We start from the raw sequence: 54,728 nt of genomic DNA on the forward strand, positions 1-54,728 counted from the left end.
GATCGAGCTACAAGATGTCAGTAAACACTATGCGGATAAAATAGCGGTACGAAATGTCAGCATGAAGATCCATTGCGGTGAGTTTTTCGTGTTAGTGGGTGAAAGCGGCAGCGGCAAAACAACACTATTGAAAATGCTGAATGGATTGATCGACAAAGACGGTGGTGAAATTATTATTGCAGGTAAAAATAGTCGTGAGTACAACAAACGTCGGTTGCGTTTAGAAATGGGCTATGTTTTGCAGCAAATTGCGCTATTTCCCAATATGACGGTGGCAGAAAATATTGCCTTGATTCCGGCATTAAAGGGCTGGGATAAAAAGCGGATTAGCGCACGCACGCGTGAATTATTACAAAAAGTTCAGTTGCCGCTCGACTATCTTACACGCAAGCCCGCTGAGTTATCCGGCGGCGAACAGCAGCGAATTGGCATTTTGCGAGCCATTATTGCCGAACCGAAAATTATTCTGATGGATGAGCCTTTTAGTGCTTTAGATCCGCTTTCTCGTTTGGAATTACAGCATTTGATTCTGCAAATTCACCGTGAGTTTGCCTCTACCATCGTTTTTGTTACCCACTATGTAGAAGAAGCCTTGAAATTAGGTGATCGAATCGGCGTGATGAAAGACGGTATTTTGCAGCAGCTTGCCACGCCACAAACCATTTTGCAACAACCGGCGAATGATTATGTACTGCGTTTTTTCCAACCGGTTGAAGCCGTAGGCAGGACAGAATGAGCGATTTTCTAACCACATTGGTTAGCCGTCAACAAGAATGGCTGCAAGCGATTTTAGTCCATTTGCAATTATCGTTATTGTCGGTGCTGTTAGCGGTATTAATAGCATTGCCGCTGGCAGTATTATTAGAAAAATATCAACGTGCTGCCAATTGGTCATTGCAACTAAGCGGCATCCTGCAAACGATTCCGTCTTTAGCCCTGTTGGGATTGCTGATCCCATTGGTCGGTATTGGTAAACTGCCGACCATTATCGCACTGGTCGCATATGCGATTTTCCCTATTCTGAACAGCACCTATACCGGATTACGAGAAATTGCCCCCTCACTGGAAGAAGCCGCCGAAGCCTTTGGCATGACCTCCTTTGAAAAATTGAAAAAATATCGTTTAGCTCTGGCATTGCCAATGATTATTGCCGGCATCCGCACTTCCACCGTGATGGTGATTGGTACTGCAACATTGGCGGCGTTGATCGGTGCTGGTGGCTTAGGCAGTTTCATTTTATTGGGCATTGACCGCAATAATAGTGCATTGATCTTAATCGGTGCATTTTCTTCCGCCTTGTTGGCAATGTTGGCGCACTATGCCATCAGTTATTTAGCACGGTTGCGACTGAAAACCATCGGAATTATTTTTGTGACCGCACTTTTGCTGGTGCTTGGCAGTTTGACGGTCGACGGTGCTTTTTTTAAGAGCAAGCAGCATGATAATACGCTGATCATTGCCGGAAAATTGGGGAGTGAGCCGGATATTTTAATCAATCTGTATCAACAATTGATCGAAGCCAATTCAGATATAAAAGTGGTATTGAAGCCTAATTTCGGCAAAACTGTTTTTTTATATAACGCTTTGAAGCGTGGCGATATTGATATCTACCCTGAATTTAGCGGCACGATTGTGACGACCTTGCTGCCGAATTCAGGCTTTGCTGAAACAGAACCGAATGCCGTATATCAATATGCTAAAACACAGATTCAACAGCAAGATAATTTAGTGTATCTGTTACCGATGCAGTTTCAGAATACCTATGCAGTGGTAGTGAAAAATGAATATGCTCAGCAGCATGGGCTGGCAACAATCTCTGATTTGCGCAAGGTTGAGCAAAGTGCGGTTGCCGGTTTTACCCTTGAATTTAATGATCGTGAAGACGGTAATCAGGGCTTGAAATCTCGTTATGGGCTGAATTTAACGGTCAAAACGATGGAACCGGCGTTGCGTTATCAAAGCCTATTGAATAATGAAACACAAATTGCCGATGCCTATTCGACCGATAGTGAAATAAAACAGCACCATTTGACGTTGTTACGTGATGACAGGCAGTTGTTTCCAGCCTATCAGGCAGCACCGTTGCTACGCGCGGAAACATTGGAAAAATATCCACAATTAGAAGCTATTTTGAATCAACTCGCCAATAAAATCAGCGAACAACAGATGATAGAGATGAATTTTGCTGTCAAGGTTGAAAATCAATCAGCAAAGGCTGTTGCGCGCCAATATTTATTAAGCCACGGATTATTACAAGAATAAGATGCTCGATATGAAAAATCAATCTGTTCGAGTTGACTTTTCTCCTCATTGACCCAAAATTCTGATTTACGTCAGCGGGTAAATTAGATACAATAATGAAAGTAATTCTCACTTACAAGAATACAAAGTGTTACCGCACTTTGTATTTTTTATTCTTTATTTCATCGATATTTTGCTTAGGCAGGTTGTAAATGAATCATTTATTTGAATTTTTAGAGCAGTACACTGATTATATCATCTTGGGAACGCTGGCACTGATGAGTTTTATCATGTTATGGATGGTCATCGAACGCGTCATTTTCTTTAGTCAGGTCAAGGTGGAACAATATGACACGATTCATGAGTTGGAGATTGATTTGACCCGCAATTTGACCACAATTTCAACTATTGGGTCAAACGCACCTTATGTTGGTTTGCTGGGAACGGTGATCGGGATATTGTTAACATTTTATACTATGGGGCAATCTGGCGGGGATATTGATGCGGCATCGATTATGGTCAACCTCTCTTTGGCTCTGAAAGCGACTGCTGTCGGGATTTTGGTGGCGATTCCGTCAATGGTGTTTTATAACGGTTTGAATCGAAAAGTAGACGTCAATAAATTGAAATGGTTTGCCTTTAACGAAAAACAGCAGCGGGTTTAATTGCAAGGGGAAGTGCGGTGAAGAAATTTGATGAAATCAATATTATCCCTTTTTTGGATATTATGCTGGTGCTGTTGGCGATTGTATTGGTGACGGCATCGTTTATTTCACAAGGCAAAATTCAGGTGAATGTGCCGAAAGCCAGTAGTAGCGTGACCATGAAAGCCGATGATTTGGCAAAATTGCTGACAGTGACCGAAACTGGCGAGCTGTACTATAACGATAAGCCGATTGATAAAGAAGCGCTGGCTGACGAAGTGGCGAAATGGGACAAAGCTCAGAAAGTCACGCTTAAAGTTGATGCCGCAACGCCTTTTCAGGAGTTTGTTGATATTACTGATGTGTTTTCCAAAAACGACATTAAGAATGTGGCGATTGTCACGTTAAAGCCACAGGGTAATCAGTGATGCAAAAACGCCGTTCTCTAATTGGGTTTGTAGTTTCTTTAGCTTTTCATCTTGCGATTGCATCGTTGCTGTTGCTGGTGGTGATTCGTTCACTGGCGGATGAAAGTGCAAATGGGCAGGTGAGTAATGAGATCAGTACCAACATCTCGATGGAGATGATGATGGCGATGGTGGAAGCCGAACCTGAGCCGGAACCAGAGCCGATCAAAGAAGAGGTGCCGGAACCAAAAGAAGAGATTCCAGATCCAACGGTTAAACCTGAGCCGCCGAAAGAGGAAAAGCCTAAGGAGCCGGAAAAACCAAAAGAAAAGCCTAAACCAAAAGAGAAACCAAAGGAAAAACCGAAGAAAAAAGAGCCTAAGCCGTTAGATGTTGCGCGTGGACCGAAAACTGTCGAGTCACCTAATAATATTGCCTCTAAGGCAAGCGGACCACAAAGTACGACTCAACAGAATGTGGCAGGTGCCGGTGGCAAAGAGATTGATGCTTATCTTGCTAAGTTACGTCGTGAAATTGAACGTAATAAAAACTATCCACAACGGGCAAAAATGATGCGTAAACAAGGTCGGGTGATAGTGGCATTTACCTTAAGTGAGAATGGAAAGCCACAAAACCCGAAAGTGATCAAGTCTTCCGGCAATGCGGATTTGGATAAAGCCGCTTTGAAAGCGGTGGAGAATGCCAGAGCAGTTGGGCCGCGTCCTGCGGGTGTTATTTCTACACCGTCAGTTCCGGTGAGCTTTACCCTCGACTGACCTTTAATAAGATAAAGAAAATAAGATAAGATAAAGAACGGCGCTGAATCATAAGATTTTAGCGCCGTTTTTTTAATGTGCTAAGTAATAGCTGAAAAATGTTACATCCAAGCATTATTGCGAATAATACCGACCGCAATGCCTTCGATTTCCATCTGTTCGGTTTTCAGATCGACCACAATCGGTTTAAACTCTTCATTTTCAGGATGTAGATAGACGGTTGAACCTTTTCTTTCTAGCCGTTTCACCGTGACTTCATCCTCAATTCTGGCAACCACAACCTGCCCGTTGCGTACATCTTGAGTGCGGTGCACCGCCAGCATATCGCCGTCTAAAATACCGATATCTTTCATCGACATACCATAGACTTTAAGCAAAAAATGCGCTTGAGGTTTAAACATTGACGCATCGACCTTATAACTGCCTTCGATATGCTGCTGTGCCAAAATTGGCGCTCCGGCAGCAACCCGTCCAATCAGTGGTAAGCCCTCTTCCTCTTCTTCAACCGCACTTTGCTCTTCGTTGAGTAATAAACGGATGCCGCGCGAGGTGCCGGATAAAATTTCGATCACACCTTTGCGTGCTAAAGCTTTCAAATGCTCTTCCGCTGCATTCGGGGAGCGAAAACCCAACTCTTTGGCAATTTCCACCCGAGTGGGCGGCATACTGGTAGATTCTAAATGAGAGCGGACAAAATCATAGACTTTTTGCTGGCGCGGTGTGAGTGCTTTTAGTGGTTTCATAGTGAGCCCCTGTTTTTTTATACAGTTTCCCTGTTATTATATACAGTATTTGCTAATGTGCAATCACTAAATCGGCAATAAATAGTGTCTGATATGACGATAGCTCTGCTCACTGACCAAGATGGAAATAGGCGATTACTGGAAATTATGTTAAAATTTACAATTTAGCGGAACAGCAAATAGGCTGAAACATCAACAGACCCTAGTGTCGAATAATTAACTCGTTAAATTTGGATAACAATAAGAATGTCAATTTTTCTGAATATTTATCGTAAGATTTTGAATTTTATGCTGTCGTTATCGGTGAAATCTAATCCGATCCCGAGCGATCCGATTGGTGAGTTGGATCTGGACAAACAAAAGTGCTTTTTATATTTATTGCCTTACACTTCACAGACCGATTTACTGATTTTACACAAAAATTGTTTGCAGTTGGGACTGCCGGATCCGTTATTGAACAATAAAATTAATGGCGACCAACTGCCGCGTTTTGTATTTTTGGACAGAGGGCGCCGCTTTTTTAAGTCTCAGCAACTGACTGAGAATACCCGTACGCTGTTTTCCAAATATTTTGAATTGCACCGCAGCCACCCTGAGTTGGATGTACAGTTGGTGCCGGTGTCTGTGTTGTGGGGGCGTTCGCCGGGGCGTGAAAAGAAATTACCGCACTTGCGTTTTTTAGGCCGTTTGCAGAAATTGTGGGCGATGATTTGGTTCGGGCGTGATAATTTTGTACGCTTTTCCAAAGCGGTGTCGTTGCGCGATATGGCACATTTGCAGGGCAGTGACGATGAAGTTGCGCTTAAATTGACCCGGGTCGCCAAAATCCACTTTGCTAAACAACGTACTTCCGCAACCGGTCCACGCTTGCCGGATCGGCAGGCGATGTTCCGCCAAATTTTGCAATCTAGCGCAGTGCAAGAGGCGATTGCGGATGAAGCGAAAAATAAAAAAATTGATCATACTAAGGCGACCAAAAATGCTGAAGATATTTTGCACGAAATTGCCGCTGATGTAAGCCATGAGAGTCTGCGCTTAGCGGATCGTTTCTTAGGCTGGCTGTGGAATAAACTCTATCGTGGCATCGATGTCAAAAATGGCGACAGAGTGCGAAAATTGGCGATTGAAGGGCATGAAATCGTGTATATTCCTTGCCACCGCAGCCATATTGACTATCTATTACTGTCGTATGTGTTGTACCACCAAGGGCTGGTGCCACCGCATATTGCCGCTGGGATTAATCTGAATTTCTGGCCGGTCGGCGGGCGTTTCCGTAGTTGGGGCGCGTTTTTTATCCGCCGTACTTTTAGTGGCAACCGTTTATATTCAACCGTGTTTCGTCAGTATTTATCCGAACTTTTTCATCGCGGTTATGCGGTCGAATTTTTTATTGAAGGTGGGCGTTCGCGCACCGGGCGCTTGCTGGCACCGAAAACCGGGATGTTGTCGATGACGTTGCAGGCGTTGATGGAAGGGCAGACCCGACCAATCAGTTTGGTGCCGGTGTATGTCGGTTATGAGCATGTTTTGGAAGTCGATACCTATGCTAAAGAGCTGCGCGGTGCGGCGAAAGAGAAAGAAAATGCCGGTTTGGTGCTGCGAGTGATCAAAAAGCTGCGCAATATGGGCAAAGGTTATGTCAACTTCGGCGAACCGATCACCCTAAATACCTATTTGAATCAGCACTATCCGCATTGGAAAGAGTTGCATGGTGAGGAAAGCAAAAGTTGGTTGAATGCCGCGGTTGATCAAATTGCTGAGCAAGTGATGCGTAATATCAATAAAGCTGCGGCGATCAATGCCATGAATTTGATTGGCACGGTGTTGCTCTCTTCCCGCCAGCGGGCGTTGTCGCGCGAACAGTTGTTGGCGCAACTCAGTTGTTATCAGCAACTGTTGAATAATGTCAGCTACAGCCGTGATGTGATCGTGCCGCAAGAGTCGCCTGAAGCAATGCTCGAGCATGTATTGGGCTTGGATAAAGTCGGGATTATTTTGGAAAAAGACAATTTCGGCGAAATTATCCGACTGGAGCGCTCTTCGGCGGTGTTAATGACTTATTACCGTAACAACATTCAACATCTGTTTGTGTTGCCGTCACTGATTGCTTCGATTGTTATCCACCATGAAGCGATCCAACAAAGTCTGTTATTGCAAGCAGTAGAGAAAATTTATCCGTTCTTGAAAGCAGAATTGTTTATGGATTTTGATCAACAAGAGATCAAACCATTCGTTGCGAAAATTGTGGCGGAGCTACAGCGCCAAGCGTTGATCAATCAGCACGAAAATATGCTCAGCATCAATAAGCGCAATATTCGCTCATTGCAACTGCTGGCGGCAGGCGTGCGTGAGGTGGTGCAGCGCTATTATATTACACTGGATTTCTTGCAAGCCGATCCGCAAATCGCACGCGGTAGTTTAGAGAAAGAGAGCCAATCGGTGGCACAGCGTTTGTCGGTGCTGCATGGCATTAATGCGCCGGAATTTTTTGATAAGGCAGTGTTCTCTACTTTTATCGCCAGTTTGCGTGAAAACGGTTATTTCAGTGAAAATGGCGGTGCCGACAGTGACAAAATTGCGGAGTTAGCAAGGGTGTTGCGTCCGTTGTTGTCGAGTGAAGTCTATCTGACGATCTCCAGTTCGGTTGAAAGTGCGGTGGAAAAAGAAAAAAGTTGATTGCAATTGAGGATTGAGAAGAATGAAGGCGGAGATTATTCCGCCTTTTTGTTATCCAATTTTTCGGCGAGAAAATCAATAAAAGTGCGGATTTTGGCACTGAGATGTTCACGATTCATGTAGGCAGCATAGAGTTTTAGGCTTTTCGCCTTTTCACCGGTCAGCACTCTGACTAGACGTCCTTGTTGTAATTCTGCCGAAATTGCCCAGTGCGGCAAATTGGCAACTCCCATGCCGGCACAGACCAACTCTTTTAACATCATGGTATTATTGCTGTCGGCGACACTGTTGAGCTCATATTCGGTGCTGGTGTAATTCGGGGTGACGGCAATGTGTCGGCTTAGGTTTTCAAGGCTGATGGGGGCGGAAAGCGACTGAAAATATTGTGGTGAAGTGACCCAATAGAACTCGATATCGCTTAACGGTTTCACAATAATATTCGGATCGATACTGCGATCAACACGTAGTGCCAAGTCAAAACCATGGGCGATCAAATCGGTGCGCTGGTTATCTAGGTTCAGGGACAACCGCACTTCAGGGTATAAAGTGCGGTATTGCTGTAATAATTTTGCAAAATCGGGCGTTGCCAACCAAATCGGTAGTGTTATTTTTAAGGTGCCGCGCGGATTGACTACGCCTTGTTGCGCGGTTTGACGGGCGGAATTGAGAATATCTAACGCATGACAGCATTCACGGTAGTAACTTTGGCCAATTTCCGTCAAACTCAAATGTCGGCTGGAACGGTTGAGCAGTTTGGCTTGCAAACAATCTTCCAAGTGGCGTAAATGTTTGCTTGCCATTGCGGGAGAGATATTCAGAGACTCTGCCGCTTTGTTAAAACTGCCTAAATCGACGACTTGGCGAAAGACATTCATGCTGGTCAAGGTATCCATAAGCTGTGTTCCTGATATAAAATAGCGCAAAATAGGATAGAGTTTCAAAAGCATATAGTGGTTTTCATTGTGGAGCAATCGACAATTGGGCTGGCTGATAAAATTCTAATATTTGCAGTAAAAGAGGGATAGATCATGAGTCGATTAGGGATTATTAAAAGCGGCGAAAGGTGTTGCAGCAATCAATTAATCGATGAATTTGTGCGCCAAAGCCTGCTGAAATGGCGGAATACGGAAGTACTGACATGGGATTTAACCACTCCGACCGCACTTTCAGCCTCGAATGCGGTGATATGCCCGACGACAGATAAGTTACAACAGGCAGATTATCTTGCTTTGGCATTATGCAGCGAGGATTACGGTTGTTTGAAACAGTGGTTGGAGCGCCTGCCATACAATCAAAATCTGGGTAAAATTCCATTGTTTATTTTTATTAGCGGCGAGAATGAAGCCGTAAATCTTGTCGCAAAAGCGTGGCTTGCTGCACAGTTGCCAAGCGTAGGCTTGTCTACGCCGGTTTATATTGAAAGTTACGGGAGTAAACAAAGCCTCGAAGCGGCTTATCGTCAAATTGCAAAACTGATGGCGTGTTAAGCGGATAATCCAAAGTAGAAGCCGATCAAACTGGTGATGCCTAATGAGAGCACTCCCCAAATTAAGATTCGACAAATTGCCGGTAAAACCGGTGCACCGCCGAGTTTTGCCGAGCAGTAGCCCAGCAGTGCTAAGCCAATCAGCGTACTGATCGCCAAATTCAGCATCACGGCGCTGTTGGCAGATAATAAGGTGACCAATACCGGCAGCAGTGCGCCGACACAAAAAGAGATCGCTGATGCAAAAGCCGCCTGTAGCGGATTCGCCTGACTGATTTCGGTAATCCCGATTTCATCGCGGGCATGAGCTTGTAACGCATTTTGCTGTGTCAGTTGCTCGGCAACTTGCCGTGCCAATTCATCACTCAGCCCACGGTCTTTATAAATTTGGCAAAGCTCAGCCAGTTCTTGCTCCGGGTTATGGGTAAGTTCATGTTGCTCTTTATGCAGATCGGCTTTTTCAGTATCGGCTTGGCTGGAGACTGAGACGTACTCACCGGCTGCCATTGAAAGCGCACCTGCCACTAAAGCGGCAAAACCGGTGATCATCACTGTTTGCGGATCAGGCTTGGCAGCAGCCAGACCAAACAGTAGACTGGCGATGGAGATCAAGCCATCATTCGCGCCCAACACACCGGCGCGCAACCAATTATTCCGTTGACTAAAGTGCGGTTCTTGATGCCATGAAAAACTCATATAAATTCCTTAACCCATTGTGGTATAGCCCAGCCTCATTTCCGGCTAATTCTACGCTGTTAGAATTTTTTTCGATAGTAGATCATTTTGCTATTTTTATGGGCAAAATGTTGGGTGATAATGGCATTAATAATGCACTAATCGATGAAAGAAGAACGAATAAAACGGATAACAGCATGCGAATATTATTAGTAGAAGATGATGTGATGATCGGCGAGGTGATGCAAGCCAGCCTAAAAGATGCCGGTTATGCTGTTGATTGGGTGCAAGATGGGCAGATCGCACTTTCGGCATTGGCAGTGCAGAATTACGATCTGCTGCTGCTCGATCTTGGCTTGCCAAAGAAAGATGGTTTGCTGGTGTTGGCAGAGATTCGTCGTCAAGATCAACAGCTGCCGATTGTGATTGCCACTGCAAGAGATGATCTGAACAGTCGCTTGCAAGGCTTAGATGGCGGAGCAGATGATTATGTGGTGAAGCCTTTCCAAATGGAGGAGTTGTTAGCTCGTTTGCGAGCGGTGGTGCGACGCAAACATCACCATGGGCAGTTGCAGCTCAGTAATGGTTTGCTTACCCTCGATCCGTCGAGCTATCAAGTGTGGTTGTGCGGAAATTCGGAGGCGATCAGTTTGACACACAAGGAGTTTTCCTTATTGCAAACCTTAATGCAGCATCAGGGCAGAATTTATTCTCGGGCGGAATTGGAAGATAAAATTTATGCTTGGGGCGAAGAAGTGGAGAGCAATGCAATTGACTATTTAATCCATTCGCTGCGTAAAAAACTGGGCAAAGAGAGCATTCGCAATATTCGTGGTGCCGGTTGGAGTGTGAACAAAGGTGGGGCGACATAATATGAAAATCATCTCAATTCGCAAAAAATTGAGTATCAGCCTAATGATCTTGGCGCTGACCGCCAGCCTGCTGACCGCACTTTTCACTTTTTTCTATAGTTTCAAATCGGCCTATAGCCTGCAAGATGATATTTTGCAGCAGACCGCCTACTTGGTTGATGAACACAGCCAAACGCCAGAGTTGTTACTGAACAATCATGATAACCGTATTTTGATTCAAAATCACAACACAGATCCGCACCAGGACTATTTTATTGCTGATTTAGAGCAATACCAGGATGGATTTCATACTATTAGCAAAGGCAATACCAAATATCGCTTTTATTTAAAAACGCTGAATCAGCAAAAAATAGCGGCGATTTTTGATGAGTCGGAATTTCGTGATGAGATTATCGTGCATTCTATATGGCTCAGCACCGTGCCGGTATTGCTGTTTATATTGCTGATGTTACCGTTGGCAATTTGGATTATCGGGCGTAGTATCGCGCCAATTGATCGGCTGACAAAAACACTGCAAGCGCGTTCAGAAAACAATTTAACTGCACTTGAAACCGACAATGTTCCGCAAGAATTACGAGGGTTTATTCATTCCATCAACCAAATGCTGGATAAAGTGGCAGTCAGTATGCGGCAGCAAAAACGCTTTATTGCCGATGCTTCTCATGAACTGCGCAGCCCGATGACCGCACTTTCATTGCAAGCCGAGCGTCTGATCAAATTGCAGCAACTGCAACACAACGGCTCAGAGCAGAGTGGTGTGTTGGAACAGGCAAACGCCTTGAGTCAAGGTATACAGCGGATTCGACACCTGCTGGAGCAGTTGCTTTCATTGGCGCGGATTCAAGCAGACGCAGCGCAAACCGAAAGCCGGCAAAGTGCGGTTTCGATTTTGGCCGTTTATCGACAGGTATTGGCGGATTTATTGCCGCTGGCTGATGAAAAAGCGATTGATATCGGGCTGGTTAGCGATACTGATGTCAGTATCTGCGCTGATCAAAGTGATATTTATATTTTGCTCAAAACCTTATGTGAAAATGCCGTGACTTATGTGCCGCCAGGCGGACAAGTGGATCTGGCAGTCCGACTGTTTCGGGATAGTGACGGTGAGTGGCTGCTGCTGGAAGTTGATGACAACGGCAACGGCATTCCGCCAAAAGAGCGGTTGCGCGTGCTGGATCCGTTTTATCGTGTGTTGGGCAGCGGACAGCAGGGCACCGGATTGGGATTGGCAATCGCCAACAGTATTGTCAAACGTTATCACGGTAAAATCGTATTAAGCGATTCGAAACGCTTTGCGCATGGCTTAAACAGTGCTGTTTATTTGCCGATAGGGTTATGTTCAGCCACCAATTGAAAAGTATCGTGTAAAGTGCGGTCAGCCATAGAATCAGGGGCTTTTGGCAGAGTGTTGCATTTATGTTACAATTTGTCCTTTTGAAAACCAATTTAGGAGGATATTTTCCGATGCGAGAGCAACTACTTCAGTGGCTATCAGGTCAAAACTACCCAAATTCTGAGCTGGTGGTCAATTTGGTGATGATCAGTTTAATTGTCCTAACGACGCTACTGTTGCATACCCTGATCCACTATGTTTTATTTCGTGTTCTGATCAATAAATTGCGCACATCAAAATTACTGTTTCTGAATATTTTGGCGGAGCACCGATTGTTCAATAATCTGGCATTGACGATTCAGGGGTTATTATTGGTGGTGCAATTACGGATTTGGCTGCCGGAGAATGCTTGGCGTGAAGGATTTATTGCTGTCACCCACATCTGGTGTTTGATTTTTGCGCTTTTTTCGGTTTTCTCTTTGCTGGATACACTGCAAACCTATCTATTCCGACGCAATCTAGCGCAGCATTTCCCGGTGCGCGGCTTAGTACAAACTATCAAGCTGTTGGCATCGATCGCCATCGGAATTCTGTTAATTTCACTGATTCTGGGGCAATCTCCGTTGATTCTGCTTAGCGGTTTAGGGGCGATGACTGCGGTGTTGATGTTAGTGTTTAAAGATCCCATTTTGGGATTGGTAGCCGGTATTCAACTTTCTGCCAACCGCATGTTGAATGTCGGTGATTGGCTGGAAATGCCGAAATATGGTGCTGACGGTAGCGTGGTGGATATTGGGCTGACCACCGTCAAAGTACGGAATTGGGATAACACCGTAACCACGCTGCCGACCTATGCGCTGATTTCCGATTCCTTTAAAAACTGGCGCGCGATGAGTGAATCCGGCGGGCGGCGGATTAAACGTGCGGTCTATTTAGACAGTAACAGTGTTCATTTTCTAAATGCTGAAGAGATTGCTCATTTGCAACAAAGTCGTCTGCTTAATGATTATTTGGACAAACGCCAACAAGATATTCGTGAATTTCATCAGACGAATCACATTGACCATAATAGCTATCTTAACGGTAGACATCTCACCAATTTAGGGACTTTTCGTGTTTATTTGCAGCAATATCTCCATACCAATCGGCATATTCGCAAGGATATGACCTTGATGGTGCGCCAGCTAGATGCGAGTGATAAAGGGATTCCGCTTGAAATTTACTGTTTCACTAACACGGTGTTGTGGGGCGAATATGAAGGGATTCAAGCAGATATTTTTGATCATATTTATGCAGTCGCAAAGGAGTTTAAACTGCGGATTTATCAGGCGCCGAGCGGTTATGATATGCGCAGAATGGGGCGTGACGATTAATGACAGAAAAATAGTTGTGATAAATGCCCCTAATTTTTAGCTAATTCTTCCTCTTTATAATTTTTAGTATAGAATCACCACCTTAAATTTTACGGCTTAAAGTGGTAAAAATTTATTATATATTAATTAGTTGAGGAAGAATTGAATGACTCTGTTTCCGACCCGTTTTTTAAGCAAAGGCATGAGCAGCAGCAAATTGTTAGCGCTGTTGACACTGTTTTTCACTGTTGTGATGAACTATGCGTTTTATAAAACCGTATTGGCACTGTATCCAAATATTGATATGTTTGCGCTGAGCTTGCCGTTTGCGATGTTTTTTATTTTATATGCCGCATTCCAAATTCTAGCCTTGCCTTACCTGCATAAAATTTTGATGCCATTATTGCTGTTGCTCAGTGCCTCAATTGGCTATAACGCACTGTTTTACAATGTGTATTTTGACACTAATATGTTGGAAAACGTGTTGCAAACCTCGTTTACCGAGGCGAGTAAATTGGTCACCTTCTCCTATATCTTGTGGATTGTTGTTTTCGGGGTCGTGCCGTCACTGCTGTATGTGATGGTGAAAGTGAACTACCGCACTTGGTATAAAGAAATTGGGGTGCGGCTGTTGTTGATCGCCTTGTCGGCGGCGGTGATCGGTGGCATCGCGAAATTTTATTACCAGGATTACGCTTCGTTTTTCCGCAACAATAAACAAGTTGTCAACTTAATCGTACCGAGCAATTTCATCGGCGCCGGGATCAATGAAGTCAAACGGATTCAGCAAGCTAACCGTCCATTTGAACAGATCGGTTTAGATGCACAACAGGTTAAATCAGACGGACAAAAAAGACGAGTGCTGGTGTTGGTGGTGGGCGAAACAACTCGTGCGCAAAATTGGGGTTTGAACGGTTATCAAGTCAACGGACAGCCGCGACAAACCACGCCTAAGCTGGCGGCGTTGGGCAGTGAGTTGGTCAATTATCCGCAAGTAACCAGTTGCGGCACCGCAACCGCAGTGTCGGTGCCGTGTATGTTTTCAGTGATGGATCGCAGCAATTTCAACAGCTCAGTGGCGCAAAAGCAGGATAATCTGTTGGATATTGCGCAACGCAGTGGCATCAATATTTTATGGTTGGACAACGATACTGGCTGTAAAGGCGTGTGCGATCGGGTGCTGACTGAAAATCTGACGGGCACAAACTCAGCGGAATTTTGTCGTAACGGCGAATGTTTGGACGATATTTTGCTGCAAAATTTCGAGCAGCGCTTGCAAGCCGATCCAAACAAAGATTTGATTGTGGTGCTGCACACTATGGGCAGCCATGGACCGACCTATTTTGAGCGTTACACCCCGGAATACCGTCAATTTACGCCGACTTGTGACACGCAGGATATTGCCAAATGTTCAAAAGAACAGTTAGTCAATACCTACGATAACGGCATTTTATATATTGACCAATTCTTGGATCAAGTGATTACCACGCTGAAAAAACAGCCGAATTTTGACAGTGCACTGTTGTATGTGTCGGATCACGGTGAATCACTGGGCGAAAACGGTATGTATCTGCACGGCACGCCGTACTCGATTGCACCGGATGAACAAACCCATGTTCCGGCAGTTTTCTGGGCATCGCAAGGTTGGCAAGCACAGCGCAATTTGGATCTGTCATGTTTGCAAAAAAACGCAAATGCTACTGCTTATTCGCAAGACAACTACTTCCATTCGATCTTGGGCTTAATGCAGATTAAAACCACAGTTTATAACCCGACAATGGATATATTCGCTGGCTGTAGCCGCTAGCATCAGTATCAGCAAATACAGGCTGAGAGAAATAGGTTTGACCGCACTTGGTTAAAATAAGCGTTAAAGATGAGCGTTAAAAATAAGCAAAGTGCGGTATTAATCACCGAATATCACCGCATTACTGAAAAAATACTTGACGAAAAGCGGATAACTCCCTATAGTTTGCGCCCTATCAGTTCTCAAATAGCAGTACCCATACTCAACGGTGAGATGTCCGAGAGGCTGAAGGAGCACGCCTGGAAAGTGTGTATGCGCGAAAGTGCATCGAGGGTTCGAATCCCTCTCTCACCGCCATCTACTTTGCATTCCTGTATTATTTCTTTTTGTATTCACCAAATGTAAAAAACCGCACTTTACAGCACGGTTTTCTGTCAGTTTCAAGCATAACTAAAAACTATAGCCAGCCTTTGCGTTTAAAATAGATATACGGCGCAAACGCAGCGAGCAGCATTAAGCCGAGCGCCATCGGATAACCAAACTCAAAGCCGAGTTCCGGCATCTCTTTAAAGTTCATGCCGTAATTAGAGGCGACTAACGTCGGCGGCAGGAAGATCACCGAGACCACTGAGAAGATTTTGATAATTCGGTTCTGTTCAATATTGATAAAGCCCATTGCCGCCTGCATCAAGAAGTTGACTTTTTGGAACAGTGATTCGTTGTGCGGTTGTAGTGATTCAATATCGCGCAGCACTTCGCGAGCCTGTTCCAACTGGCTTGCCGGTAGGCGGGTTTTACGTACCAGAAAGCTTAGTGCGCGTTGGGTATCCATCAAGCACAACCGCACTTTCGAGCTGGCATCTTCCTGCTCTGTCAGGGTAGAAAGGGCGCGGTCAAAGGCTTCGCCTTGTTTGCCGTCCAGGATAACTCGACTTAATTGTTCCAAATCGGCATAAATGGTTTCAATAACGTCCGCTAATTGTTCGATTTTGGTTTCAAACAGATCTAACAGTAGTTCATAGGCATTACAGGCTTCCAATTTTTGAATGCGTGAACGCATACGATACAGGCGGAATGCCGGCAGTTCGCGATCGCGTAGCGTGAAAAGGCGACCGTCGCGCAGGGTGAAAGCGACAGTGGAAATGTCTGCGTAATCATCTTCGTCTTCACAATAGAAAAAAGAGTGCAGGTGCAGTCCGTCTTCGTCCTCAAAGAAACGGGCGGAGGCTTCTAAATCTTCCAGTTCAAGGTAGCTGGCAAGGCTCTGTCCGAGACCTTGTTGTAAAATGTCACGTTCTTCGCTGCTTGGATCAATCAGATCAATCCAAATGGCGCTGTCTAAATTCTGGCTGGTCTCGTCGATGCGAACCAAGCGGGCATTGTCCAAGGCAAAAGCACCAATCATATTTCATACTCCCCGGTGAGTGATGAACACGCAATGAACAAGGATAAGACGCCGGTAAATTTCAGCAATAGGGAAAGCAAGGATTGTTTATACCTATCTGCGAGAGTTTCGCCGACAAGCAGGTTGAGATGAGGGCGAAGAATCAAGCGTGAGAATTAAACCAGTATCGACTGTGACTGTCCAAAGTGTGTGTCCTCATATTATTAAATCGTGCGAATATTACGCTTTCGAGCCATAAAGGTCAAGTCATTCTCTTTGCGGCAGATCGGCGACAGATTATCGTTACTATCGGTCGTGATTGAGCAGATCCAACACTCCAAAATAAATAAATTGCAGAAAATTTGCATAACAAAAATAATAATATGTGATCTGGCACATGCTCTTTTTTATTTTGTAATGGTATGATTTAGCAAGAAGTTAGGCAATATCTCTAGGGTCTGTTGATCTTTGTTTATAATTTGAGCTATAGACTATTTTTCGCCAATACAAGGCAAAAGTTGTGAAGTTTAGTCATTCTAAACGAACGACTTTTGCCTTGTATTGGCGAAAAATAGTCATAGTCCTACGGATTGTGTTTAAAATGAGCACACTCGTCGTTGTAATCCTCATCAATAGTCTCGCTATTGATTTCGGCTTACGCCTAGATTGTGCTCATTTTAAACGACAACTCAAAATATAAACAAAGATCAACAGACCCTATAATAACTTATCATAAAGAGGCAAAAAGGAGGCAGTTATGTACAAGCACGTTTTAGTGGCTGTGGATCTATCTGAAGACAGTCCGATACTGTTAAATAAGGCGGTGGATATCGCTATACGGCACGAAGCAAAGCTGTCGTTGATTCATGTAGATGTCAATTTTTCCGATCTCTATACCGGCTTAATTGATATTAATATGGCGACGATGCAGGATCGTATTTCGGTTGAAACACAAGAAGCGTTGAATAAATTGGCCGAATCGGTGGATTTTCCGATTACGGAAAAACTGAGCGGCACCGGTGATTTGGAACAAGTGCTGAAAGAGGCGATTGGCAAATATCAGGTGGATTTGCTGGTGACTGGGCATCATCAGGATTTTTGGAGCAAGTTGATCTCCTCCACTCGCCAAGTGATGAACTCAGTGACGATTGATATGCTGGTTGTCCCGTTAAAAGAGCAAGATTAATCGATAATTTTTAGCCGTTTGACCGCACTTTAACCGACGAACTATCGGTGAAATCATAAAGTGCGGTCTATTTGCTTTAAAATCCGTTGCAATTGCCGGCAATCCTACCTAAAGCCATTCCCCAAGCCTATTTTTTATGCGAAAATAAACAGTTTACAGAATTTGTTAGGTCGTGGTGCTGAGCTTGGTGCAAAGCACGGCGACGTTATTCCACAGGATTAAATGAATGAAAACAACAGCAGATATCAGACGCGATTTTTTGCGTTTTTTTGAAACCAAAGAGCACCAAATTGTCGCCAGCAGCTCGTTAGTGCCGGAAAATGATCCGACACTATTGTTTACCAATGCCGGTATGAACCAGTTTAAAGAGGTGTTTCTCGGACAAGATCAACGCAGCTATAAACGTGCTACTACTGCACAGCGTTGTGTACGTGCCGGTGGCAAGCATAACGATTTAGAAAATGTCGGTTACACCGCGCGTCATCATACCTTTTTCGAAATGCTGGGCAATTTCAGCTTTGGAGATTATTTTAAACAAGAGGCAATTGAATATGCGTGGGAGTTTCTGACTTCTGCTGCTTGGTTGAACCTGCCAAAAGAAAAATTGTGGGTCACGGTGTACGCAACTGATCAGGAAGCTTATGATATTTGGAATAAAATTGTTGGTGTACCGGCAGAACGGATCGTGCGGATCGGTGATAACAAAGGCGCGCCTTATGCGTCAGATAACTTCTGGCAAATGGGCGACACCGGTCCTTGCGGCCCTTGCACCGAGATTTTCTACGATCACGGCGACCACATCTGGGGCGGTCCACCAGGATCGGCTGAAGAAGATGGCGACCGTTACATCGAAATTTGGAATGTGGTCTTTATGCAATTCAACCGTCAAGCAGATGGTGCTATGTTGCCGTTGCCGAAACCATCGGTGGATACCGGTATGGGTTTGGAGCGGATTACAGCGGTATTGCAGCATGTGAATTCCAACTATGAGATTGATATTTTCCGCCGTTTGGTCACGAAAGCCGCCGAGATCACGGATACTGCTGATTTGAAAAATAAATCTTTAAACGTGATTGCCGATCATATTCGCTCTTGTGCGTATTTGATTGCCGACGGCGTGATTCCGTCCAATGAAGGGCGTGGTTATGTATTACGCCGGATTATCCGTCGTGCGGTGCGCCACGGTCATTTACTGGGGGCGAAAGGGGCATTTTTCTATCGCTTGGTGCCGACCTTGATCGAGGTGATGGCGGAAGCCGGAAACGAATTGAAAGAGAATCAAGCGCTAATCGAAAAATTGTTACGCCAAGAAGAAGAGCAGTTTGCCCGCACGTTAGAGCGTGGTTTGGTGCTGCTAGACGAAGCGTTGGCGAAAGTAGAAGATAATCTGTTGCCTGGCGAAGTGGTGTTCAAACTTTATGATACCTATGGCTTCCCTTATGATTTAACAGCAGATATTTGCCGTGAAAAAGCGATTACCATTGACCAAGCGGGCTTTGACCGTGCAATGGAAGCACAACGTCAGCAGGCACAAGCCGCCAGCCAGTTTGGAATTGACTATAGTAATGTTATTTCCGTTGACGGTGAAACTTGTTTCGAAGGCTACAGTGAGTCAGAAAGCTTAGGCAAGGTGGTGGCAATTTTCCATGACGGCAAAGAAGTGGAGCGCATTCAAGCCGGACAAAGTGCGGTGGTGGTGCTGGATAATACGCCATTTTACGGTGAATCTGGTGGACAAATCGGCGACACAGGACGCTTGGAAAGTCAAAGTGCGGTTTTCACGGTCAAAGATACGCAAAAATATGGCAAAGTGTTCGGACATATCGGGGAGTTGCGGCAAGGTGAACTGGTGGTAGGGCAGAGTTTGAATGCGGTAGTGGATAGCCAACGTCGTGCCGAAATCTCGTTAAACCACTCGGCAACGCACTTGCTGCATGCGGCGTTGCGCCAGGTTCTGGGTACTCATGTCAGTCAAAAAGGCTCGTTGGTGTCCGATAGCATGTTGCGTTTTGATTTTGCGCAACCGGAAGCAATCAGCAAAGCACAATTAACGAACATTGAAAATCTGGTCAACCAACATATTCGTGCCAACTATCCGGTGGTAACCGAAATTATGGATTTAGACGCTGCTAAAGCTAAAGGTGCGATGGCATTGTTCGGTGAAAAATACAGCGAGCAAGTGCGGGTGTTGTCAATGGGCGATTTTTCAACCGAACTGTGTGGCGGAATTCATGCCAACAGAACCGGTGACATAGGGCTATTTAAAATCACCTCTGAAGGGGCAATTGCAGCCGGAATTCGCCGAATTGAAGCGGTTACAGGGCAAAATGCGATGGATTGGCTGCATCAGCAGCAAGCGGTGTTACAGCAAAGTGCAGATTTGCTGAAAACCGATGGCAACAGTTTGCTCGACAAAATTAATCAATTGCAAGAACGCAATAAACGAGCGGAAAAAGAGTTGCAACTGTTGAAGGAGAAGGCCGCACAACAGGCTGGTAATGATTTGGCGAAGCAGACCCAAACCATTAACGGGGTACAAGTGGTGTTGCAAAAACTGGATGGCGTTGAAGCGAAATCCTTGCGGATGATGGTTGACGACCTGAAAAACCAATTGGGTTCAGCCGTGATTGCATTTGCCTCGGTGGCAGACGGTAAAGTGAATTTGATTGTCGGGGTTACAGCGGATTTAACCGCAACAGTGAAAGCCGGTGAGTTGGTGAACTTGATGGCAGAGCAGGTCGGCGGCAAAGGCGGTGGGCGTCCGGATCTGGCGATGGCAGGCGGCACACAGCTTGAGAATGTTGCGATTGCACTCGCCAGCGCCAAGACATGGCTGGAAAATAAATTGTAATTAAATCAATGCAAATGAAAAACAGGGTTTTGACCCTGTTTTTATTTTTGTGTGCCACTGCACATTTTGTGGTTTTTCCATTCACTTTTTTTTATGAAATAAAGTATTATCAATATGTGTTATTTTTCGGTAATAAATATTTTTTACCACAGATAATACCTTTATTGCTATCAAAGAGGGATATATGCTGATTCTGACGAGAAAAATCGGTGAAAGTTTGCTAATCGGAGAAGATATATCGATCTCCGTACTCAGTGTGCGCGGTAATCAAGTGAAAATTGGAGTTGACGCTCCAAAAGAGGTTGCGGTACATCGAGAGGAAATATATCAGCGTCTTAAAGAAGCAGATGATAAAAAAGTAGATCAATAGTAATTGGAGTTTTCAGATGACAAAATTAACATGTTTCAAAGCTTATGATGTTCGTGGTCGTTTAGGCGATGAATTAAATACCGATATCGCCTATCGTATTGGCCGTGCCTTCGGACAGTTTCTACAGCCTAAGCAAGTGGTTGTCGGTGGTGACGTTCGCTTGAGCAGTAAAGAGCTGAAAAGTGCCTTAACCAACGGTTTGCTTGATTCCGGGGTTGATGTGATTGATTTGGGATTGACCGGCACTGAAGAGGTCTATTTTGCGACTTCGTTCCTGAAAGTTGATGGCGGGATTGAAGTCACAGCCAGCCATAATCCAATGAATTACAATGGATTAAAGTTTGTAAAAGCCGGTTCGCGCCCAATCAGCGCTGATAGTGGTTTAGGCGATATTCAGAAATTAGCTGAAGAGAATAATTTTCCGGATGTGGCAAAACGTGGTGAGTATAAGCAGCTTTCTGTGTTGCAAGAATATGTCGATCACCTGTTAACCTATGTTAATTTAGAGAATTTCAATAAGCCGTTAAAACTGGTGATCAATTCCGGAAATGGTGCAGCAGGTCATGTGGTTGACGAATTGGAAGCGCGTTTTAAACAGCATGCGCCGTTGGTCAGCTTTATTAAAGTCCACAATGAGCCGGACGGCAACTTCCCACACGGGATCCCTAACCCGATTTTGCATGAAAACCGTCAAGATACCATTGATGCGGTGCTGGCAAACAAGGCAGATATGGGGATTGCTTTTGACGGTGACTTTGACCGTTGTTTCTTGTTTGATGAAAACGCCACTTTTATCGAAGGTTATTATATTGTCGGTCTATTAGGACAGGCATTCTTGGCGAAAAACCCGGGGGCTAAAATTATCCTCGATCCACGTTTGATGTGGAACACCGTTGAGTTGGTTGAAGAAATGGGCGGTGAAGCGGTGGTGTCTAAATCCGGACACTCGTTTATCAAAGAAAAAATGCGCGCAGTTGATGCAATTTATGGCGGCGAAATGAGTGCACACCACTATTTCCGTGACTTCTTCTATTGTGATAGCGGCATGATCCCATGGCTATTGGCGGCAGAATTGTTGTGCACCACGGGTAAAACCTTGGGGCAATTGGTCGGTGACCGTTTGAATGCTTATCCATCTCCTGGGGAGATCAACAGCAAGCTGGAAGATGCGCAAGTGGCGATTGCCCGTGTGCGTGACTTCTATGAAAAAGATGCCATTGCAGTCGATGAAATGGACGGCATCAGCATTGAATATCCGACCTGGCGTTTCAACCTGCGTAGTTCCAATACTGAACCGGTGGTTCGTCTAAACTTGGAAACGCGTGGTGACAAAGCGCTGATGGAAGAGAAAACCACTGAGATTTTAGCCTTACTCAGACAGTAGTTTTAGCGTAAAATACTATCCGCTTTCAGGTTGTTACTGAAAGCGGATTTTGCTATTTCTTTAATGACCAAACTGATGATAAAAGGATATTACATGAAAGTTATTATTCCCGTTGCCGGATTAGGCACTCGAATGTTGCCTGCGACCAAAGCTATTCCGAAAGAGATGTTGACGATTGTAGATAAACCGTTGATTCAATATGTGGTCAGTGAATGTGTCAATGCAGGCGTCAAAGAGATTATCTTAGTCACTCACTCCTCTAAAAACTCAATTGAGAACCATTTTGATACGTCGTATGAATTGGAATCTATGCTCGAAAAACGAGTGAAGCGCCAGTTGCTGGAAGAAGTGCGGTCAATTATTCCGCAGGGTGTTACGATTATGCATGTGCGGCAGGGGAATGCCAAGGGCTTAGGGCACGCTGTGTTGTGTGCCAAACCGCTCGTTGGCGATGAGCCTTTTGCGGTGGTGTTGCCGGATGTGATTTTGGCAGAGTTCAGTGCCGATCAGAAAAAAGAGAATTTGGCCGCCATGCTGCAACGTTTCAAACAAACCAAAATCAGCCAAATTATGGTGGCGCCGGTAGCGGTGGAAGATGTCAGCAACTACGGTATTGTCGATTGCGGTGAAGCGGTGTTGGAAGCCGGGCAAAGTGCGGTGATCAATAACATTGTAGAAAAACCAGCTCAAGAAGAAGCCCCATCAAATCTTTCCGTCGTCGGGCGTTATGTGTTCTCGAGTGCGATTTGGAATTTATTGGCAAAAACACCGGTCGGTGTTGGGGATGAAATTCAGTTAACTGATGCAATTGATATGCTTATCGAGCAAGAAACCGTGGAAGCATTTCATATGAGCGGCAAAACCTTTGATTGCGGTGATAAGTTGGGGTATTTGCAAGCGATTGTTGAATACGGCGTCAAACACCCGAAATTGGGTGGCGAATTTAAGCAGTTTTTGCAGCAGTTTAGCAAAACACTGTAGTTATAAAATAGCGCAAGCTAATCGGGTGGCGAGTACCACCCGAAAGCTCAAGGGCTTAGCCTTCTAAGGTATAAGGCAGCGGATATAAGCACAGCGGTTGTGGATTATCCTCGCTTAAGCGGAAACGCTGACTTGATTCAGTATCATTTGCCAAAACCACTTGTAGCCACAACACACCGTCCTGTCGCACATAATTTAAAACGGAGCCGGTTTTGCGCCAGTTGCTATCCAGCAGCAGTTCAACAGCTTGTCCGAGGCTCGGATCGGTATCAGATTGACCTACCAACGTGAATAGTGCTCTTTTGTTGGCACCGCGATATTTGGCTCTGGCGATGGTTTCTTGCCCGATATAGCAACCTTTATGGAAAGAGACGGTTTGTTCCAGCAGTTGTAAATTGATGGCTTGAGGAATAAATTGATTCTGGCTTTCTGCCGTTAGTAACGGTATGCCGTCTTGAATATCCAACAGATCCCAAGCGGTTGTAGTGACGGTTGGGGTGATCAAAACCGCACTTTCACTGATCAAGATCCAACGTGGCTGAGGGTGTTCAATATACAATAAACTCTGCCCATCAGCATGAATCAGCGGCGTTTCGGCATTCGGCAGTTGCTCGCTGAGGGCTGTGATGGTTTGCGATGCTTGTCTGCCGGCAAAGCCGATTAAAGTGCGGTCTTGCACCAGCTTAAAACTGACTTTTGAAAAGACTGCATATTTTTTCAGTTGTTCCAATGCCGTTGGCATCAATGCGTTGCGGATAATAAAATAAAATTGCTGCGAGCCAACACGAACCAGGCGGAACACTGACCAAACTTTGCCTTTAGGATCACAATGTGCGGTTAACGTTGAATTTCCGACCGTCAATTTGCTGATATCAGTGGTTAACTGACCTTGTAAAAATTTTTCACTGTCCTCACCGCTCACTTCAATTAATTGGTAGTGGCTCAATTCACAAACCATGTTGGGATGGGTTTCTGTCATCAGTGGGTATTGGCAATGTATTGTCATGGTTTTCTCTTTTTAGCATGGATAAGTCGTCTTGATTCTACACTGATTTCAGGGCAAAAGGCTATCGTTAAAAATGCGATCAAATCTTAAATTATGTAGTTTTTATGACAATTTTTATACAATCAATCTCTTTATCCTTATTTGCATTACTCACGTTCTTCACTAAACAAGGATATTGTATGAACTTAAGCAAAACAGCAGGATTGATTATCGCCATGTTACCTTTTTTAGCTCAAGCAGCGCCTAATGCTAACGGTTTATTAACCGTGCCGAGTCAATATAATGCGACAGAAACCGTAGAATTGATTGAAAAAACGGTTACTGACAAAGGTATGACGGTTTTCGGCGTAGTTGACCATCAAAAAGCGGCGCAAGACAATGGCTTGACCATGCCTGCGGCGACGGTGGTTTTATTTGGTAGCCCTAAAGTCGGCACACCGATTATGATTGAACATCCAACAATCGCAATTGATTTGCCGCTGAAAGCGTTGGTGTGGGAAGACAAAGCCGGTAAGGTATTTGTTTCATTAAATCAAGCGGAATTTCTGGGCAATCGCCATGAAGTGCCGCAAGAACTCTCACAAAAATTAGCGGGAGCTGAAAAGTTGCTTTCCAATACAGTGAGCGCAGCTAAATAAGCAACCCTAACGAAATTACTTTACTCGCCCATAAAAAACCGCACTTTGTTCAAAGTGCGGTTTGTCATTATGATTGATTAAACTTAGGCTTTTGGACCGGCGGCGACTAAAGCTTTGCCTTCATCGTTGTCGGTATATTTGTCGAAGTTTTTCGCAAAACGTCCTGCCAAATCTTCTGCTTTGGCTTGCCACTGTGCTTTATCGGCATAAGTATCACGCGGATCCAAAATCGCCGGATCAACGCCCGGAAGTGCTGTCGGAATGGCTAAGCTAAAGATAGGTAATTGATTCATTTCTGCTTTTTCAATTGAACCGTCTAAGATCGCATCAATGATACCACGAGTATCTTTAATAGAGATCCGTTTACCTGTTCCGTTCCAACCGGTGTTGACCAAATAGGCTTCCGCACCGGAGGCTTGCATGCGTTTTACCAGCACTTCTGCGTATTGTGTCGGATGTAATGACAGGAATGCTGCACCGAAACAGGCGGAGAAGGTTGGCGTTGGCTCAGTGATGCCGCGCTCAGTACCGGCCAGTTTGGCGGTGAAACCAGACAGGAAGTAATATTGAGTTTGTTCCGGGGTCAGTTTAGAAACCGGAGGCAACACGCCGAAGGCATCTGCCGTCAAGAAGATCACTTTTTTCGCATGACCCGCTTTAGAAACTGGTTTAACGATATTTTGGATGTGGTAGATCGGATAAGAAACCCGTGTATTTTCGGTTTTCGATCCGTCGTTGAAATCAATAGTGCCATCTTCCAATACCACTACGTTTTCTAACAGCGCATCACGTTTAATCGCACGGTAAATATCCGGCTCAGCTTCTTCAGACAGATTGATGGTTTTGGCATAGCAACCGCCTTCGTAGTTGAATACGCCTTCATCGTCCCAACCGTGTTCGTCATCACCAATCAGACGGCGTTTCGGATCAGTAGAAAGGGTGGTTTTGCCGGTGCCGGACAAGCCGAAGAAGACCGCAACATCGCCATCTTCGCCAACGTTGGCAGAACAGTGCATTGACGCTACCCCTTTTAACGGCAGGAAGTAGTTCATCATTGAGAACATGCCTTTTTTCATCTCGCCGCCGTACCAAGTTCCACCGATCAGTTGCACGCCTTCGGTCAGGTTGAACGCCACAAAGTTTTCCGAGTTCAAGCCTTGCGCTTTCCAGTTCGGGTTAGTGGTTTTTGATCCGTTTAATACCGTGAAATCCGGTTTGAAGCCTTTCAGCTCTTCATCACTTGGGCGGATAAACATATTTTTCACAAAGTGCGCTTGCCATGCCACTTCAGTCACGATCCGCACTGCTAAACGGGTGTCAGGGTTGGTGCCGCAGAAGGCATCGATCACAAACAAGCGTTTGCTGGAAAGTTGATCGGCAACCAATTTTTTCAGACTGCCCCAGGTCTCTTGGGTCATGGTTTTATTATCGTTTTTGGCTTTGTCGCTGGTCCACCACACGCTGTCTTTGGTTTTTTCGTCCAAGACGATATATTTGTCTTTCGGTGAGCGTCCGGTGAAAATGCCGGTATCGACCGCTACTGCACCGGTGGTGGTCAATGTGCCTTTTTCGTAACCTTGTAAATCTGCTTTGGTTTCTTCTTCAAACAAGAATTCATAACTTGGGTTATATACCACTTCTTTAACATCGTGGATTCCCAATACGGCCAATTCTTTTACTACTGAAGCTACATCTGTCATCTTTATTACCTCTGTTTTTGAGTAAGTTATTAAAATTAAATTCCGCAGTTATTGTAGAAGAAAAACAGAAATAAAAATGTTAGCTGGATCAAACTATTCAACATAGTTATCAGAAAAAAAGTAAGCGCGAGCCTTGTTGCGTCGCGCTTTTTAATAGAATTAGGTATTCCTGTTAAGGAATTGTTTAGGCACGGTTCGAATTTTGTTTAAGTTGTTCGATAGCCTGTTTGTCGAAAAAATAGTGGGTGCCACAACATTCGCATTGCATATCAATACTGCCATTATGTTCGTGCAAAATTTCATCAATTTCAGCATCATCAATCAATAATAGTGCTGCCCCGGAGCGCTCTGCGGAGCAACCGCAGTGGAAGCTGACCGCACTTGGAGTAAACAACTCGACGGTTTCTTCGTGATACAGTCGGTACAACAACTCTTCTGCCGGCAAAGCAAACAATTCCTGCGCTTTAACCGTGTGGGTCAGCATCTGCAAATGGTCTAAATCATCCAACGAGCCGCTACCGTCCGGCATAATTTGCAGCAGCATACCGGCGGCAACCGGTTTGCCTTCAAACTCACCGGTTTTGATGAAAAGTGCGGTTTTCAGTTGTTCGGAGCGTTCGAAATAGTCCTGTAGGCACTCACTGATTGTCGCTTTGCTCAATTCGACAATCCCTTGATAACGCTCGCCCTGTTTTGGGTTGATAGAAATCACTAACACTGCTTTGCCGATCATCTGCTGCAAGCTGCTGTCGTCAGCAATTTCGCCTTCCACCCGTGCCAATGCACGCAATTGCAGCTGATGATTGCCGTTGACCAACGCCAGCTTTAACGGACCATCTCCTTGAATTTGAACGGTAATATCGCCTTCGAATTTCAGCGTGGCAGTCAATAAACCGGTCGCTACCAGCATCTCGCCCAGTAGATTCTGTACCGCTTTCGGATAATGATGGGTATTCAAGGTTTCTTCAAAAGTGCGGTTCAAGCGCACCCATTCGCCACGCACCGCTTTTTGCTGAAACAGGTAGCGGTGCAGGGTGTCATTGTCTGGTTGGTAAGCTTTAAATTCGGTCATATTTTATCCATTGTGATTTATTTATGTTTGGCTTGTATATATGGGTGTTTTGTGGATTTGCAAGGGGAACAAATAATGGGTTGATCTCATTTCCTAGTCTAATTTCTTAATATGTGCCGATTCGTTTTTGCGTATTTTTATAGACTTTCTCACTGTCACGCTGACCAATAGCAATCACAAAAACTGTTACTTTTTCATCTTGTACTTGATAGATCAAGCGATACCCAGAAGTGCGTAATTTAATTTTGTAACAATTTGGAAATTCCCGTAATCGATTGGTTTCAATTTTAGGATTTTTTAGGACTTCAAAAAGTTTCTTTTTAAGTTGAACTTTGATTGTTTCCCCTAATTTTCGCCACTCTTTTAATGCTCTTGGATCAAAAACCAGTTCATAGCTCATCTAAAGTTACCTTGATACCTTGCTCAGGATTATTTAGTCGATAGCGTACGGTTTCAAGTAATGCTAAATCCTCGTCGTTGAGCATAACGGTCTGAATGGGAAATTTTTTATTTTGTGCTACATATTGAAACAAGATTCGAACGGCTTCGGTCGGAGTCATATTCATTTTTTGTAATGCGTGATAGGCATCTTGCTTCAACTGATCATCTAAACGGATATTTAACGTTGCCATATTAGCTCCTTTCGTTTTATTATCAGCATAAATTGTAATGCAAAATAGCATTACACTCAAGTAAGAATTGGCTATTCTTGATACTTAAACCGAATCAAATCGCGCCGTTCTTTTTTATTCGGGCGCCGTTCGGGGTTGGGCATGGAAAGAGCGTTGGCTTTACGGGCGGCGGCGATTTGTTCGCGTTTGGTGATGCTGGCAGTGGTTTCTTGATATAGCAACTGTGCCTGTGCTGCGCCGTTGCGTTTGTCGGAGATGGATAAAATTTCCACCTCTTTTTCATCACTGCCTTGACGCAACTTCAGCATTGCACCGATTTCGACGATTTTGCTGGGTTTGCTTCGCTGTCCGTTATAATGCACCTTGCCGCCGTCGATCATCTCGCGGGCAATCGAGCGGGTTTTATAAAAACGGGCCGCCCACAGCCATTTGTCCAATCTGACCTGTTCCATTTTTTATCCTGATAACGAGCCTAATAAAGTCTGAAAATCGGTGATACTTGGGTGGTTGTTAAATTGCTTTGGCGGTTGTTGCGAATCAGGTGTTGTGATGCCTAATGTGTACGCCATTTGATTGCTTTTAGCCTGATCTAACACCGGCTCCATATCGTCAATTAACAAAGTGCGGTCGGGATTGAGCTGACAGTGTTGATATACCGATTGCCACAGTGCGCTGTGCATTTTCGGTCTTTGGAATTGGTGAGACGAGAGTAGTTGCTCGAAATAACTGCTCAGATTGCAGTTGTCCATTTTTACCTGTAGGCTAAAAGGATGTGAATCTGTCAGTAAAATCAACTGCTTGTCTAATTTTTGCAATGACTCCAACAGCGGGTAAACTCCCGAACGCACTTGGGTGTTGAGAGCGTGCTGCCGCTGCATTTCGCGAATCGGCAAATCCAATGTTTTCGCCCAATGATCAATATCGTACCACTGCATACTGTGTTCAATATCGCGATACAGTTGTTGAATCCGGGCGTGGCAAGTTTGTGCGTCCAAGCCCTCTTTGTCGGCATAGGTTTGCGGCACCAGCTGTTTCCAAAAATAGGCATCTAAATGCAGGTCGATCAAGGTGCCGTCCAGGTCAAATAATATGGTATCGATGTTATCCCAATCGATGATTTTCACGCTTAATCCTTGTTTATGCTTTTTGTTATCATGGGTTATTGGCCGCTAAATGCCACGGACAATGTGACCGCACGTTGTCATGAAAGTGCAGCGGAAATACTCCAAAATGATGGTGTTGCTATCAACATCTTCTGGTCACCAAGCCTGATTATATGCTATTGTTACCGGGATTTATAGTTAATCCGCAGGAGCCAGCATGTGTGAAACTCGGCAAAAACCCAAAATCCTTTCTCTCTCTGTTGCTGCCAAATCGAAAATTTTTGAAATCCAAGCGGTAGACTTAGAATTTGCCAACGGTGAGCGGCGAACATTCGAACGTTTTAAACCCAGCCAGCGAAGTGCGGTCTTGGTGGTGGCAATTCACCAAGACCACTTATTATTGGTACGAGAGTATGCGGTCGGTACCGAACGTTATGAACTGGGTTTTGCCAAAGGGCTGATGGATCCGGGCGAAACGCCGCAACAAAGTGCCAACCGTGAATTGCAGGAAGAGATTGGCTTCAAAGCCGATAAATTGACATTATTGCGCACCGTAATCACCTCCCCCGGTTTTATGCATAACCCGATGCACATTTTTCTGGCTGAACAGTTAACGCCATCGTGCTTGGCCGGCGACGAGCCGGAGCCGCTAGAGCTGGTGGCGTATCCGCTCAGTGAGTTGGAGCAGCTGTTGTCACAACAGGATTTTTGTGAGGCGCGTAATCTGACCGCACTTTACCTGCTGCGCGATCATCTAGCGGCGCAATCAGAAGCATAAACGGCGGTTGTTATGAATAAAATTATCTTGACCAACGAACTGCTGAACGCCGCCTTGTCGATTGCCAAACGGGCAGGCGAGCTGCTGTTGACTTTTTATTATCAGGATATCGACAGTGAATTGAAGCAGGACAATACGCCGGTTACCGCCGCAGATTTGGCAGCCAGCCGTTTTTTGGTGGATGAATTGCAAGCGTTGACGCCCGGCGTGCCGGTGCTGTCGGAAGAGAGTCAAACCATTGAATTCAGCGAGCGTCGCCATTGGCAACAATATTGGTTGGTCGATCCGTTGGACGGTACACAACAGTTTTTGCAAAAGACCGATCAATTTTCAGTGCTAGTCGCCTTGGTGCAAGATCATCAGCCAACGTTGGGCATTGTCTATTCCCCGGTGCCAAGATTGGCATTTTACGCAATGGATAAATTTGGCGCCTATAAGCAGCAAAACGGCGTGATTAGTCGTTTACAAACTTGCCCCCCAAGTGATGAAGTGATTCGAATTGTTGTTGGACAGAATGTGGCGCAAGATCAGGTGTTGGCGTGTTTTCGAGATCAGTTTGAATATCAACTGTTGCGTTACGGATCCAGTGGTCTAAAAGGTGCGCTGGTGGCGGAAGGACGTAGCGATTGTTATATTCGTTTGGGCAAAACCGGTGAGTGGGACACCGCTGCGGTTGAATGTATCTTGCGTGAAACCGGCGGTAAAATCGTGGATTTATACGGCGAGCCCCTGAGCTATAATCGGCGGAATACCTTGATCAACCCTGATTTTATTATGCTAGGCAATGCGGCGTTTCCGTGGCGAAAGGTGGTGCGTTTTCAACAGCATCTTAAACCGAATGTAGAAAAACAGTGTAATAAACCGTAAATGATCAAATGCTGAGCCTGAAATAGACGATAAGCGTATAATAAGCGATTGACGGCAAGAATTCATCTTATTAGACTGCAATGATTGCTGATCAAAAAGGTCGTGGACCTGAAAGGATAAAAAATGAAAAAACCGGACAACAACAGCCTTGTTATTTTTGGCGCTTCGGGAGATTTGACCCACCGTAAATTGATTCCCGCCTTATACCATCTGTTTAAAAATGGTCGTTTAGCAGATGATTTTGCGATTTTAGGCGTGAGCAGAACTGAATACAGTGACGCACAATATCGTGAAAAATTGAGTGACATTTTGGCAAAGAGCGAAAACATTGCAGCGGCTGAGATGGATGAGTTTTTTTCGCATGTTTATTACCAAGCGATTGATACCTCGAACGAAGCCGATTATGCCAAAGTCAAAGTGCGGTTGCAGCAGTTGGAGCAAGCGCACCATACCGGCGGCAACACGCTGTTCTATCTTTCCACGCCGCCAAGCCTGTACCCGGTGATCCCGGCGTGTCTGGCGGCGCATGGGCTGAACCACCAGAATCACGGTTGGAAACGCCTAGTGGTGGAAAAACCGTTCGGCTACGATTTGGCATCGGCAATCAGCCTCGACAGCAAACTGCATGAGGATTTTGACGAATCACAAATTTATCGGATCGACCATTATTTAGGCAAAGAAACCGTACAGAATATTTTAGTGCTGCGCTTTTCTAATGGTTTGTTTGAGCCGCTGTGGAATCGTAATTACATTGATTATGTGGAAATTACCGGGGCAGAATCGCTTGGTGTGGAAGAGCGTGGCGGCTATTACGACGGCTCCGGCGCAATGCGTGATATGTTTCAAAACCATTTGCTGCAAGTGTTGGCGATGATCGCGATGGAATCGCCAGCCGTGATCAATGCTGATGCGATGCGTAATGAAGTGGTGAAAGTGCTGCAAAGCCTGCATCCGCTGAGTGATGAAGACTTGGAAAAATATCTGGTACTGGGGCAATACACCGGTGCTAAAGTGCGTGGCGAATACCAAAATGGTTATCGCGAAGAAAAAGGCGTTGATCCGCAATCGCGCACCGAAACCTATATGGCACTGAAATTGAAGATCGACAACTGGCGTTGGAGCGGCGTGCCGTTTTATATCCGTACCGGCAAACGGCTGCCGACTCGGGTGACTGAAGTGGTGATTCACTTTAAGAAAACCCCACATCCGGTGTTCAGCACCAATGCACCAGAGAATAAATTGATTATCCGCATTCAACCGAATGAAGGAATCGTGATGAGTTTCGGCTTAAAAAATCCGGGTTCCGGATTTGAAGCCAAAGAGGTATCGATGGATTTTCATTATCAGGACTTGGCGGATAAGAATATTCTGGATGCTTACGAACGCTTGCTGCTGGATTCACTGTTGGGAGACGCAACCCTGTTTTCTCGCAGTGATGCGGTGCGAGCCTGTTGGAAATTTGTCCAACCGATATTGGATTACAAAGCCAATAACCCAAAACTATATGGATACGCCAGCGGAACTTGGGGGCCACAAGAAGCAGATTTTATGATGGAATCCAAAAACCGCAGTTGGCGTTTCCCGTGTAAAAATTTAACGAATACGGAATATTGTGAGTTATAACATGAATTATATTACTTTTGCAGACGCACAAAGTGCGGTAGAGAAGATAGCCGAAGCATTTTTAACCTATAGTCAACAAGCCAAGCCGGTGCATATTTCGCTGTCCGGTGGCAGCACCCCGAAGTTGTTGTTTAAAACGTTGGCGGAACAGTATGCCGACAAAATCAATTGGCAAAATCTGCATTTCTGGTGGGGTGACGAGCGTTGCGTTGCGCCGGACGATGAAGAGAGCAACTACGGTGAAGTGCAGCGTTTACTGTTCGATCATATTCAGATTCCGGCGGAGAATATCCACCGCATTCGTGGCGAAGACGATCCGGAAGCCGAAGCCAAACGCTTTGCCGACGAAATGCTGGCGTTGCTGCCAAAAAACAGTGCCGGTGTACCGGAATTTGATTGGATTATTTTAGGTATGGGGCCGGACGGTCACACCGCCTCACTGTTTCCGCTGCAAGTGGATTTTGCCACAACAGAGTTGACCATTGTGGCGAAGCAGCCGCAATCAGGGCAACTACGGGTGTCCAAATCTGCTTACCTTATCGAAAATGCGAAACGCCTGACCTATTTGGTCACCGGCGCCAGTAAAGCTGATTTGTTGCATGAAATTCAACAGGCAGGCGAGAACGAGTTGCCCTATCCGGCGGCTAGGATCAAGGCGAATAACGGCAATACCGAATGGTATTTAGATGCTGATGCGGCATCGCAGTTACAGTAATTTAACCGAGATATAGTGAAATAATTGTAGGGGTGGATTGCATCTGCCCATTTACAAAATGCGGTATAACATATTAATCAACAATTTTAGCAAACTAAAAGGAAACAAATATGAAAGGTGATATCGGCGTAATCGGACTTGCAGTCATGGGGCAAAACCTGATTCTGAATATGAACGATCACGGCTTCAAGGTGGTGGCTTACAACCGCACCACCAGCAAAGTGGACGAATTTTTGCAAGGGGCGGCAAAAGGAACCAATATTATCGGCGCTTATTCATTGCAGGATTTAGCCGATAAACTGGAAAAACCGCGTAAAGTGATGTTGATGGTACGTGCCGGTGAAGTGGTCGATCAATTTATCGACAGCCTGTTACCGCACTTGGAACAGGGCGATATCATCATTGACGGCGGCAACTCCAATTATCCGGACACCAACCGCCGCGTAAAAGATTTGGCGGCTAAAGGCATTCGCTTTATCGGCGCCGGCGTATCCGGCGGCGAAGAAGGCGCACGTTTCGGACCGTCCATCATGCCGGGCGGCAACGAAGAAGCGTGGCAATATGTGAAACCAATCCTGCAAGCGATTTCCGCCAAAACCAAAGACGGTGAACCGTGCTGCGACTGGGTCGGTAAAGAAGGCGCCGGGCATTTCGTGAAAATGGTGCACAACGGTATTGAATATGGCGATATGCAGTTGATTTGCGAAGCTTACCAATTCCTGAAAGAGGGTTTGGGCTTAAGTTATGACCAATTGCACCACGTGTTCAGTAAGTGGAACAAAACCGAGCTGGACAGCTATCTGATCGAAATCACCGCCGATATTCTCGGTTATCGTGATGAAAACGGCGAACCGTTGGTAGAAAAAATTCTGGATACCGCCGGGCAAAAAGGCACCGGCAAATGGACCGGTATCAACGCATTGGACTTAGGTATTCCGTTGACCTTGATCAGTGAAGCGGTATTCGCCCGGTGCGTGTCGGCATTCAAAGAACAGCGTGTCGAAAACCAAGCGTTGTTCAATAAGCAGATCGGCACGGTTACAGGCGATAAAGCACAATGGATCGAAGCGGTACGCAAAGCACTACTTGCCTCAAAAATTATCTCTTATGCGCAAGGCTTTATGCTGATTCGTGAAGCGTCAGAAAATAATAATTGGGATCTGAACTATGGCAATACCGCACTTTTATGGCGCGAAGGCTGTATTATCCGCAGTGCGTTCTTGGGCAATATCCGTGATGCTTACGAGACTAATCCGAATCTGCAATTCTTGGGTGCTGACAGCTATTTCAAAACTATTTTGGAAAATGCGTTGCCGGAATGGCGTAAAGTCGTGGCGAAATCCATTGAGATCGGCTTGCCAATGCCGTGTATGGCGTCGGCCATCACGTTCTTAGACGGCTACACCAGCGCCCGTTTGCCCGCAAACCTGCTACAAGCACAGCGTGACTACTTCGGCGCGCACACTTACGAGCGCACCGACCGACCACGCGGCGAGTTTTTCCACACTAACTGGACCGGCAAAGGCGGCGACATCGCTTCTACGACTTATGAAGTGTAGTCACTGATTAATATTGGAAATAAAATTATAATAGTAGCTGTGTTTCTGTGGCAACACAGCTACTATAATTAAAAACGGAGGCTTGTATGCTGATAAAAGAAAAAGGATATGATGAATATCTGGCTGAAAAAATTGCAGCGGGGCGGGCGGATATTGCAGCTGGCCGTATTGTTACACTCGAAGAGGCAGAATTACTAACACTTGAGATTGTTGAACGGGTTGCGAATGAGGAAGCAGAGTTTGAACAAAATATCAAAGCGTTCGCTTAATTTTTCTGTTCGAGCATTAACTGAATTAGAGGATATTCTCACTAGTGTTGGTGAATATACCAATTCTGCGCGAAGTGTTGCAAAATTACGGTCACTTTTTTTTGAAAAATTTGATTTTATTTCAGAATTTCCGAAAGCCTATAAAGTGCAGTCTGACGGTAGCCGATACGCTTTTTGTCAACGCTATCGGATTGTTTATGAATACAATGAGGTGGAAAATAACGTATTCATTTTGACCGTGTTACACAGCCTGAAAAAATATCCATAGCGTAAACAATGACATTATCTATTATTTCCCAATAGAAAATCATCCATCAACAAAACCGCACTTTATTTCCTATTGGTTGATTCATATACTTCGAAGATACAAATTCACAAGGAGTTAATATGAACAACAAAATGCCGGCGATTTTTATCGGTCACGGTTCGCCCATGTTGGCGATTCAAGACAACCCATTCACCCCAAAATGGCGTCAAGCCGCACAGGCAATGCCGAAACCGAAAGCGATTTTGGTGATCTCTGCCCACTGGATCTCGATGGGGGTGGCAGAAACCGCGGCCTCCAATCCAGAGCTGATCTATGATTTTTACGGTTTTCCGGAGGCGCTGTATCAAGTGCAATATCCGGTGCCGGGCGCTCCGGCGTTGGCGGCACAAGTGAAAGATTTGGTGAACAATCCGAATATCAGTCTTGATATGGAACAAGGCTTGGATCACGGCACTTGGGCGGTGTTGAAACAGATGTATCCGGCGGCGGACATTCCGGTGGTGCAACTCAGTTTGGGCGGACGTTTGACAATGCAGCAGCATCTCGAACTGGCAAAATAGCTAAAATCGCTGCGGGAACAGGGGGTGTTGATTCTAGGCAGCGGCAACTTGATCCACAATTTGCGCCTAATCGACTGGCAGCGCCCAGATCAACTGTTCGGGTATGACTGGGCGCAGCGCGCGCAACAAACCTTATTGGATTTGATCCGTTCGGGCGATTTGCAAGCCCTCGTGAATTACCACACTTTAGGCGAGGACGTGCAAAAAGCGATTCCGACACCGGAGCACTATCTACCGTTGTTGTATATTTTGGCGCTGCAACAGTCGGAGGATAAGCTAACGATTTTCAACACCGATTTTGTTGGTGGCTCGTTGGATATGACCTGCGTTCAAGTCGGGTAATCTCAAGTTGATGTCAAAGTGCGGTTTATACCGCACTTTGTGCTTAGATTTAATGTTTATCTTGAAAATAGAAAAGATTATTGATTTTTAATTAAGTTATCACATAGAATACTAAATATTATTTATCAACAAAAGGAAAGCAATATGTTAAAAATCAATCAATATTTCGACGGCAAAGTAGCCTCAATCGGGTTGCAAACCGAAACCTTACCGGCAACGGTCGGGGTGATGTCGGTCGGTGAATACACCTTCGGCACCAGCCAGTTTGAAACCATGACAGTGATCAGCGGCGCCCTAACCGTTAAGCTGCCACAAAGTGATGAATGGCAAACATTCACAGCCGGGGAAACCTTTACCGTCGATGCCAACCAATCGTTTGATCTGAAAGTCGCAGTCGAAACCGCCTATTTCTGTACTTACGGCTAATTAACAGACCGCACTTTTAACCATCATCGGCACCGCTAAGATGCCGATTTTTTATCTTTTAATGCCTTATTGTTTTCGAAAACAGGTTGAGCGCCACGATCATGCTCGGCGCGAAATGAGTGAATTCCGTGAGGCTTTCAGCATCGAGGTCGCAATAATTTCAGAGACAATTGCGATAAACAAAGATCAAAATCCCCTATTATGTAAAAAGGGGGACTTTGCAGCAGTGTAACATCGGATGATTTCTTTTGGGTTGATAATACGTTTCTTTTTCTTGGGTTGTTCCGCCAATCAGGAAAACTATAATGACCGCACTTTTGCTAGTAACCCTTTTTACTTTTTATTTTGATATTAAGAGAGAAACTGATGAACAATAAATTAAATTCCTATGCACCTTATGCTTTAGCCCTATTACGCATTATCGCCGCCTATATGTTTATTTGGCACGGTACGGCGAAGTTTTTCGAATATCCGGTTTCGATGACCGGCGGTAACGGCGGCGTGGCACTGTTTTCCCAATATGGTTTGGCCGGTGTGTTGGAAATCGGCGGTGGCATTTTGCTGGCGCTGGGACTGTTCACTCGCCCGGTGGCATTCCTGCTGTCCGGCCAAATGGCAGTAGCCTATTTCATGGTGCACGGTGCCGCTGGCAATATCTTGATGCCGTTGTTGAATCAAGGTGAATTAGCGGCACTGTATTCGGTAGTATTTTTCTACTTTGTGTTTGCCGGCCCGGGCGCATTAGCATTGGACAATAAAATTTGTAAAAAATAATTGCTTGTTGATGTTCAAACCACCCGTTCGGTTAACGCCGTACGGGTTTTTTTGTTATAGTCAGCAGCTGAATTGCAACGATGGAGAGAGAATATGTCATTAACAACTTTTCAACAACTGACCGCACTTTTGCATCAACAACAAGCACGTTATCGTATGGTTGAGCATCCAGCCTGCGGCAAGTCGGAAGAAGTCGCCAAGGTGCGTGGCACTGAATTAGGACAAGGCGCAAAAGCGTTATTGTGTGTGGTGAAAGGGCAAGGTACAAAGCAGTGGGTTTTAGCCATTTTACCGGCGGATAAGCAGGCGGATTTATCTCGCTTGGCAACCGCACTTGGTGGTTTGCGTGCGGCACTTGCCAGCCCGAAAGAGGTTAGCGAACTGACTGATTGTGTCTTTGGTGCGATTCCACCTTTCAGTTTTCATCCAGAATTAAAACTGGTTGCCGACCGCAGCTTGTTTGAGCGTTATAGCGAGCTGGCATTTAATGCCGGCACGTTGGAAAACTCAGTTATCCTCAACACTGAAGACTATCGTCGAATTGCCGCTCCTCAGCTGTTGGATTTCGTACAAAGTGCGGTTTAATTTTATAAATCTGTTTTCCGCTACAGAAAAAATGTAAATTAGGCTATAATTAGTGCTCGAATTTCACTCACTTTCATCTTAATCTGTAAAGGAAATTACCATGCAATCTAATCGTCCTATTCGCCAAGCTTTGTTGAGTGTCTCTGACAAAACAGGCGTTGTAGAATTTGCTCGAGGTCTTGTCGAGCGCGGCGTTAAGCTGCTTTCCACTGGCGGAACCGCCAAATTGTTGAGCGATGCAGGGCTGACAGTCAGCGAAGTGTCGAGCTATACTCAATTTCCGGAAATGATGAGCGGGCGGGTGAAAACCCTGCACCCGAAAATTCACGGTGGTATCTTGGGGCGGCGTGGGATTGATGATGCGGTGATGACGATTCACGGTATTCAGACGATTGATATTGTGGTGGTCAATCTTTATCCGTTTGCACAAACTGTTGCCAGTGCTGATTGCACCTTGGAAGAGGCCGTTGAGAATATCGACATCGGTGGTCCGGCAATGGTGCGTTCGGCAGCAAAAAATTATAAAGATGTGACCATTGTGGTCGATAGCAGTGATTATGGGCGCGTGTTGCAAGAGATGGATGACAACCAAAATGCGCTTACGCCGCAGACCCGTTTTAATCTGGCAATTAAAGCTTTTGAACATACTGCACAATATGACTGCATGATTGCCAACTATTTTGGTCAGTTAGTACAGCCTTACCAAGGTGCAGAAAAAGAGGAATTAAACCAGTCGAGCGGACAATTCCCACGCACCTTAAACCTGAATTTCACGCGCAAACAAACCATGCGTTATGGCGAAAATAGCCATCAAAATGCAGCATTTTATGTGGAAAATCAATTGCATGAAGCCAGCGTTGCCACGGCAGAACAGTTGCAGGGCAAGGCATTGTCTTATAATAATATTGCCGATACCGACGCCGCATTGGAATGTGTCAAAGAGTTTGCCGAACCGGCGTGTGTAATTGTTAAACACGCCAATCCGTGTGGTGTAGCCTTGGGTAGTGATATTCTGCAAGCCTATAACCGTGCTTATCAGACCGATCCGACTTCCGCCTTTGGCGGCATAATTGCCTTTAACCGCACTTTGGATTCAAAAACGGCTAAAACTATTATTGATCGCCAATTCGTCGAAGTGATTATCGCACCGTCGGTTGCAGAAGACGCCCAGGCTATTTTGAAAAGCAAAAAGAATGTGCGTGTTTTAGCCTGTGGCGAGTGGGGCGAGCGGCAACCGCACTTGGACTTTAAACGGGTCAACGGCGGTTTGTTGGTGCAAGACAAAGACTTGGGCATGGTGGAATTAAATGACTTACAAGTGGTGAGCAAACGCCAACCGACAGAAGCCGAGTTGAGGGATTTGTTGTTCTGCTGGAAAGTGGCGAAATATGTTAAATCCAATGCGATTGTATACGCCAAAAATAACCAAACTATCGGGATCGGCGCCGGACAAATGAGCCGGGTCTATTCCGCCAAAATCGCCGGTATCAAAGCCGCCGACGAAGGCTTGGAAGTCAAAGGCACGGTGATGGCATCCGACGCTTTCTTTCCGTTCCGTGATGGTATCGATGCGGCAGCTGCGGCAGGGGTCAGTTGTGTGATCCATCCCGGTGGTTCAATGCGCGATCAAGAAGTGATCGACGCTGCCGATGAACACGGCATGGCGATGGTGCTGACCAACATGCGCCATTTCCGTCATTAATCTGCAAAGTGCGGTCAGCCAACGGTAGCGACCGCACTTTTGTTTTTCCCATTTAGCGTAAGGATCTCAAATGAATATTTTAATTATCGGCAATGGCGGTCGTGAACACGCTTTAGCTTGGAAAGTGTCACAATCGCCATTGGCGCAGAAAATTTTTGTGGCACCGGGCAATGCGGGCACCGCACTTGAGCCTAAGGTGGAAAATGTTGCGATTGCGGTCACCGATATTGCCGGTTTGGTCGAATTTGCCCAGAAAAACGAAATCGGTTTGACGATTGTCGGACCGGAAGCGCCGTTAGTGATCGGGGTGGTGGACGCATTCCGTGCCGCCGGATTGAAAATTTTCGGTCCGACCCAAGCGGCGGCGCAACTGGAAGGCTCGAAAGCCTTTACCAAAGATTTTCTCGCACGGCATAATATTCCGACCGCAGAATACCAGAACTTTACTGAAGTGGAGCCTGCGCTGGCTTACCTGCAACAAAAAGGCGCACCGATTGTGATTAAAGCCGATGGCTTGGCGGCAGGCAAAGGCGTGATTGTGGCAATGACCTTAGAAGAGGCTGAAAGTGCGGTTCAGGATATGTTGTCTGGCGATGCCTTTGGTAATGCCGGACATCGGATTGTGATTGAAGAGTTTTTGGACGGCGAAGAGGCCAGCTTTATTGTGATGGTGGACGGCAAGAACGTTGAACCGATGGCAACCAGTCAGGATCACAAACGGGTTGGCGAAAATGATAGCGGTTTAAACACCGGAGGCATGGGCGCATATTCGCCGGCGCCGGTGGTGACCCCGGAGATTCACCAACGGATTATGCAAGAGGTGATCTACCCGACGGTGAACGGTATGGCGGCGGAAGGCAATACTTACACCGGTTTCTTGTACGCCGGTTTGATGATTATGCCGAACGGACAACCGAAAGTGATTGAATTCAACTGCCGTTTTGGTGATCCGGAAACACAGCCGATTATGATGCGTTTGCAGTCCGATTTAGTTGAACTGTGCTTGGCAGCGTGCGACGGAAAACTGGATCAAGTGCGGTCTGAATGGTGTGCGCAAGCGGCATTAGGCATCGTGTTGGCGGCAGAAGGCTACCCGGGCGATTACCGCAAAGGCGATGTGATTAGTGGTATCCCGTCTACTAGCATAGGGCAAACCGCACTTGCCGCACAAAAAGTGTTCTTGGCAGGCGTTGAGCAAAAAGGTGATCAACTGGTCAGCAACGGCGGACGGGTGTTGTGCGTCACCGCGCTGGGCGATACAGTAGCTGCTGCACAGCAACAAGCGCTGCAACTGGCGGAACAAGTGCAATGGCAAGGGCGTTTCTACCGCCGTGATATCGGCTATCGTGCCGTGGCGCGGGAACAAGGAAAATAATTGCGCTTTTGAGCGGCGAAAATGAAAAAATTTAATCTTGGCTATGAAATTAACGACGGCAATTTTTGTAAAAAAGGCTGTATCGAAATACTAAAAAGTCTTAGACTTAGCCAGTAAGTTATCAACTATCCAAAATGACCACCTAAAATGAGGAATAGAACAATGTTAAGACGTGACATGAATATCGCTGATTATGATCCGGTATTATGGCAAGCCATCCAAGACGAAGATCGTCGTCAAGATGAGCATATCGAACTGATCGCTTCAGAAAACTATGCCAGCCCGCGAGTGATGGAAGCGCAAGGTTCGCAATTGACCAATAAATATGCCGAAGGCTATCCGGGCAAGCGTTATTACGGTGGTTGTGAATACGTTGATATTATTGAGCAGCTGGCAATTGACCGTGCCAAAGCGCTGTTTGGCGCAGATTATGCCAACGTGCAACCGCACTCTGGGTCACAAGCCAATGCCGCAGTGTATATGGCGTTGTTAAATCCGGGCGATACCATTTTAGGCATGAGCTTGGCACACGGTGGTCACTTGACCCATGGCGCAACGGTCAGCTTCTCCGGCAAAATTTATCATGCAGAACAATACGGTATCACCGATGAAGGTTTTATCGATTACGATGCGTTGCGTGCGCAAGCGTTGGCGGTGAAACCTAAAATGATCGTTGGTGGTTTTTCGGCGTATTCACAAGTGGTTGACTGGAAAAAAATGCGTGAAATCGCAGATGAAGTCGGCGCTTATTTGTTTGTGGATATGGCGCATGTTGCCGGTTTGATTGCCGCCGGAGTCTATCCTAGCCCGATGGAACACGCCCACGTTGTGACAACCACAACACATAAAACCTTAGCCGGCCCACGTGGTGGTTTGATTTTGGTGAAAGGCGGCGATGAAGAGTTGTACAAAAAACTGAATAGTGCGGTATTCCCGGTAGGTCAAGGCGGTCCGTTGGTGCACGTGATTGCGGCAAAAGCGGTGTGTTTTAAAGAAGCGATGGAGCCGGAATTCAAAATCTTCCAGCAGCAAGTGGTGAAAAATGCGCAAGCGATGGTGGAGGTGTTCAAACAACGTGGTTTCAACATCGTATCTAATGGCACGGAAAACCACCTGTTCTTGGTAGATTTGGTGAATAAAGGCTTGACCGGAAAAGCGGCTGATGCGGCGTTAGGACGTGCCAATATTACCGTCAACAAAAATGCAGTGCCAAACGATCCGAAAAGCCCGTTTGTGACTTCAGGTATCCGAGTCGGTACTCCGGCAATCACCCGTCGTGGTTTCAAAGAAGCAGAAGCCAAAGAACTTGCCGGTTGGATGTGCGATGTGTTGGATAACATCGAAGACGAAGCCGTTATCGAGGGTATTAAACAGAAAGCGATTGCAATCTGTAAACGTTTTCCGGTTTATGCTTAGTGATTTGATGATTGATAACGATATTTGATCAGGCAAAGTAAGGGCGGATAGTTAATCCGCCCTTACTTTTAGACGTCATTAAATATTTTTCTGTGCAACCGCACTTGAGGTATTGGTGCTGGCACGCAGCAAAACCAGTCCCAAAACGGCGGATATGGTTGAGCCTAGCAAAATGCCAATTCGTGATAGCGTATTGATGCTTTCACCGGCATTTTCGAATGCCAATCCTGAAAGGAACATCGACATGGTAAAGCCGATTCCGCACAGCACCGAGACCGCAAAAATATGTTTTAAATTCACCAATAACGGCAGCTTGGCAATTTTCAGTTTGATAGCGATAAAGCAGAAACTAAACACGCCCAACGGCTTGCCGATCAGTAAACCTAGCATAATACCTAGCGGTAGAGCACCGCTCAAGGTTTCCAGATTAACCCCGCCTAGCGGTACGCCGGCATTAGCGAAGGCAAAAATCGGCAGGATAAAAAATGCCGACCAGGGGTTTAGAGCATGCTCCAGACTTTCTAGCGGGCTGCTGCCGTCTTTGGCGGTAATCGGAATGGTGAAACCGAGAATGACTCCGGCAAGCGTAGCATGTACCCCTGATTTCAGTACACAAATCCACAACACCATACCGACAAACAGATAGGCGCACAGCGCGCTGATTCGCATTCTGTTCATGATGATTAAAATAATCACCGAGAGCCCGGCGCCGAGCATGGCTTCGGTGCTCAAACCATGGGCGAAGAACAATGCGATCACGATAATCGCCCCTAAGTCGTCAATAATGGCTAATGCCAGCAAGAATATTTTCAGGGGTAACGGAACTCGTTTGCCGAGTAGTGCCATAATTCCCAGTGCAAAGGCGATATCGGTCGCCATTGGAATAGCCCAACCTTCCATCGCAACCGGATCATTAAAATTGAAAAAAGTAAACACTAACGCCGGGACAACCATGCCGCCCAGTGCGGCTAAGACCGGTAAAATTGCCTGTTGATAGGAAGAAAGCGAACCTAAAACAATTTCACGCTTCACCTCCAAGCCAACTAAAACGAAAAAAACGGCCATTAAACCGTCGTTGACCCACAATAAAAACGGCTTAGCAATACCTTGCTCGCCGAATTGCACGACAACCGGTGTATTCAATAATTCGAAATAATAAGGGGATAAAAAACTGTTGGCAAAAATCAATGCCAATGCTGATGTGGCCAATAGTGTTATCCCACCCGCAGATTCCAGCTTCAAAAATTTTCCGATAAATGATTGCATACATATCCTTCTATAACCGATAAAACATAAGGTTATAGCATATAACAGCCCGGATAATGATTAAAGAAAAACAGAATTTTATTCACGACTTTTTTATTATAAATGTAATAAAAATGTGAATTTTATAAAATTCTTGTCACGAACAGATTGACAGGCAATAGCCTTAATGGTTATTGTCAAGTCGGCTTCATTTCGTATTGTGGCGTAAAATATTTAATGATTGAGAGCTATTGTTACTGCTCTTGTCGGTTGATTTTATCTTATTGATAAGGAGAGGATTATGAGAAAAATGAAAGCATCATTTATGGTTGCTGGGATGGCAGCATTGGGACTCTTGTTGAGTGCCTGTGGTGAGAAACAAGCACCATCGACAGCCGAGACAACAGGGGTGCAGAGTAAATTTATCACGATTGCAACCGGTGGGGCATCAGGTCCTTACAATATTATTGCCACCACGTTGGCGGAGGTTTATAGCAAAGACTTAAACACCAACTCCAAAACACAAACCACGGGTGCTTCAGTTGAGAACATCAACTTGCTGAATCAGAAAAAAGTGGAAATGGCATTTTTGATGAGCGATGTGCTCAGTGATGCAGTAAACGGTGTCGGCAATTTTCCGAATAAAATTGATAATGTTAGTCAAATTGCCGCACTTTACCCGAACTATGTGCAGATTGTAACTTCAAAACGTACAGGAATTGAAACCATCAGCGATCTGAAAGGCAAACGTGTGGCAACCGGGGCACAGAATTCCGGGGTGGAGGTCAATGCACGGAATTTGTTGGAAGGATTTGGCATTAGTTACAATGATATTACCGTGGATTATCTGGGTTATGCCGAGGCGGCGGATGCTTTGAAATCCGGTAAGATTGATGCGGCATTCTTGACCAGCGGCCTACCAAACTCTTCCTTGATGGAATTGCAACAAGGTTTTGATCTGCAAATTGTCAGCATTCCGGCGGATGGTTTGGCAGAAGTAATCAAAACAAAACCGTATTTTAATGCGATGGAGATCCCGGCAGGGACTTATGGCAATGCCGATCCGATTGCGACTGCAGCGATTAAAAATGCGTTGGCGGTACGTTCTGATTTGAGCGAAGAGGATGTGTATAAATTAACCAAAACGTTTTTTGAGAACCTGCCGCAATTGCAAACCGCACATCAGGCAGCAAAAGACATCAATTTGCAAAGCGCACAACAAGGATTGGTTGCACCACTGCATCCGGGCGCAAAGAAATACTATGATGAAGTTAATGCCAAATAGACACTAATGCAGACCGTAATCACAGGCAAAGGCACAAAGATTCTGTTATTGATCTTGACCGCACTTGCCTGTTTTTTGCCGCTAAAGAAGGTGTTTTGGGTAAGTGCCGCTGAGCGGCAATGTTATTTGGACAGTCCGGATTTTGAATTGCGTTGGCGCCACTCGGTGGAGCATCAGTGGTGGCGTGAGCATTATCGGCGTGATGGTGAGGGAATTTTACTTGATCAAACCCTATTCCAAACCTTTGGTGCCGGCACGCCATCACAAGGGGAGCTGCTGTCGACAACACATGACTATGTGGGATATCGACAGCATATTTATTTGCATGAAATTAATTGGGCGGTCTCTAACAATATGCAGGGCAGCCTGAGTACACAACGGCAGGATATTCCGTTGTATCAGTTAGTTCCGGATTACACTGTGGTTCGGATAGAACCTTCTCGGATAGCATTTATTGATTTTTTATGGGGGATGTCGTGTTATGACTGGGCAAGTTAGCCAAAATGCGGCTACATTAGGTAGCAAAGAGCAGCAGATTTTAGAAAAATATGATCGCGAGTCGGTGACCCGACAGTTAAAGTGCGGTTGGAATAAGCAATTTATCAGCCTATTGGCGGTTTTTTATTCTTTATTTCACCTTTATATCACCTTTTATCCGATGCCAACGTTATTACAGCGTGCAATTCACGTTGCGGTCGGTTGTGCGCTGATTTTTTTGATTTATCCGGCAGGTAAAAACAGTCGTCGTGATCAAGTGGCGTGGTACGAATGGCTGTGGCTTGTTGCGGCACTAGCCGGAGCAGGATATTTAATCTATCAATATCAAGCGATTATGACAGTGCGTGGTGGTATTCCGAATACTGAAGATATTATTTTTGCTATTTTGACCGTGATTGTAGTGCTGGAAGCAGCACGGCGGATCACCGGTTGGGTGTTGGTGATTTTTGCGTTGATTTTTCTGCTTTACCCGTTCATCAGCTCAATGGATTTTATGCCGGACAGGTTGCTAACCCGTCCGTATGATATCGGTGATATTTTTGGGCAGCTTTATCTGAAAACTGAGGGGATTTACTCTTCGGCTACTGGCGCTTCGGTGACGTTTATTTTCCTGTTTATTTTGTTCGGAGCGTTTTTGGGCAAATCAGGTATGGGACAGTTGTTTAACGATTTAGCGTTGGCAATTGCCGGTGATAAGCAGGGCGGACCGGCAAAAGTAGCGGTGATTTCCAGTGGTTTTATGGGCAGCATCAACGGTGCTGCGGTGGCGAATGTGGTCAGCACTGGGGCATTTACGATTCCGCTGATGAAAAAGATCGGCTATCACAAAAACTTTGCCGGGGCGGTGGAAGCCAGTGCCTCAGTGGGTGGACAGATTCTGCCGCCAATTATGGGCGCCAGTGCGTTTATCATGGCGGAAACCACGGGTGTTAGTTACGGTACCATTGCGTTAGCGGCCCTATTTCCGGCATTGTTGTATTATATCGGGGTGATAGCGCAAGTGCATTTTCGTGCCGGAAAACGCAACTTGAAAGGACTTTCCAAAGATCAATTGCCACACCTGAAAGCCGTGATGAAAGCACGCGGGCATATGTTGCTGCCGATTTTTGCTTTAGTTTATTTCTTGATTCAATCGGTGCCAATTGGTTATGCAGCGACCTATACTATCGGCATCACCGTATTAGTCAGCCAGTTGCGCCAAGAGACCCGAATGGGGCTGAAAGATATTTGGGCAGCACTGGAAGATGGCGCAAAACAGGCGCTGCCGGTGATGGCGGCTTGTGCTGTGGTCGGTATTGTGATCGGCGTGGTCAACCTGACCAGTTTCGGCACAGTGATGACCTCCTCGATTGTGACCTTAGGTGCCGGTTCGTTATTGCTGACCCTGATTTTAACCATGCTTGCGTCTATGGTACTGGGCATGGGCTTGCCGTCGATTCCGGCCTATATCATCACCGCCACTATGGCAGCGCCGGCATTGGCGGTGTTTGACGTGCCGGTGTTGGTGGCGCACATGTTTGTGTTCTATTTTGGTATTTTTGCCAATATTACCCCACCGGTTGCACTGGCAGCCTTTGCCGGTGCCGGGATTGCCGGTGGCGATCCGATGAAAACCGGTTGGCAGTCGCTGCGTTTGGCGTTGGCAGGATTCATTGTGCCGTTTATGTTTGTGTATAACCCGAATATGCTGATGATTGATGTCACCGATGTTGCTGTAACTGCCCGCACTTTCCCGTTGCCGGATATTTGGGTGATTGTCAGTGTAGTCGCAACGGGAATCATTGGGGTTCTGGGTTTATCGGCTGCAGTTGAAGGCTATTTCAAAAATCCGATCGTAAGCTGGCAGCGGATAATTCTGGCAGTGGGATCTTTAATGTTGATCGTACCGGAACATATCACTGATTTAATCGGGGTGGTGATCGTTGGTTTGATGGTGTGGTTGAATTACCGCAGTATTCAATCACCGTCATCATAAGATTGCGCCACTGACTATTTTCACAGCAAGTGCGGTTTGGCAGACCGCACTTTTGTTTTGCCAGTTATTTTTCTACTGCTTTTTTTCTTATTTCACGGCATAATTCCGATATGATTTTGTTTTAAGGAAATTTATGCAAAAAGGCCATCTTTATATCGTGTCGGCGCCAAGTGGCGCGGGAAAGTCATCGCTGATTTCGGCATTGTTGCAACAGCTCCCTCCCGGCAAAGCACGGGTTTCGGTGTCGCATACCACCCGCCAACCACGCCCCGGTGAGCAGCACGGCACACATTATTATTTTAGTGGTGTGGACGAATTTGAAAACTTGATTGCACAAGGGTTGTTTTTGGAATATGCCAATGTGTTCGGCAATTACTACGGCACATCGATTCCGATGATCGAGCAAAATTTAGCACAAGGCATTGATGTATTTTTAGACATTGACTGGCAAGGCGCACAGCAAGTGCGGTCAAAAATGCCGGATTGTAAAAGCATTTTTATTTTGCCGCCGTCTTTGCAAGAGCTGGAACGACGCTTGGTCGGACGCGGGCAGGACTCCGCTGCGGTGATTGCCGAGCGTATGGCGAAAGCGATTAGTGAGATGGAGCATTATCACGAGTATGATTATTTGATTATTAATGATAATTTTGAGGATTCCGTCGAAGAGATCAAGGCAATTTTGCTGGCGGAAAAGGTCAGCCTGAAAGCGCAGCAGCAAAATCACCAATTATTAATTCAGCAATTACTGGCGAAATCATAGCAGCTTTAGTATCATATAACGTTTTTAACAATAAATTCGCCCGGCAAATATTCAGGGCGTTCGATCAGTGGAGAAATAATTATGGCACGAGTGACAGTGCAAGATGCAGTAGAAAAAATCGGTAACCGTTTTGATTTGATTTTGACGGCTTCCCGCCGTGCAAGACAATTACAGTCTAATGTGCGTGAGCCGTTGGTTGAGCCTGAAAATGACAAGCCGACCGTGATTGCCTTGCGAGAAATCGAAAAAGGCTTGATCAATAATGAGATTATGGACAAACAAGATCGTTTTGAACAATTGGAACAAGAAACAGCTGAAATTCATGCGGTTTCGCTGTTGTCGGATTCCACGCCAACCGCACTTTAAGAGAGTTTGTTGCAGTTTGTTAATCCTTAATTAACGGGCAGGTGTCATTTGTATCTATTCGAAAGCTTAAATCGCATCATTGAAGGCTATTTGCCGCCGGAACAGATTGAATTGGTCAAGCAGGCATATATCGTTGCCCGTGATGCCCACGAGGGCGTAACCCGTTCCAGCGGCGAGCCGTATATTACCCACCCTGTGGCGGTGGCGTCGATTATCGCTGAGATGAAACTGGATCACGAAGCGGTGATGGCAGCGTTGCTGCATGATGTGATCGAAGATACGCCTTACACCGAAGAACAACTAACCCAATCGTTTGGGCGTAGTGTGGCGGAGATCGTTGAAGGCGTTTCGAAGCTGGATAAATTGAAATTCAGAACCCGTAAAGAAGCCGAAACCGAAAATTTCCGCAAAATGATTTTGGCGATGACTAAAGATATTCGGGTGGTATTGATCAAACTCGCCGATCGTACTCACAATATGCGAACGTTGGGATCATTGCGTCCCGACAAGCGGCGACGTATTGCCAAAGAGACTTTGGAAATCTACAGTCCACTGGCACATCGCTTAGGGATCGAACACATTAAAAACGAATTGGAAGATCTCGGCTTTGAGGCATTGCATCCCAATCGTTATCAAGTGCTACAAAAAGTGATCCAAGCTGCGCGTGGCAACCGCAAAGAGATGATTCAACGAATCGCTGACGAAATTAAAGGGCGCTTGGACGATGTTGGCATCCAGGCGCGGGTATTCGGACGTGAGAAACATCTGTATTCGATTTACCAGAAAATGCGTTTAAAAGAGCAGCGTTTTCACTCGATTATGGATATTTATGCCTTTCGATCAATAGTGCATGACGTGGATACCTGCTACCGTGTGCTTGGGCAAATGCATGGTTTGTATAAACCGCGCCCGGGGCGAGTGAAAGATTATATTGCAATTCCGAAAGCCAACGGTTACCAATCGTTGCACACTTCGATGATCGGGCCACACGGCGTGCCGGTTGAAGTGCAGATCCGAACCGAAGATATGGATCAGATGGCGGAAATGGGGGTGGCGGCACACTGGGCATATAAACAAGGCAGCGAAGTAAAAAATACCACCGCACAAATTCGCGCCCAACGTTGGCTGCAAAGTTTGATTGAATTGCAGCAAAGTTCCGGTAATTCGTTGGAATTTATCGAAAGCGTAAAATCGGATATGTTCCCGGACGAAATTTATGTGTTTACGCCGAAAGGGCGAATCGTCGAGTTACCGACCGGAGCAACTGCGATTGATTTTGCTTATGCGGTACATTCCGATATCGGTCAAACCTGCATTGGCGCCCGAGTTGATCGCGTGCCCTATCCATTGTCGCAACCGCTGGAAAGCGGGCAAACGGTGGAGGTGATCACAGCACCATCCGCTCGTCCAAGTGCAGGTTGGTTGAATTTTGTGGTTACAGCCAAGGCGCGTTCTAAAATCCGCCAGACTTTGAAAAGCCTGCGCCGTGACGAGTCGGTAGTGCTGGGCAAACGCCAGTTAATTCATTCGCTTTCGCCATATAAATTAGACGATATCGATCAGCTGCGACTGCAACGCATGCTGGCGGAAATGAAGTTGGATACGTTTGATGATTTATTAGCAGAAATTGGCCTGGGTAATCATATGAGTGCGGTAATTGCACATGCGCTACTCGGCGAAAAGATTGCGATTGATACCGACGGCATTCCGAATAATCAACGTGATTCAAATAATTTGGTGATTAAAGGGGCGGAAGGTCTGCTGACCAGTTGCGCCAAATGTTGTCATCCGGTGCCGGGTGATCCAATTATTGCTTTTGTCAGTCCCGGCAAAGGTTTGGTAGTACACCATGCGTCCTGCTCCAATATCGTGCGTGAGAGCCAAAATCAACCGGAACATTTTACCTCGGTCGAGTGGGAAAAAAGTGAAAATACAGCGGAATTTGATGCGGAATTGCGGATTGAAGTGGTGAATAAACAAGGCATTCTGGCCAATTTGACGTCGGCAATCGCCACCACCGGCAGCAATATCAAAAGTATTGTCACAGAAGAGCGTGAAGGACGCGTCTATTTTGTTACACTACTGATTGCAACCCACAATCTTACGCAGCTTAACAGTATCATTAAAAAACTCAGCTCGGTTTCCGGTGTGATTGAGATCGTTCGCAATATCAACGAATAAGGCTGAATACATGAAAGAGCAACTGCTGGACGCTATTTCGCTTACCGCACTTGCCGGTGTCGGAGCAGTGGTTGCCGCCAAATTGGCGAAGATCAATATCAACAATGTACAAGATCTGTTGTTTCATCTACCTAGCCGTTATGAAGACCGCACTCGGATTACTCCGCTGATCGATATTCGCCCTGACAGCTACGCCACTATCGAAGGCATGGTGCAGAGCTGTGAGGTGACTTTCGGTAAACGTCCGATTTTAACTGTTACCCTATCGGACGGCAGCAGTAAAATTGCGTTGCGATTTTTTAATTTTAACGCAGGTATGAAGAACAGCCTGCAAAATGGCGTTCGGGTCAAAGCTTTCGGCGAAATTAAACGCGGACGCTTCATGGCAGAAATGCACCACCCGCAATATCAAATTATTCGCAACGATCAGCCTCTGATGCTGGAAGAAAATCTAACCCCGATTTACCCGACCACGGAAGGGCTGCGCCAGACCGCACTTCGCAATTTAACCGACCAAGCATTAAAACTGTTGCAGGCGACACCAGTCAACGAATTATTACCATTGCAATATAATCCGCATAAAATCAGCCTGAAAGAGGCATTGGTTTTTTTGCATCGACCGCCGCCGGCAATCTCTTCCGAGCAACTGCAACAAGGCAACCACCCGGCACAATTACGGCTTATTTATGAAGAGCTGCTGGCACATAATCTGGCGATACAAAAAAGCCGCATCGAAACCCGTCGTTTAACGGCGCTCAGCCTGCATCAAAAAGCGGCTTTGTTGCAAGATTTTTTAGCGCAGCTGCCGTTTAGTCCCACCACAGCACAACAACGGGTGAGTGCCGAAATTGAGCAAGATTTAAGGCAACATGAACCGATGATGCGCTTGGTGCAGGGCGATGTTGGATCCGGCAAAACGCTGGTTGCGGCACTGGCGGCGCTGGTGGCAATCGGCAATCAGAAACAGGTAGCACTGATGGCGCCGACCGAAATTCTGGCAGAACAGCATGCGCAAAATTTCCGCCGTTGGTTTGAACCTTTGGGAATTGAGGTCGGCTGGCTGGCGGGCAAAGTCAAAGGCAAAGCGCGGCAAACGGAGCTGGAGCGGATCAAGTGCGGTCACGTAAAAATGATTGTCGGCACTCATGCATTATTTCAAGAGGAAGTTGAGTTTCACGATCTGGCTCTGGTGATTATTGACGAACAGCACCGGTTTGGCGTGCATCAACGGCTAATGTTGCGCGAAAAAGGGTTGAAAAACGGTTACTATCCACACCAATTAATTATGACCGCAACGCCGATTCCGAGAACGTTAGCCATGACAGTGTATGCGGATTTAGACACTTCAATTATTGATGAATTGCCGCCGGGACGTACCCCAATTCAAACGATTGTGGTATCGGAAGAACGGCGTGATGAAATTGTGCAGCGTATCGATCAGGCATGTCATAATGAAAACCGTCAGGCATATTGGGTGTGTACCCTGATTGAAGAATCCGAAGTGTTGGAAGCACAGGCAGCGGAAGCGATCATGCAGGATCTACAGCGGGCGTTACCGCACTTAGCCATCGGATTGGTGCATGGGCGAATGAAACCGCAAGAAAAACAACAGATTATGCAGCAGTTTAAGGACGGGGAACTAAATTTGTTGGTGGCAACCACGGTAATTGAAGTCGGGGTTGATGTCCCCAATGCCAGCTTAATGATTATTGAAAATGCCGAACGCTTAGGATTGTCGCAACTGCACCAATTACGTGGACGGGTCGGGCGTGGCAGTATCGATTCATATTGTGTACTTATGTATAAACCGCCGCTCGGCAAGGTTTCGCGCCAGCGTTTGCAAGTGTTGCGTGACAGTCAGGACGGATTTGTGATTGCCGAAAAAGATTTGCAGATTCGTGGACCGGGCGAAGTGCTAGGCACGAAACAGACCGGAATTGCCGAATTTAAAATTGCCAGCCTAATGCGTGATCGTAAACTGATTCCGTTGGTGCAACATAATGCACGTAAAATTATTGAAGAATATCCGAGCTGCGTCGATGGCTTGATTAAGCGCTGGTTAGATCAACGGACGATGTATGGCAATGCTTAATTTGGTGCAACAATACCGCACTTTAATTCAAAGTGCGGTCTGGCAAGATGAAGCATTAATCGCACCATTGACTCCTGCCGAGCAGGAGTGGCTGCTGTGTTCGGATTCGCTGACGGCAAAACTGAAAGCAAAGTGTCAGCAATTTGAGGTCGAATTGTTATCTCAAAACTGGCAGCAAGATTTAGCAAAAAGTGAAAGTGCGGTTTTGCCGGCAGATCAATCATATTTAATTCGTGAAGTGTTTTTGCACGGTGATCGGCAGCGTTGGGTGTTCGCCCGCACTGTGATCCCACAGCAGCTTTGCCGCCAATTTCCGCAATTAATGCTATTGGGAGCAAAGCCGTTAGGTGAATTTCTGTTCGAGCAAAAGCTAGGGCGTAGCGGATTACAATGGAGCAAAAGCAAAAATTTATCCGCCAGACGCTCTTTGTTTTACGTCCAAACCGGTGGTGAAACCACTATTGCTAAGCCATCATTGGGATTGTTGGTGACAGAGCTGTTTTTAAAGGATTTTGGTTATTTACATGAATAAAGCAACAAAATTACCCACTATTTTAGTATTTGATTCAGGTGTCGGCGGACTGACGGTTTACCATGAAATCAAGCAATTATTGCCGAATAACCACTATTTTTATTGTTTGGATAATGCGTTTTTTCCGTACTCAGAAAAAACCGAACAGCAGATTATTGACCGCACTTTGCTAATATGTCGCAAATTAGTTGAACAATATCCGATAGATTTGGTGGTGATAGCTTGCAATACCGCAAGTACCGTAGTGCTGCCGACATTACGCCAGCATTTGCCATCACATATCAGTATTGTCGGTACCGTACCGGCAATAAAACCGGCAGCAAAAATTTCACAAACTAAACATATCGGGCTGTTGGCAACCAAAGGTACGGTGAAACGCGCCTATACCGAAGCGTTGATCAAGGCTTATGCCACAGATTGCCAAGTGGAAAAAATAGGCACTACCGAATTGGTAGAGTTGGCTGAAAACAAATTGCGCGGTGATTCGGTGGATTTGGGCAAATTGCGTAATATCATCAAACCATGGATTGAACTGAAACAGTTGGATACGGTGATTTGGGGCTGTACACATTTCCCCCTACTAGAAAATGAACTGAAACTTTGTTTACCACAGGTAAAATATTTTGTTGATTCGGGGAAAGCAGTTGCGAAGCGGGTCAAATTTTTGCTGGAAGAAAAAGCCTATCCTACAACGGCAGAAATGAACCATAATCAGCAGAATCTTATTTTTGCAACCGCAGCCATCGGAAATATTTTCGGATTTAATAATATGATGCAACGTTACGGTTTCAGTGAACTAAAATATCTTGACTAATATGCTGGTATATAAAAAGCGCTAAAATAGCGAATAAAATAAACAACTTGCTTAATTAGTTACCATGTAGGTTACTTTTTTAAAAAAAGATCCCTTTTTCGGAAAAAAGATCTTGCGAAAAAATATAAGCTCCCTATAATGCGCACCCACTGACAACGACAATGTGAATACATGGTTTAAGTCAGAAAATTTTAGCAAAAAGTTTGCAAAAACTTCTTGACGAAAAATAAGGATTCGGTAGAATATCAATCCTTTCCGATTTTCAAAATGGAAATGTGGAAAACTGTTCTTTAACAATATATCAGACAATCTGTGTGGGCACTTGTGCAAGACATTGGTAAAGTCTTACTGAGTTTCAGTGGGACGTAAAAAATAAACTAAAGTCTTAATGAGTGCTGATAGTAAATTCATAATGAAACTTTTGGAGTTTCAAAATTATAGTCAGAAATTCATTGAGCGATT

At 45.6% G+C, this 54,728-nt stretch carries 53 protein-coding genes and 1 tRNA gene (1 of these 54 running past the window's edge); 42 read left to right on the forward strand and 12 right to left on the reverse strand.

Features of this window, described 5'->3' with window-relative positions; translation table 11 throughout:
• The 5 genes from EDC16_RS10280 to EDC16_RS10300 form a co-directional block, all read left to right on the forward strand.
• On the forward strand, positions 1–736 hold the 3' portion of the coding sequence (locus EDC16_RS10280) for an ATP-binding cassette domain-containing protein (RefSeq protein WP_208857790.1). The gene continues 5 nt to the left of window position 1, outside the view; 736 of the gene's 741 nt are visible here — the last part of the coding sequence; its start codon lies beyond the left edge, outside the window; the stop codon is at positions 734–736.
• Positions 733–2,262: an ABC transporter permease/substrate-binding protein gene (locus EDC16_RS10285; protein ID WP_132967766.1), complete on the forward strand. Its 1,530-nt coding sequence runs from the start codon at positions 733–735 to the stop codon at positions 2,260–2,262. The genes EDC16_RS10280 and EDC16_RS10285 overlap by 4 nt, the downstream gene beginning before the upstream one ends.
• Positions 2,263–2,453: 191 nt before the next feature.
• Positions 2,454–2,906, forward strand: a complete 453-nt coding sequence (gene exbB / locus EDC16_RS10290; protein WP_132967767.1) for a TonB-system energizer ExbB — start codon at positions 2,454–2,456, stop codon at positions 2,904–2,906.
• 17 nt (positions 2,907–2,923) lie between these two features.
• Positions 2,924–3,313: a TonB system transport protein ExbD gene (gene exbD / locus EDC16_RS10295; RefSeq protein ID WP_132967768.1), complete on the forward strand. Its 390-nt coding sequence runs from the start codon at positions 2,924–2,926 to the stop codon at positions 3,311–3,313.
• Entirely contained in the window at positions 3,310–4,068 is a 759-nt protein-coding gene (locus tag EDC16_RS10300) for an energy transducer TonB (protein ID WP_132967769.1), read from the forward strand. The genes exbD and EDC16_RS10300 overlap by 4 nt, the downstream gene beginning before the upstream one ends.
• 101 nt (positions 4,069–4,169) lie before the next feature.
• Here the strand turns inward: EDC16_RS10300 and lexA are convergent, their stop codons facing one another.
• Positions 4,170–4,811, reverse strand: a complete 642-nt coding sequence (lexA, locus tag EDC16_RS10305) for a transcriptional repressor LexA (RefSeq protein ID WP_132967770.1) — start codon at positions 4,809–4,811, stop codon at positions 4,170–4,172.
• Between the two features lie 246 nt (positions 4,812–5,057).
• Here lexA and plsB point away from each other — a divergent pair, with 246 nt between their 5' ends.
• Complete coding sequence (gene plsB / locus EDC16_RS10310; protein WP_132967771.1) at positions 5,058–7,487, forward strand: glycerol-3-phosphate 1-O-acyltransferase PlsB; 2,430 nt, start codon at positions 5,058–5,060, stop codon at positions 7,485–7,487.
• Positions 7,488–7,522: 35 nt separating this feature from the next.
• Here plsB and EDC16_RS10315 read toward each other — a convergent pair whose 3' ends face one another.
• Positions 7,523–8,380 carry a LysR family transcriptional regulator gene (locus EDC16_RS10315; RefSeq protein ID WP_132967772.1) on the reverse strand — a complete coding sequence of 286 codons (858 nt, stop codon included), beginning with the start codon at positions 8,378–8,380 and terminating at the stop codon, positions 7,523–7,525.
• Positions 8,381–8,515: 135 nt separating this feature from the next.
• On the opposite strand from EDC16_RS10315, the gene EDC16_RS10320 reads away from it, so the two are divergent.
• Positions 8,516–8,974, forward strand: a complete 459-nt coding sequence (locus tag EDC16_RS10320; protein ID WP_132967773.1) for a hypothetical protein — start codon at positions 8,516–8,518, stop codon at positions 8,972–8,974.
• Here the strand turns inward: EDC16_RS10320 and EDC16_RS10325 are convergent.
• Entirely contained in the window at positions 8,971–9,669 is a 699-nt protein-coding gene (locus EDC16_RS10325) for a VIT1/CCC1 transporter family protein (RefSeq protein WP_132967774.1), read from the reverse strand. The genes EDC16_RS10320 and EDC16_RS10325 overlap by 4 nt on opposite strands.
• A 176-nt stretch (positions 9,670–9,845) precedes the next feature.
• On the opposite strand from EDC16_RS10325, the gene EDC16_RS10330 reads away from it, so the two are divergent.
• From EDC16_RS10330 to EDC16_RS10350, 5 genes are all read left to right on the forward strand, one after another.
• On the forward strand, positions 9,846–10,520 hold the full coding sequence (locus EDC16_RS10330; RefSeq protein ID WP_132967775.1) for a response regulator: 675 nt from the start codon (positions 9,846–9,848) through the stop codon (positions 10,518–10,520).
• 1 nt (position 10,521) lies between these two features.
• The gene (locus EDC16_RS10335; protein ID WP_132967776.1) at positions 10,522–11,874 is read left to right on the forward strand and encodes a sensor histidine kinase; all 1,353 of its coding nucleotides are present in this window, start codon (positions 10,522–10,524) and stop codon (positions 11,872–11,874) included.
• Between the two features lie 110 nt (positions 11,875–11,984).
• Positions 11,985–13,226 carry a mechanosensitive ion channel family protein gene (locus EDC16_RS10340; RefSeq protein WP_132967777.1) on the forward strand — a complete coding sequence of 414 codons (1,242 nt, stop codon included), beginning with the start codon at positions 11,985–11,987 and terminating at the stop codon, positions 13,224–13,226.
• A 145-nt stretch (positions 13,227–13,371) separates the two neighbouring features.
• The gene (locus EDC16_RS10345; RefSeq protein ID WP_132967778.1) at positions 13,372–15,012 is read left to right on the forward strand and encodes a phosphoethanolamine transferase; all 1,641 of its coding nucleotides are present in this window, start codon (positions 13,372–13,374) and stop codon (positions 15,010–15,012) included.
• Positions 15,013–15,219: 207 nt separating this feature from the next.
• Positions 15,220–15,309 (forward strand) — tRNA-Ser (locus tag EDC16_RS10350).
• Between the two features lie 100 nt (positions 15,310–15,409).
• On the opposite strand, the gene corA is transcribed toward EDC16_RS10350, so the two are convergent.
• Positions 15,410–16,357 (reverse strand): magnesium/cobalt transporter CorA, encoded by a 948-nt coding sequence (gene corA, locus EDC16_RS10355; protein WP_132967779.1) that lies wholly within the window; start codon positions 16,355–16,357, stop codon positions 15,410–15,412.
• 736 nt (positions 16,358–17,093) lie between these two features.
• Between corA and uspA the strand changes: the two genes are divergently transcribed.
• From uspA to galU, 5 genes are all read left to right on the forward strand, one after another.
• On the forward strand, positions 17,094–17,522 hold the full coding sequence (uspA, locus tag EDC16_RS10360) for a universal stress protein UspA (protein WP_132967780.1): 429 nt from the start codon (positions 17,094–17,096) through the stop codon (positions 17,520–17,522).
• Positions 17,523–17,748: 226 nt separating this feature from the next.
• Entirely contained in the window at positions 17,749–20,373 is a 2,625-nt protein-coding gene (gene alaS, locus EDC16_RS10365) for an alanine--tRNA ligase (RefSeq protein ID WP_132967781.1), read from the forward strand.
• A gap of 184 nt (positions 20,374–20,557) precedes the next feature.
• On the forward strand, positions 20,558–20,743 hold the full coding sequence (csrA, locus tag EDC16_RS10370) for a carbon storage regulator CsrA (protein ID WP_132967782.1): 186 nt from the start codon (positions 20,558–20,560) through the stop codon (positions 20,741–20,743).
• A gap of 16 nt (positions 20,744–20,759) precedes the next feature.
• Positions 20,760–22,127 carry a phosphohexomutase domain-containing protein gene (locus tag EDC16_RS10375; RefSeq protein WP_132967783.1) on the forward strand — a complete coding sequence of 456 codons (1,368 nt, stop codon included), beginning with the start codon at positions 20,760–20,762 and terminating at the stop codon, positions 22,125–22,127.
• A 93-nt stretch (positions 22,128–22,220) separates the two neighbouring features.
• Complete coding sequence (gene galU / locus EDC16_RS10380; protein WP_132967784.1) at positions 22,221–23,108, forward strand: UTP--glucose-1-phosphate uridylyltransferase GalU; 888 nt, start codon at positions 22,221–22,223, stop codon at positions 23,106–23,108.
• 55 nt (positions 23,109–23,163) lie between these two features.
• Here the strand turns inward: galU and ygfZ are convergent, their stop codons facing one another.
• Positions 23,164–24,114: a tRNA-modifying protein YgfZ gene (gene ygfZ, locus EDC16_RS10385; protein ID WP_132967785.1), complete on the reverse strand. Its 951-nt coding sequence runs from the start codon at positions 24,112–24,114 to the stop codon at positions 23,164–23,166.
• Positions 24,115–24,293: 179 nt separating this feature from the next.
• Between ygfZ and EDC16_RS10390 the strand changes: the two genes are divergently transcribed.
• On the forward strand, positions 24,294–24,752 hold the full coding sequence (locus EDC16_RS10390; RefSeq protein ID WP_198362753.1) for a DUF302 domain-containing protein: 459 nt from the start codon (positions 24,294–24,296) through the stop codon (positions 24,750–24,752).
• Positions 24,753–24,835: 83 nt separating this feature from the next.
• On the opposite strand, the gene pckA is transcribed toward EDC16_RS10390, so the two are convergent.
• The 6 genes from pckA to yrfG form a co-directional block, all read right to left on the reverse strand.
• Positions 24,836–26,452, reverse strand: a complete 1,617-nt coding sequence (gene pckA, locus EDC16_RS10395; RefSeq protein ID WP_132967786.1) for a phosphoenolpyruvate carboxykinase (ATP) — start codon at positions 26,450–26,452, stop codon at positions 24,836–24,838.
• 184 nt (positions 26,453–26,636) lie between these two features.
• A complete protein-coding gene (hslO, locus tag EDC16_RS10400; RefSeq protein WP_132967787.1) occupies positions 26,637–27,524 on the reverse strand; it encodes an Hsp33 family molecular chaperone HslO in 888 nt (295 codons plus the stop codon).
• A 106-nt stretch (positions 27,525–27,630) separates the two neighbouring features.
• Complete coding sequence (locus tag EDC16_RS10405) at positions 27,631–27,924, reverse strand: type II toxin-antitoxin system RelE family toxin (protein ID WP_132967788.1); 294 nt, start codon at positions 27,922–27,924, stop codon at positions 27,631–27,633.
• Positions 27,914–28,156, reverse strand: coding sequence for a type II toxin-antitoxin system RelB/DinJ family antitoxin (locus EDC16_RS10410; protein ID WP_132967789.1), 243 nt, complete (start codon positions 28,154–28,156; stop codon positions 27,914–27,916). The genes EDC16_RS10405 and EDC16_RS10410 overlap by 11 nt, the downstream gene beginning before the upstream one ends.
• Before the next feature lie 71 nt (positions 28,157–28,227).
• Complete coding sequence (gene hslR, locus EDC16_RS10415; RefSeq protein ID WP_132967790.1) at positions 28,228–28,608, reverse strand: ribosome-associated heat shock protein Hsp15; 381 nt, start codon at positions 28,606–28,608, stop codon at positions 28,228–28,230.
• A gap of 3 nt (positions 28,609–28,611) precedes the next feature.
• Entirely contained in the window at positions 28,612–29,280 is a 669-nt protein-coding gene (yrfG, locus tag EDC16_RS10420) for a GMP/IMP nucleotidase (protein WP_232517245.1), read from the reverse strand.
• 196 nt (positions 29,281–29,476) lie between these two features.
• Here yrfG and nudE point away from each other — a divergent pair, with 196 nt between their 5' ends.
• The 15 genes from nudE to glyA all read left to right on the forward strand — a co-directional run bounded on the left by nudE (position 29,477) and on the right by glyA (position 42,518).
• A complete protein-coding gene (gene nudE / locus EDC16_RS10425; protein ID WP_132967791.1) occupies positions 29,477–30,037 on the forward strand; it encodes an ADP compounds hydrolase NudE in 561 nt (186 codons plus the stop codon).
• A 12-nt stretch (positions 30,038–30,049) separates the two neighbouring features.
• On the forward strand, positions 30,050–30,904 hold the full coding sequence (cysQ, locus tag EDC16_RS10430; protein ID WP_132967792.1) for a 3'(2'),5'-bisphosphate nucleotidase CysQ: 855 nt from the start codon (positions 30,050–30,052) through the stop codon (positions 30,902–30,904).
• Between the two features lie 123 nt (positions 30,905–31,027).
• Positions 31,028–32,527, forward strand: a complete 1,500-nt coding sequence (gene zwf / locus EDC16_RS10435; protein ID WP_132967793.1) for a glucose-6-phosphate dehydrogenase — start codon at positions 31,028–31,030, stop codon at positions 32,525–32,527.
• Position 32,528: 1 nt separating this feature from the next.
• Positions 32,529–33,242 carry a 6-phosphogluconolactonase gene (gene pgl / locus EDC16_RS10440; protein ID WP_132967794.1) on the forward strand — a complete coding sequence of 238 codons (714 nt, stop codon included), beginning with the start codon at positions 32,529–32,531 and terminating at the stop codon, positions 33,240–33,242.
• 110 nt (positions 33,243–33,352) lie between these two features.
• Positions 33,353–34,801 carry a decarboxylating NADP(+)-dependent phosphogluconate dehydrogenase gene (gene gnd, locus EDC16_RS10445; RefSeq protein WP_132967795.1) on the forward strand — a complete coding sequence of 483 codons (1,449 nt, stop codon included), beginning with the start codon at positions 33,353–33,355 and terminating at the stop codon, positions 34,799–34,801.
• A gap of 86 nt (positions 34,802–34,887) precedes the next feature.
• Positions 34,888–35,070, forward strand: coding sequence for a hypothetical protein (locus EDC16_RS10450; protein ID WP_132967796.1), 183 nt, complete (start codon positions 34,888–34,890; stop codon positions 35,068–35,070).
• On the forward strand, positions 35,042–35,338 hold the full coding sequence (locus EDC16_RS10455; protein WP_139610637.1) for a type II toxin-antitoxin system RelE/ParE family toxin: 297 nt from the start codon (positions 35,042–35,044) through the stop codon (positions 35,336–35,338). Before EDC16_RS10450 ends, EDC16_RS10455 begins: the two co-directional genes overlap by 29 nt.
• 119 nt (positions 35,339–35,457) lie before the next feature.
• A complete protein-coding gene (locus EDC16_RS12860; RefSeq protein ID WP_232517246.1) occupies positions 35,458–35,898 on the forward strand; it encodes a dioxygenase family protein in 441 nt (146 codons plus the stop codon).
• Between the two features lie 24 nt (positions 35,899–35,922).
• On the forward strand, positions 35,923–36,240 hold the full coding sequence (locus tag EDC16_RS12865; RefSeq protein WP_232517247.1) for a dioxygenase family protein: 318 nt from the start codon (positions 35,923–35,925) through the stop codon (positions 36,238–36,240).
• A 144-nt stretch (positions 36,241–36,384) separates the two neighbouring features.
• The gene (gene ppnP / locus EDC16_RS10465) at positions 36,385–36,666 is read left to right on the forward strand and encodes a pyrimidine/purine nucleoside phosphorylase (RefSeq protein WP_132967798.1); all 282 of its coding nucleotides are present in this window, start codon (positions 36,385–36,387) and stop codon (positions 36,664–36,666) included.
• Between the two features lie 366 nt (positions 36,667–37,032).
• The gene (locus EDC16_RS10470) at positions 37,033–37,440 is read left to right on the forward strand and encodes a DoxX family protein (RefSeq protein WP_132967799.1); all 408 of its coding nucleotides are present in this window, start codon (positions 37,033–37,035) and stop codon (positions 37,438–37,440) included.
• Positions 37,441–37,533: 93 nt separating this feature from the next.
• Positions 37,534–38,025, forward strand: a complete 492-nt coding sequence (locus EDC16_RS10475; RefSeq protein WP_132967800.1) for a YbaK/prolyl-tRNA synthetase associated domain-containing protein — start codon at positions 37,534–37,536, stop codon at positions 38,023–38,025.
• Positions 38,026–38,125: 100 nt separating this feature from the next.
• Positions 38,126–39,727, forward strand: coding sequence for a bifunctional phosphoribosylaminoimidazolecarboxamide formyltransferase/IMP cyclohydrolase (gene purH / locus EDC16_RS10480; protein ID WP_132967801.1), 1,602 nt, complete (start codon positions 38,126–38,128; stop codon positions 39,725–39,727).
• Positions 39,728–39,797: 70 nt separating this feature from the next.
• Positions 39,798–41,102, forward strand: coding sequence for a phosphoribosylamine--glycine ligase (gene purD / locus EDC16_RS10485; protein WP_132967802.1), 1,305 nt, complete (start codon positions 39,798–39,800; stop codon positions 41,100–41,102).
• A gap of 162 nt (positions 41,103–41,264) precedes the next feature.
• Positions 41,265–42,518 carry a serine hydroxymethyltransferase gene (glyA, locus tag EDC16_RS10490; RefSeq protein ID WP_132967803.1) on the forward strand — a complete coding sequence of 418 codons (1,254 nt, stop codon included), beginning with the start codon at positions 41,265–41,267 and terminating at the stop codon, positions 42,516–42,518.
• A 78-nt stretch (positions 42,519–42,596) separates the two neighbouring features.
• Here the strand turns inward: glyA and nhaA are convergent, their stop codons facing one another.
• Entirely contained in the window at positions 42,597–43,784 is a 1,188-nt protein-coding gene (gene nhaA / locus EDC16_RS10495; RefSeq protein WP_132967804.1) for a Na+/H+ antiporter NhaA, read from the reverse strand.
• Between the two features lie 280 nt (positions 43,785–44,064).
• Here nhaA and EDC16_RS10500 point away from each other — a divergent pair, with 280 nt between their 5' ends.
• The 9 genes from EDC16_RS10500 (at position 44,065) to murI (ending at position 54,266) form a co-directional block, all read left to right on the forward strand.
• On the forward strand, positions 44,065–45,048 hold the full coding sequence (locus EDC16_RS10500) for a TAXI family TRAP transporter solute-binding subunit (RefSeq protein WP_132967805.1): 984 nt from the start codon (positions 44,065–44,067) through the stop codon (positions 45,046–45,048).
• Positions 45,049–45,054: 6 nt separating this feature from the next.
• On the forward strand, positions 45,055–45,546 hold the full coding sequence (locus tag EDC16_RS10505) for a DUF1850 domain-containing protein (RefSeq protein WP_132967806.1): 492 nt from the start codon (positions 45,055–45,057) through the stop codon (positions 45,544–45,546).
• Complete coding sequence (locus tag EDC16_RS10510) at positions 45,530–47,521, forward strand: TRAP transporter permease (protein WP_132967807.1); 1,992 nt, start codon at positions 45,530–45,532, stop codon at positions 47,519–47,521. The genes EDC16_RS10505 and EDC16_RS10510 overlap by 17 nt, the downstream gene beginning before the upstream one ends.
• A 133-nt stretch (positions 47,522–47,654) precedes the next feature.
• Positions 47,655–48,281, forward strand: coding sequence for a guanylate kinase (gene gmk / locus EDC16_RS10515; protein ID WP_132967808.1), 627 nt, complete (start codon positions 47,655–47,657; stop codon positions 48,279–48,281).
• A gap of 81 nt (positions 48,282–48,362) precedes the next feature.
• Positions 48,363–48,647: a DNA-directed RNA polymerase subunit omega gene (gene rpoZ / locus EDC16_RS10520; RefSeq protein ID WP_132967809.1), complete on the forward strand. Its 285-nt coding sequence runs from the start codon at positions 48,363–48,365 to the stop codon at positions 48,645–48,647.
• A 48-nt stretch (positions 48,648–48,695) separates the two neighbouring features.
• The gene (spoT, locus tag EDC16_RS10525; protein ID WP_132967810.1) at positions 48,696–50,828 is read left to right on the forward strand and encodes a bifunctional GTP diphosphokinase/guanosine-3',5'-bis pyrophosphate 3'-pyrophosphohydrolase; all 2,133 of its coding nucleotides are present in this window, start codon (positions 48,696–48,698) and stop codon (positions 50,826–50,828) included.
• A gap of 10 nt (positions 50,829–50,838) precedes the next feature.
• On the forward strand, positions 50,839–52,920 hold the full coding sequence (gene recG, locus EDC16_RS10530) for an ATP-dependent DNA helicase RecG (protein ID WP_132967811.1): 2,082 nt from the start codon (positions 50,839–50,841) through the stop codon (positions 52,918–52,920).
• Complete coding sequence (locus EDC16_RS10535; RefSeq protein WP_132967812.1) at positions 52,907–53,452, forward strand: chorismate--pyruvate lyase family protein; 546 nt, start codon at positions 52,907–52,909, stop codon at positions 53,450–53,452. Before recG ends, EDC16_RS10535 begins: the two co-directional genes overlap by 14 nt.
• On the forward strand, positions 53,445–54,266 hold the full coding sequence (gene murI, locus EDC16_RS10540; RefSeq protein WP_132967813.1) for a glutamate racemase: 822 nt from the start codon (positions 53,445–53,447) through the stop codon (positions 54,264–54,266). Before EDC16_RS10535 ends, murI begins: the two co-directional genes overlap by 8 nt.
• Positions 54,267–54,728 lie beyond the last annotated feature (462 nt).

The sequence above is a fragment of the Testudinibacter aquarius genome (assembly GCF_004342725.1).
GTDB classification, from domain to species: domain Bacteria; phylum Pseudomonadota; class Gammaproteobacteria; order Enterobacterales; family Pasteurellaceae; genus Chelonobacter; species Chelonobacter aquarius.

Bases quoted from the DNA above. Each gene is read 5' to 3' on its own strand.
- EDC16_RS10325 (WP_132967774.1), bottom strand. From the start codon at position 9,669: ATGAGTTTTTCATGGCATCAAGAACCGCACTTTAGTCAACGGAATAAT.
- hslO (WP_132967787.1), bottom strand. From the start codon at position 27,524: ATGACCGAATTTAAAGCTTACCAACCAGACAATGACACCCTGCACCGC.
- csrA (WP_132967782.1), top strand. From the start codon at position 20,558: ATGCTGATTCTGACGAGAAAAATCGGTGAAAGTTTGCTAATCGGAGAA.
- uspA (WP_132967780.1), top strand. From the start codon at position 17,094: ATGTACAAGCACGTTTTAGTGGCTGTGGATCTATCTGAAGACAGTCCG.
- purH (WP_132967801.1), top strand. From the start codon at position 38,126: ATGCAATCTAATCGTCCTATTCGCCAAGCTTTGTTGAGTGTCTCTGAC.
- EDC16_RS12860 (WP_232517246.1), top strand. From the start codon at position 35,458: ATGAACAACAAAATGCCGGCGATTTTTATCGGTCACGGTTCGCCCATG.
- EDC16_RS10335 (WP_132967776.1), top strand. From the start codon at position 10,522: ATGAAAATCATCTCAATTCGCAAAAAATTGAGTATCAGCCTAATGATC.
- EDC16_RS10315 (WP_132967772.1), bottom strand. From the start codon at position 8,380: ATGGATACCTTGACCAGCATGAATGTCTTTCGCCAAGTCGTCGATTTA.
- nudE (WP_132967791.1), top strand. From the start codon at position 29,477: ATGTGTGAAACTCGGCAAAAACCCAAAATCCTTTCTCTCTCTGTTGCT.
- pgl (WP_132967794.1), top strand. From the start codon at position 32,529: ATGAATTATATTACTTTTGCAGACGCACAAAGTGCGGTAGAGAAGATA.
- murI (WP_132967813.1), top strand. From the start codon at position 53,445: ATGAATAAAGCAACAAAATTACCCACTATTTTAGTATTTGATTCAGGT.
- purD (WP_132967802.1), top strand. From the start codon at position 39,798: ATGAATATTTTAATTATCGGCAATGGCGGTCGTGAACACGCTTTAGCT.
- gmk (WP_132967808.1), top strand. From the start codon at position 47,655: ATGCAAAAAGGCCATCTTTATATCGTGTCGGCGCCAAGTGGCGCGGGA.
- exbB (WP_132967767.1), top strand. From the start codon at position 2,454: ATGAATCATTTATTTGAATTTTTAGAGCAGTACACTGATTATATCATC.
- EDC16_RS10340 (WP_132967777.1), top strand. From the start codon at position 11,985: ATGCGAGAGCAACTACTTCAGTGGCTATCAGGTCAAAACTACCCAAAT.
- EDC16_RS10345 (WP_132967778.1), top strand. From the start codon at position 13,372: ATGACTCTGTTTCCGACCCGTTTTTTAAGCAAAGGCATGAGCAGCAGC.
- EDC16_RS10410 (WP_132967789.1), bottom strand. From the start codon at position 28,156: ATGGCAACGTTAAATATCCGTTTAGATGATCAGTTGAAGCAAGATGCC.
- EDC16_RS10405 (WP_132967788.1), bottom strand. From the start codon at position 27,924: ATGAGCTATGAACTGGTTTTTGATCCAAGAGCATTAAAAGAGTGGCGA.
- EDC16_RS10535 (WP_132967812.1), top strand. From the start codon at position 52,907: ATGGCAATGCTTAATTTGGTGCAACAATACCGCACTTTAATTCAAAGT.
- EDC16_RS10390 (WP_198362753.1), top strand. From the start codon at position 24,294: ATGAACTTAAGCAAAACAGCAGGATTGATTATCGCCATGTTACCTTTT.
- EDC16_RS10330 (WP_132967775.1), top strand. From the start codon at position 9,846: ATGCGAATATTATTAGTAGAAGATGATGTGATGATCGGCGAGGTGATG.
- alaS (WP_132967781.1), top strand. From the start codon at position 17,749: ATGAAAACAACAGCAGATATCAGACGCGATTTTTTGCGTTTTTTTGAA.
- zwf (WP_132967793.1), top strand. From the start codon at position 31,028: ATGAAAAAACCGGACAACAACAGCCTTGTTATTTTTGGCGCTTCGGGA.
- corA (WP_132967779.1), bottom strand. From the start codon at position 16,357: ATGATTGGTGCTTTTGCCTTGGACAATGCCCGCTTGGTTCGCATCGAC.
- ygfZ (WP_132967785.1), bottom strand. From the start codon at position 24,114: ATGACAATACATTGCCAATACCCACTGATGACAGAAACCCATCCCAAC.
- EDC16_RS10505 (WP_132967806.1), top strand. From the start codon at position 45,055: ATGCAGACCGTAATCACAGGCAAAGGCACAAAGATTCTGTTATTGATC.
- ppnP (WP_132967798.1), top strand. From the start codon at position 36,385: ATGTTAAAAATCAATCAATATTTCGACGGCAAAGTAGCCTCAATCGGG.
- cysQ (WP_132967792.1), top strand. From the start codon at position 30,050: ATGAATAAAATTATCTTGACCAACGAACTGCTGAACGCCGCCTTGTCG.
- EDC16_RS10375 (WP_132967783.1), top strand. From the start codon at position 20,760: ATGACAAAATTAACATGTTTCAAAGCTTATGATGTTCGTGGTCGTTTA.
- EDC16_RS10500 (WP_132967805.1), top strand. From the start codon at position 44,065: ATGAGAAAAATGAAAGCATCATTTATGGTTGCTGGGATGGCAGCATTG.
- galU (WP_132967784.1), top strand. From the start codon at position 22,221: ATGAAAGTTATTATTCCCGTTGCCGGATTAGGCACTCGAATGTTGCCT.
- EDC16_RS10510 (WP_132967807.1), top strand. From the start codon at position 45,530: ATGACTGGGCAAGTTAGCCAAAATGCGGCTACATTAGGTAGCAAAGAG.
- EDC16_RS10320 (WP_132967773.1), top strand. From the start codon at position 8,516: ATGAGTCGATTAGGGATTATTAAAAGCGGCGAAAGGTGTTGCAGCAAT.
- rpoZ (WP_132967809.1), top strand. From the start codon at position 48,363: ATGGCACGAGTGACAGTGCAAGATGCAGTAGAAAAAATCGGTAACCGT.
- nhaA (WP_132967804.1), bottom strand. From the start codon at position 43,784: ATGCAATCATTTATCGGAAAATTTTTGAAGCTGGAATCTGCGGGTGGG.
- EDC16_RS10475 (WP_132967800.1), top strand. From the start codon at position 37,534: ATGTCATTAACAACTTTTCAACAACTGACCGCACTTTTGCATCAACAA.
- recG (WP_132967811.1), top strand. From the start codon at position 50,839: ATGAAAGAGCAACTGCTGGACGCTATTTCGCTTACCGCACTTGCCGGT.
- gnd (WP_132967795.1), top strand. From the start codon at position 33,353: ATGAAAGGTGATATCGGCGTAATCGGACTTGCAGTCATGGGGCAAAAC.
- pckA (WP_132967786.1), bottom strand. From the start codon at position 26,452: ATGACAGATGTAGCTTCAGTAGTAAAAGAATTGGCCGTATTGGGAATC.
- glyA (WP_132967803.1), top strand. From the start codon at position 41,265: ATGTTAAGACGTGACATGAATATCGCTGATTATGATCCGGTATTATGG.
- EDC16_RS10450 (WP_132967796.1), top strand. From the start codon at position 34,888: ATGCTGATAAAAGAAAAAGGATATGATGAATATCTGGCTGAAAAAATT.
- lexA (WP_132967770.1), bottom strand. From the start codon at position 4,811: ATGAAACCACTAAAAGCACTCACACCGCGCCAGCAAAAAGTCTATGAT.
- EDC16_RS10285 (WP_132967766.1), top strand. From the start codon at position 733: ATGAGCGATTTTCTAACCACATTGGTTAGCCGTCAACAAGAATGGCTG.
- EDC16_RS10470 (WP_132967799.1), top strand. From the start codon at position 37,033: ATGAACAATAAATTAAATTCCTATGCACCTTATGCTTTAGCCCTATTA.
- plsB (WP_132967771.1), top strand. From the start codon at position 5,058: ATGTCAATTTTTCTGAATATTTATCGTAAGATTTTGAATTTTATGCTG.
- hslR (WP_132967790.1), bottom strand. From the start codon at position 28,608: ATGGAACAGGTCAGATTGGACAAATGGCTGTGGGCGGCCCGTTTTTAT.